This is a genomic window from Rhodococcus sp. ACPA1 (genome assembly GCF_002300195.1).
Lineage (GTDB): Bacteria > Actinomycetota > Actinomycetes > Mycobacteriales > Mycobacteriaceae > Rhodococcus_F > Rhodococcus_F opacus.
Genome location: NZ_NSDX01000001.1, coordinates 288,358 through 344,012 on the forward strand (window position 1 = coordinate 288,358; position 55,655 = coordinate 344,012).

60 protein-coding genes and 1 tRNA gene (2 of these 61 only partly in view) are annotated in these 55,655 nt (G+C 67.8%); 33 read left to right on the forward strand and 28 right to left on the reverse strand.

Going from position 1 to position 55,655, the window contains the following annotated elements; genetic code table 11:
- Positions 1-756, reverse strand: partial view of an amidohydrolase gene (locus CJ177_RS01180; protein WP_095867129.1) — the beginning only. Its footprint begins 894 nt before the window's first position; 756 of the gene's 1,650 nt are visible here — the first part of the coding sequence; it begins with the start codon at positions 754-756; the stop codon falls past the left edge of the window.
- A 17-nt stretch (positions 757-773) separates the two neighbouring features.
- Complete coding sequence (locus CJ177_RS01185) at positions 774-2,012, reverse strand: MFS transporter (protein WP_095867130.1); 1,239 nt, start codon at positions 2,010-2,012, stop codon at positions 774-776.
- 288 nt (positions 2,013-2,300) lie between these two features.
- Here CJ177_RS01185 and CJ177_RS01190 point away from each other — a divergent pair, with 288 nt between their 5' ends.
- Positions 2,301-3,827 carry a PucR family transcriptional regulator gene (locus CJ177_RS01190; protein WP_095867131.1) on the forward strand — a complete coding sequence of 509 codons (1,527 nt, stop codon included), beginning with the start codon at positions 2,301-2,303 and terminating at the stop codon, positions 3,825-3,827.
- A gap of 24 nt (positions 3,828-3,851) precedes the next feature.
- Here CJ177_RS01190 and CJ177_RS01195 read toward each other — a convergent pair whose 3' ends face one another.
- From CJ177_RS01195 to CJ177_RS01215, 5 genes are all read right to left on the reverse strand, one after another.
- Positions 3,852-5,213, reverse strand: a complete 1,362-nt coding sequence (locus tag CJ177_RS01195; RefSeq protein WP_095867132.1) for an NAD(P)/FAD-dependent oxidoreductase — start codon at positions 5,211-5,213, stop codon at positions 3,852-3,854.
- A 51-nt stretch (positions 5,214-5,264) separates the two neighbouring features.
- The gene (locus tag CJ177_RS01200) at positions 5,265-8,447 is read right to left on the reverse strand and encodes an NAD-glutamate dehydrogenase domain-containing protein (RefSeq protein WP_095867133.1); all 3,183 of its coding nucleotides are present in this window, start codon (positions 8,445-8,447) and stop codon (positions 5,265-5,267) included.
- A 150-nt stretch (positions 8,448-8,597) separates the two neighbouring features.
- Positions 8,598-9,761, reverse strand: a complete 1,164-nt coding sequence (locus CJ177_RS01205; protein WP_095867134.1) for an MFS transporter — start codon at positions 9,759-9,761, stop codon at positions 8,598-8,600.
- Between the two features lies 1 nt (position 9,762).
- Complete coding sequence (locus tag CJ177_RS01210; protein ID WP_005259920.1) at positions 9,763-10,227, reverse strand: hypothetical protein; 465 nt, start codon at positions 10,225-10,227, stop codon at positions 9,763-9,765.
- A 14-nt stretch (positions 10,228-10,241) separates the two neighbouring features.
- Positions 10,242-11,171, reverse strand: a complete 930-nt coding sequence (locus tag CJ177_RS01215) for an AEC family transporter (RefSeq protein WP_005238627.1) — start codon at positions 11,169-11,171, stop codon at positions 10,242-10,244.
- A gap of 140 nt (positions 11,172-11,311) precedes the next feature.
- Between CJ177_RS01215 and CJ177_RS01220 the strand changes: the two genes are divergently transcribed.
- The 3 genes from CJ177_RS01220 to CJ177_RS01230 all read left to right on the forward strand — a co-directional run bounded on the left by CJ177_RS01220 (position 11,312) and on the right by CJ177_RS01230 (position 13,498).
- A complete protein-coding gene (locus tag CJ177_RS01220; RefSeq protein ID WP_095867135.1) occupies positions 11,312-12,364 on the forward strand; it encodes a serine hydrolase in 1,053 nt (350 codons plus the stop codon).
- A gap of 113 nt (positions 12,365-12,477) precedes the next feature.
- Positions 12,478-12,834 carry a DUF6153 family protein gene (locus tag CJ177_RS01225; protein ID WP_257014333.1) on the forward strand — a complete coding sequence of 119 codons (357 nt, stop codon included), beginning with the start codon at positions 12,478-12,480 and terminating at the stop codon, positions 12,832-12,834.
- Between the two features lie 70 nt (positions 12,835-12,904).
- Positions 12,905-13,498, forward strand: a complete 594-nt coding sequence (locus CJ177_RS01230) for a DUF305 domain-containing protein (RefSeq protein ID WP_005238638.1) — start codon at positions 12,905-12,907, stop codon at positions 13,496-13,498.
- A gap of 61 nt (positions 13,499-13,559) precedes the next feature.
- Here the strand turns inward: CJ177_RS01230 and rpsR are convergent, their stop codons facing one another.
- The 4 genes from rpsR to rpmB are packed head-to-tail and all read right to left on the reverse strand — an operon-like array spanning position 13,560 to position 14,545.
- Positions 13,560-13,814 (reverse strand): 30S ribosomal protein S18, encoded by a 255-nt coding sequence (rpsR, locus tag CJ177_RS01235; protein ID WP_005238639.1) that lies wholly within the window; start codon positions 13,812-13,814, stop codon positions 13,560-13,562.
- A 9-nt stretch (positions 13,815-13,823) separates the two neighbouring features.
- Positions 13,824-14,129: a 30S ribosomal protein S14 gene (gene rpsN / locus CJ177_RS01240; protein ID WP_061699906.1), complete on the reverse strand. Its 306-nt coding sequence runs from the start codon at positions 14,127-14,129 to the stop codon at positions 13,824-13,826.
- 12 nt (positions 14,130-14,141) lie between these two features.
- A complete protein-coding gene (gene rpmG / locus CJ177_RS01245; protein WP_095867137.1) occupies positions 14,142-14,309 on the reverse strand; it encodes a 50S ribosomal protein L33 in 168 nt (55 codons plus the stop codon).
- The gene (gene rpmB / locus CJ177_RS01250) at positions 14,309-14,545 is read right to left on the reverse strand and encodes a 50S ribosomal protein L28 (protein ID WP_005238644.1); all 237 of its coding nucleotides are present in this window, start codon (positions 14,543-14,545) and stop codon (positions 14,309-14,311) included. The genes rpmG and rpmB overlap by 1 nt, the downstream gene beginning before the upstream one ends.
- Positions 14,546-14,641: 96 nt before the next feature.
- On the opposite strand from rpmB, the gene mrf reads away from it, so the two are divergent.
- The 12 genes from mrf to CJ177_RS01315 all read left to right on the forward strand — a co-directional run bounded on the left by mrf (position 14,642) and on the right by CJ177_RS01315 (position 25,255).
- The gene (gene mrf / locus CJ177_RS01255; protein WP_061044685.1) at positions 14,642-15,907 is read left to right on the forward strand and encodes a ribosome hibernation factor-recruiting GTPase MRF; all 1,266 of its coding nucleotides are present in this window, start codon (positions 14,642-14,644) and stop codon (positions 15,905-15,907) included.
- On the forward strand, positions 15,904-16,158 hold the full coding sequence (locus CJ177_RS01260) for a type B 50S ribosomal protein L31 (RefSeq protein WP_061044684.1): 255 nt from the start codon (positions 15,904-15,906) through the stop codon (positions 16,156-16,158). Before mrf ends, CJ177_RS01260 begins: the two co-directional genes overlap by 4 nt.
- A 64-nt stretch (positions 16,159-16,222) precedes the next feature.
- Complete coding sequence (gene rpmF / locus CJ177_RS01265) at positions 16,223-16,396, forward strand: 50S ribosomal protein L32 (protein WP_005259908.1); 174 nt, start codon at positions 16,223-16,225, stop codon at positions 16,394-16,396.
- 24 nt (positions 16,397-16,420) lie between these two features.
- Complete coding sequence (locus tag CJ177_RS01270; RefSeq protein WP_005238652.1) at positions 16,421-17,029, forward strand: trimeric intracellular cation channel family protein; 609 nt, start codon at positions 16,421-16,423, stop codon at positions 17,027-17,029.
- Positions 17,030-17,097: 68 nt separating this feature from the next.
- Positions 17,098-17,784, forward strand: a complete 687-nt coding sequence (locus CJ177_RS01275) for a response regulator transcription factor (protein WP_005238656.1) — start codon at positions 17,098-17,100, stop codon at positions 17,782-17,784.
- A complete protein-coding gene (locus tag CJ177_RS01280) occupies positions 17,784-19,262 on the forward strand; it encodes a HAMP domain-containing sensor histidine kinase (protein WP_005238658.1) in 1,479 nt (492 codons plus the stop codon). Before CJ177_RS01275 ends, CJ177_RS01280 begins: the two co-directional genes overlap by 1 nt.
- Positions 19,263-19,384: 122 nt before the next feature.
- Positions 19,385-20,869 (forward strand): S1C family serine protease, encoded by a 1,485-nt coding sequence (locus CJ177_RS01285; RefSeq protein ID WP_095867138.1) that lies wholly within the window; start codon positions 19,385-19,387, stop codon positions 20,867-20,869.
- A complete protein-coding gene (locus CJ177_RS01290; RefSeq protein ID WP_005259905.1) occupies positions 20,869-21,429 on the forward strand; it encodes a molybdenum cofactor biosynthesis protein B in 561 nt (186 codons plus the stop codon). The genes CJ177_RS01285 and CJ177_RS01290 overlap by 1 nt, the downstream gene beginning before the upstream one ends.
- Positions 21,430-22,227: 798 nt before the next feature.
- On the forward strand, positions 22,228-22,848 hold the full coding sequence (locus tag CJ177_RS01300; RefSeq protein WP_005254568.1) for an MspA family porin: 621 nt from the start codon (positions 22,228-22,230) through the stop codon (positions 22,846-22,848).
- A gap of 66 nt (positions 22,849-22,914) precedes the next feature.
- A complete protein-coding gene (locus CJ177_RS01305; RefSeq protein ID WP_095867139.1) occupies positions 22,915-23,616 on the forward strand; it encodes an MspA family porin in 702 nt (233 codons plus the stop codon).
- 250 nt (positions 23,617-23,866) lie between these two features.
- Entirely contained in the window at positions 23,867-24,487 is a 621-nt protein-coding gene (locus CJ177_RS01310) for an MspA family porin (protein ID WP_005254568.1), read from the forward strand.
- A 66-nt stretch (positions 24,488-24,553) separates the two neighbouring features.
- Positions 24,554-25,255 carry an MspA family porin gene (locus CJ177_RS01315; protein ID WP_095867140.1) on the forward strand — a complete coding sequence of 234 codons (702 nt, stop codon included), beginning with the start codon at positions 24,554-24,556 and terminating at the stop codon, positions 25,253-25,255.
- A 69-nt stretch (positions 25,256-25,324) separates the two neighbouring features.
- On the opposite strand, the gene mscL is transcribed toward CJ177_RS01315, so the two are convergent.
- The 4 genes from mscL to CJ177_RS01335 form a co-directional block, all read right to left on the reverse strand.
- Positions 25,325-25,792, reverse strand: a complete 468-nt coding sequence (mscL, locus tag CJ177_RS01320; RefSeq protein ID WP_005238673.1) for a large conductance mechanosensitive channel protein MscL — start codon at positions 25,790-25,792, stop codon at positions 25,325-25,327.
- Between the two features lie 83 nt (positions 25,793-25,875).
- A complete protein-coding gene (locus tag CJ177_RS01325) occupies positions 25,876-26,589 on the reverse strand; it encodes an SAF domain-containing protein (RefSeq protein WP_095867141.1) in 714 nt (237 codons plus the stop codon).
- Positions 26,590-26,686: 97 nt separating this feature from the next.
- On the reverse strand, positions 26,687-26,995 hold the full coding sequence (locus CJ177_RS01330) for an FmdB family zinc ribbon protein (RefSeq protein ID WP_095867142.1): 309 nt from the start codon (positions 26,993-26,995) through the stop codon (positions 26,687-26,689).
- Between the two features lie 104 nt (positions 26,996-27,099).
- Positions 27,100-27,678, reverse strand: coding sequence for a 5-formyltetrahydrofolate cyclo-ligase (locus CJ177_RS01335; protein ID WP_061698577.1), 579 nt, complete (start codon positions 27,676-27,678; stop codon positions 27,100-27,102).
- Between the two features lie 105 nt (positions 27,679-27,783).
- On the opposite strand from CJ177_RS01335, the gene CJ177_RS01340 reads away from it, so the two are divergent.
- The 8 genes from CJ177_RS01340 to CJ177_RS01380 all read left to right on the forward strand — a co-directional run bounded on the left by CJ177_RS01340 (position 27,784) and on the right by CJ177_RS01380 (position 34,808).
- On the forward strand, positions 27,784-28,704 hold the full coding sequence (locus CJ177_RS01340; protein WP_061042720.1) for a UTP--glucose-1-phosphate uridylyltransferase: 921 nt from the start codon (positions 27,784-27,786) through the stop codon (positions 28,702-28,704).
- A 21-nt stretch (positions 28,705-28,725) separates the two neighbouring features.
- A complete protein-coding gene (glp, locus tag CJ177_RS01345; protein WP_005238688.1) occupies positions 28,726-29,985 on the forward strand; it encodes a gephyrin-like molybdotransferase Glp in 1,260 nt (419 codons plus the stop codon).
- 25 nt (positions 29,986-30,010) lie between these two features.
- The gene (locus CJ177_RS01350) at positions 30,011-30,646 is read left to right on the forward strand and encodes a GNAT family N-acetyltransferase (RefSeq protein WP_005238689.1); all 636 of its coding nucleotides are present in this window, start codon (positions 30,011-30,013) and stop codon (positions 30,644-30,646) included.
- Between the two features lie 274 nt (positions 30,647-30,920).
- Positions 30,921-31,661, forward strand: a complete 741-nt coding sequence (gene glpR, locus CJ177_RS01355) for a gephyrin-like molybdotransferase receptor GlpR (RefSeq protein ID WP_005238690.1) — start codon at positions 30,921-30,923, stop codon at positions 31,659-31,661.
- 97 nt (positions 31,662-31,758) lie between these two features.
- Positions 31,759-31,834, forward strand: a tRNA-Ala gene (locus CJ177_RS01360).
- A 591-nt stretch (positions 31,835-32,425) separates the two neighbouring features.
- Entirely contained in the window at positions 32,426-33,292 is an 867-nt protein-coding gene (locus CJ177_RS01370) for a cell surface protein (protein WP_095867143.1), read from the forward strand.
- Between the two features lie 2 nt (positions 33,293-33,294).
- On the forward strand, positions 33,295-33,795 hold the full coding sequence (locus CJ177_RS01375) for an ImmA/IrrE family metallo-endopeptidase (RefSeq protein ID WP_095867144.1): 501 nt from the start codon (positions 33,295-33,297) through the stop codon (positions 33,793-33,795).
- Entirely contained in the window at positions 33,795-34,808 is a 1,014-nt protein-coding gene (locus tag CJ177_RS01380; protein WP_095867145.1) for a hypothetical protein, read from the forward strand. Before CJ177_RS01375 ends, CJ177_RS01380 begins: the two co-directional genes overlap by 1 nt.
- A gap of 14 nt (positions 34,809-34,822) precedes the next feature.
- Here CJ177_RS01380 and CJ177_RS01385 read toward each other — a convergent pair whose 3' ends face one another.
- Entirely contained in the window at positions 34,823-36,241 is a 1,419-nt protein-coding gene (locus CJ177_RS01385; protein ID WP_005238695.1) for a glucose-6-phosphate dehydrogenase (NADP(+)), read from the reverse strand.
- 132 nt (positions 36,242-36,373) lie between these two features.
- Positions 36,374-36,790 (reverse strand): helix-turn-helix domain-containing protein, encoded by a 417-nt coding sequence (locus CJ177_RS01390; protein ID WP_005238699.1) that lies wholly within the window; start codon positions 36,788-36,790, stop codon positions 36,374-36,376.
- 643 nt (positions 36,791-37,433) lie between these two features.
- On the opposite strand from CJ177_RS01390, the gene CJ177_RS47240 reads away from it, so the two are divergent.
- A complete protein-coding gene (locus CJ177_RS47240; RefSeq protein WP_005561362.1) occupies positions 37,434-37,577 on the forward strand; it encodes a hypothetical protein in 144 nt (47 codons plus the stop codon).
- Positions 37,578-37,715: 138 nt separating this feature from the next.
- A complete protein-coding gene (locus CJ177_RS01395; RefSeq protein ID WP_005238704.1) occupies positions 37,716-38,555 on the forward strand; it encodes an SDR family oxidoreductase in 840 nt (279 codons plus the stop codon).
- A gap of 3 nt (positions 38,556-38,558) precedes the next feature.
- Here the strand turns inward: CJ177_RS01395 and CJ177_RS01400 are convergent, their stop codons facing one another.
- From CJ177_RS01400 to CJ177_RS01430, 7 genes are all read right to left on the reverse strand, one after another.
- Complete coding sequence (locus CJ177_RS01400) at positions 38,559-40,604, reverse strand: ABC transporter ATP-binding protein (protein ID WP_095867146.1); 2,046 nt, start codon at positions 40,602-40,604, stop codon at positions 38,559-38,561.
- Between the two features lie 79 nt (positions 40,605-40,683).
- A complete protein-coding gene (locus tag CJ177_RS01405) occupies positions 40,684-41,310 on the reverse strand; it encodes a hypothetical protein (RefSeq protein WP_005238709.1) in 627 nt (208 codons plus the stop codon).
- Between the two features lie 76 nt (positions 41,311-41,386).
- Entirely contained in the window at positions 41,387-42,622 is a 1,236-nt protein-coding gene (locus CJ177_RS01410) for an RNA polymerase sigma factor (RefSeq protein WP_005238711.1), read from the reverse strand.
- Positions 42,619-43,023 carry a YciI family protein gene (locus tag CJ177_RS01415; RefSeq protein WP_025432109.1) on the reverse strand — a complete coding sequence of 135 codons (405 nt, stop codon included), beginning with the start codon at positions 43,021-43,023 and terminating at the stop codon, positions 42,619-42,621. The genes CJ177_RS01410 and CJ177_RS01415 overlap by 4 nt, the downstream gene beginning before the upstream one ends.
- Before the next feature lie 106 nt (positions 43,024-43,129).
- A complete protein-coding gene (locus CJ177_RS01420) occupies positions 43,130-44,569 on the reverse strand; it encodes an HAD-IB family hydrolase (RefSeq protein ID WP_005238713.1) in 1,440 nt (479 codons plus the stop codon).
- A 4-nt stretch (positions 44,570-44,573) separates the two neighbouring features.
- Positions 44,574-46,832 carry a glycerol-3-phosphate 1-O-acyltransferase gene (locus CJ177_RS01425; RefSeq protein WP_005238714.1) on the reverse strand — a complete coding sequence of 753 codons (2,259 nt, stop codon included), beginning with the start codon at positions 46,830-46,832 and terminating at the stop codon, positions 44,574-44,576.
- A 17-nt stretch (positions 46,833-46,849) separates the two neighbouring features.
- Positions 46,850-48,304 (reverse strand): wax ester/triacylglycerol synthase domain-containing protein, encoded by a 1,455-nt coding sequence (locus tag CJ177_RS01430; RefSeq protein ID WP_025432110.1) that lies wholly within the window; start codon positions 48,302-48,304, stop codon positions 46,850-46,852.
- Positions 48,305-48,428: 124 nt separating this feature from the next.
- Between CJ177_RS01430 and CJ177_RS01435 the strand changes: the two genes are divergently transcribed.
- Both CJ177_RS01435 and CJ177_RS01440 read left to right on the forward strand, forming a co-directional pair.
- Positions 48,429-48,872, forward strand: coding sequence for a GNAT family N-acetyltransferase (locus CJ177_RS01435; protein WP_095867147.1), 444 nt, complete (start codon positions 48,429-48,431; stop codon positions 48,870-48,872).
- A 50-nt stretch (positions 48,873-48,922) separates the two neighbouring features.
- Positions 48,923-49,417: a DUF2505 domain-containing protein gene (locus CJ177_RS01440; protein ID WP_095867148.1), complete on the forward strand. Its 495-nt coding sequence runs from the start codon at positions 48,923-48,925 to the stop codon at positions 49,415-49,417.
- A 3-nt stretch (positions 49,418-49,420) separates the two neighbouring features.
- Here CJ177_RS01440 and soxR read toward each other — a convergent pair whose 3' ends face one another.
- Entirely contained in the window at positions 49,421-49,900 is a 480-nt protein-coding gene (gene soxR / locus CJ177_RS01445) for a redox-sensitive transcriptional activator SoxR (protein WP_005238718.1), read from the reverse strand.
- A 42-nt stretch (positions 49,901-49,942) separates the two neighbouring features.
- Positions 49,943-50,473, reverse strand: coding sequence for an FABP family protein (locus CJ177_RS01450; protein ID WP_005238719.1), 531 nt, complete (start codon positions 50,471-50,473; stop codon positions 49,943-49,945).
- Between the two features lie 109 nt (positions 50,474-50,582).
- On the opposite strand from CJ177_RS01450, the gene CJ177_RS01455 reads away from it, so the two are divergent.
- Positions 50,583-51,800, forward strand: coding sequence for an arginine deiminase (locus CJ177_RS01455; RefSeq protein WP_005238720.1), 1,218 nt, complete (start codon positions 50,583-50,585; stop codon positions 51,798-51,800).
- A gap of 11 nt (positions 51,801-51,811) precedes the next feature.
- Here the strand turns inward: CJ177_RS01455 and arsC are convergent, their stop codons facing one another.
- Entirely contained in the window at positions 51,812-52,168 is a 357-nt protein-coding gene (gene arsC, locus CJ177_RS01460; protein ID WP_005238721.1) for an arsenate reductase (glutaredoxin), read from the reverse strand.
- An 87-nt stretch (positions 52,169-52,255) separates the two neighbouring features.
- On the opposite strand from arsC, the gene CJ177_RS01465 reads away from it, so the two are divergent.
- From CJ177_RS01465 to CJ177_RS01480, 4 genes are all read left to right on the forward strand, one after another.
- The gene (locus CJ177_RS01465; RefSeq protein WP_095867149.1) at positions 52,256-52,939 is read left to right on the forward strand and encodes an NAD(P)H-binding protein; all 684 of its coding nucleotides are present in this window, start codon (positions 52,256-52,258) and stop codon (positions 52,937-52,939) included.
- A gap of 58 nt (positions 52,940-52,997) precedes the next feature.
- Positions 52,998-53,372 (forward strand): GntR family transcriptional regulator, encoded by a 375-nt coding sequence (locus tag CJ177_RS01470; RefSeq protein WP_095867150.1) that lies wholly within the window; start codon positions 52,998-53,000, stop codon positions 53,370-53,372.
- Positions 53,373-53,422: 50 nt separating this feature from the next.
- Complete coding sequence (locus CJ177_RS01475; protein WP_061700358.1) at positions 53,423-53,854, forward strand: DoxX family protein; 432 nt, start codon at positions 53,423-53,425, stop codon at positions 53,852-53,854.
- Positions 53,855-53,944: 90 nt separating this feature from the next.
- On the forward strand, positions 53,945-55,576 hold the full coding sequence (locus CJ177_RS01480) for a BCCT family transporter (RefSeq protein ID WP_373560036.1): 1,632 nt from the start codon (positions 53,945-53,947) through the stop codon (positions 55,574-55,576).
- A 62-nt stretch (positions 55,577-55,638) separates the two neighbouring features.
- Here CJ177_RS01480 and CJ177_RS01485 read toward each other — a convergent pair whose 3' ends face one another.
- A protein-coding gene (locus CJ177_RS01485; protein ID WP_095867437.1) for a dolichyl-phosphate-mannose--protein mannosyltransferase crosses the window boundary here: on the reverse strand, positions 55,639-55,655 show its final stretch. It continues 1,492 nt past the right edge of the window; 17 of the gene's 1,509 nt are visible here — the last part of the coding sequence; its start codon lies off the right edge, out of view; it ends in the stop codon at positions 55,639-55,641.

Below are 55,655 nucleotides of genomic sequence, written 5' to 3' on the forward strand. Positions count from 1 at the left end.
CCGGAGCGGCAGCGTGTCCCCGCCGGTGGCCAGCGCGCGTTCGAGCGCCTCGAGCTCGTCCGCGCCGAGCGCCATGTCGACCGCCCCGGTGACGCCGTCCGCGAGATACTGCTCGAACGCTTCCGCGAGGGCGACGTCCCGCTCGGTGTCGCTGACCAGCTTCGCGAGGGCGGGCCACACGATCTGGGTCACCGCCGTCTCGTAGAGCATGCCGGTGGCCTCGCCGGTGACGGGATCGCGCTCGATCCGGCCGCCGATCGGGTCGGGAGTGTCCGCGTCGATGCCGAGTTCGCGGAGCGCGGGCGTGTTCACCCACGCCGAGTGCACATCGTTGGAATCGAGGTACACGGGGCGGTCGGCCTCGGCCGCGTCGATCATCTGCCGCGTCGGCGGGTGCCCGTCGAGTGCCGAATACAGCCAGCTGCGTCCCAGGAGCCGGGGTGCGTCCGGGTTCTCGGCGGCGAATCGGCGGATGCGGTCCTGGATGTCGTTCAGATCGGCGGCGCTCTGCAGGTCCACCTTCTGGAGGGCCTGACCCATCATCAGCAGGTGGGTGTGGGCGTCGATGAAGCCGGGCAGGACGAAGGCCCCGCCGAGTTCGACGACGCGGGCGCCGCCGGACAGCGTGTCGGCGGTCGCGGTGTCGCCGACGTACGTGAGGCGATCGCCCTCGACGATCATCGACTCGGCCCAGGCGGGTTCGGCGGCGGTGAAGATCCGGCCGCCGCGGTAGTGGGTCGCCGTGTCGGTGTTCATGGTGTTCTCTCTTTCCGTCAGACGACGACCGAGGTGGTGTACCGGGCAGTGGGATCCTGTCCGGGTGACGCGGAGGCGCGCTCGGTGCGCGTCGACAGGCGGGCGATCGACACGATCGGCACGAGCAGGACGAGACTGATGCCCGCCAGGACGCAGCCGAACGCGACGTAGCCGACTGCGCCGGTCACGAGGGTGCCGAAGAGCGGGGCGAATGCGGACCCCACCAGATACGTCCCGAGGAGCGGGGCGGACCAGCGGCCGGACGAGTCCAGCGCGGCCGCGATGGCCACCACGTAGATGAAGGCCGCGGCGTACACCGTGTTCCAGGCGATGATGAGCACCAGATACGTCGTCGAATCGGTGGCCAGGCAGGAGCCGAGTTTGAGGGCGGCGCCGAGCACGAGGAGGACGGCGGTGGGGACGGTGCGTCCGAGGCGTGACCCGAGCGCCGTCAGGACGAGGGCGGCGCCGATGCCGCCCGCGGTGGAGAGGCTGAGGGCCAGACCCATCTGCTGTTCCGTCAGGGCGGCGTGTTCGGCGCCCATGATGCCGGACACCGCCCACAGCGAGTCCTCGCCGATCGCCCAGATCGCGAAGAGCACGAGCAGGGTGAAGCCGGCGACAGCCAGTTTCTTCTCGGTGACGCCCTCGGGCAACGGGGTCGCCGTGTGCGCGGTGCTCGCCGAGTCGTCCTCGACGGCAGGGGCGGACGGCAACCAGATGATCGTGAACACCGTCGCCAGCGCCAGCACCGCGACGATCCCGAACGCATTGGTCATGTGCAGGCCGAGGATCGGGATCAGTGCCAGTATCCCGGTAACCGCGGTGCGGTTGACGAGCCCGTTGATCCCGGACACCCGGTTCGGATTGTTCAGCGCGGCCAGGGCCGCCCCGCCGACCGCGACCGCGCCACCGGCACCGATCCCGCCGACGATGATCGCGACGCACGCGATCGGGGCCGAGTGGACGGTGGCGGCGACGGCGAATCCCGCAGCCATCACGAGGAGGCTGACGCGGCCGAGCAGGTGGCGCGAGCGCCCCGCCGCCCACCGGGTGGTCGCGAGGCAGACGAGCGCGGTGGCCAGCAGGGAGCCGGTGAGGACGGCGCCGGCGACGGTCTGGGTGATGCCGAGATCGTCCACCATCGCGATGATCATGAGCGGGATCAGATTGGCCGTGATGTAGCCGACGACGAAGACGCTGAACGTGGCGATACCGCGGCCGAGTGTCAGTGGGACGCGGACGGCGGCGGTCACGTGGGAATCCTGGGGTGGGTCAACGACAACTCCGTGTCTCGGGTGGCGGCCCGCGTGAGACGTGGGTCACTTAGCGAATGGGATTCGTTAAGTATGCGGAGGGCGCGCCCCGTACGCAAGGGGTCAAACGAACTCAATTCGTTAATGTTGAGTTTCGGCGTCGCCCGAGGGTCGACGTCTGACACAATGGAGTAGTCGTCCGTGCTTCGCTGGCCAACTTGTCCAGCGCTATCCCGATCCCGACCGGTCAGGGTGGCACGGACCCGACCGCAATGCGCAGGAGCCGACATGACCGTTCCCGTTCGCTGGATGCTGTCCCAGCCGGACCTGGCTCTCGAGCTGAAGGGTGGCGCCGCCGGTCTCGGGAACGAGATCACGTTCGCCCACACCACCGAACTGCAAGACCCCTTCCGGTGGCTCTCCGGCGGCGAATTGCTCCTCACCACCGGCATCCGGCTTCCGCTGACCGCCGCCGACCGGGCCCGATACCTGCGCGGCCTCGGTGAAGCCGGGGTGGCGGCGGTGGGGTTCGGCACTGGTCTCTCCCATCCGGAGGTCCCCGAGGACCTCGTGGCCGTCGCCGACGAGATCGGGCTGCCACTGCTCGAGGTGCCGTTGCCGACACCCTTCGCGGCCGTGGTCAAGCGGGTCATGAACCGACTCGCGGAGCAGGAGTACGAGGCGGTGCTGCGCGCGTCCCGGGCCCAACCGCGGATGACCCGGGCCGTCATCCAGGGCGGCACCGGCGCCACCGTGCGCGAGCTGGCCGTCGCCACGTCGGCCACCGTCCTGCTCCTCGACCTGTCCGGCCGGGTGCTGGAATCCCATCCGGCGCAGCCCGCGGAGGATGTGATCGGGGAACTACGGGACGTGCTGGAAGCGGGTACCGGCGGGGCGTCGAGCAGCGTGTCGCTGGCACGGTCGGGCGCGTCGATCACCGTGCAGCAGATCAGCGTCGGCAGCACACCGCACGGACACCTCGCCGTGATCAGCCCCACCGCGCTCAGCCACGTCGACCAGATCCTGCTCGGTCACGCGAACTCGTTGCTCGCCTTGGATTTCGAGAAGCCGGTCCGACTTCGGACCGCACAGAACCGGCTCAACTCGCACGCCCTCGGCCTGCTGCTCACCGAGGACCGCGACCTCGCGCCCGCCTGGTCGCAGATCCGGCACGCCGCGGACGCGGACGGGATGGTCCGCGGACTCACGGTCGTGGCCGAGACACCGGCACTCGCGGAACGGGTGGAGTCGGCGGTCGCGGTCGCCATGAACAAGGCCGGGCGGCAGCTCTTCTCGCGCCGTCACGACACGCGGGTCACGGTTCTGCTGCGGGGAACCGACGACGTGGACTTCGCGCGGGCGATGCTGCGCGGGCTGTCCGGGCCGGCGCGGAAGGCGATCCGTGCGGGGCTGAGCGGGAAGCGGGAGGTCGCCGGTCTGGTGGCGGCCATCGAACAGTCCCACCTCGCCGCGTCGGCCGCCGAGGCGGGGGCCGAGCCGTTGGAGTTCGCGGCGCTGACCGGTAGCGCGCTGCTCGCCTTCAGCTCGACGCGGGAGGTGCTGAACTCCCTGGCGGACACGATGATCGCGCCGATCGACGATTACGACCGCACCAACGGCACGGAACTGCTGGGATCGCTGCGGGCGTTCCTCGAGGCGAACGGGCACTGGGAGTCGGCGGCCGCGGCGATGGGCGTGCACCGGCACACCCTGCGCAGCCGCATGGCGCGGATCGAGTCGTTGATCGACTGCAGGCTGGACGTGGCGCGGGTGCGCGCCGAACTGCTGCTCGCGATCATCGCCCGGCAGTCGTGACTGCCGGGCGATGATCGGACGGGATTACTTTCCGAGGCGGGCGACGATGTCCGCGGCGGTGCGCTGACCCATCCGCACGGCGCCGTCCACGTGCTGGTAGCCCTCGGCGGCGATGTCCGAGCAGGAGAAGTGGAACGGTCCGACCGGCGTCCGCGTGTCCTTGCCGTACCGGTGCAGACCGCCGAGGTCGAAGCTCGCGGCGTACGCACCCCGGGTCCATTCCTCGGAGCCCCAGTCGGACTCGTAGTAGACGACCGGCTCGGCGGCCTTCGGTCCGAGGTAGCGGGCAAGCGAACCGAGGATGGTGGCCCGACGCTCCTCTTCGCTCAATTCGAACATCGCGTCGGCCTTCTCGTCCGACACGAACGCGACGAGGGTTCCCCGGGTGTCCCCGTGGTTGGTGTTGTCGTACACCTCCTGGACGACCTCGGAGGCGCCGAATCCGGTGCCGGCGAGTCCGTCCTCACGCCAGAACGGGGTCTCGTACACGGCGTGCACCTTGATGACGAGTCCCAGCGACTGGTGCTGGTGCATCTGGTGCTGGCGCCGCGGCAGCGGCGGGTCGTAGGAGATGCGGGAGTACAGGTTCGGCGGGACGGCGAGCACGACGCGGGCCGCTTCCACGCGAATGTCCCCGTCCGCCAGCACGACTGCGCCGTCCTCGCTCCACTGGACGGTGCGCACCGGCGCGTTCAGGAAGACGTCGTCGCCGAGGGCGGCCGCCATCCGGATCGACACCTGCTGCATGCCGCCGATGACGCGCTTGTCGAGGATGAAGTCCTCGTCCACCAGGTGCGAGAACGATCCGGCGGACGCGGCCATGAGCACCGCCTGCAGTGCGGAGAACGAGTGTGCGGGCTTGGTCAGCATGCCACCTGCGATGAACAGGCCGATGTTGTCGCGGGCCTCGGCGTCGTCGGACTGCTCGATCAGCCAGTGCTTGAACGAGATCGTGTCCAGTTCGCGGGCCAGCGGGTGCGCCCAGGGCTCCTCGGCCCCGACCTGCGCGGCGAGGTCGTCGAGGATCTGGATCAGCCGGTCCATCTCCTTACGGGTCGTCTCGTCGACGGGGAAGGATTCGCCGGTGTAGCGGGTGCGTTCGCCGGCGGCGGAGATGTAGACGGACTCACCCTCGCGGTACCGGTCGAACGTCTCGAGTCCGAGTTCGTCGAGCAGGGAGATGAGCGTCGTCTGGTCGGGGGAGACCCACTGGCCGCCGATCTCCAGCATCGCGCCGTCGATGGTGTCGGTCCAGGTCCGACCTCCCACGCGGTCGCGCGCCTCCAGGACCGCGACGGACAGCCCCGCCTTGCGCAGCGCGGTGGCCGCGGCCAGGCCGGACGGGCCGGCGCCGACGATGGCGACATCACGTTGGAGAGTAGGCACTTTCGAGCTCCTTTGGTTGAAGTGCTTGAGGTGGATGAATGGTGGATCTGGTCAGTGGCGGGTGAGCGCGAGCGACAGTTCGGCGTCGATGACGCAGATGCTCGAGTTGTCCACGCGGTCGTGGCTCCGCAGCTCGCCGAGCATCTGTGCCAGGCGGTCCGCGGCGGTGGTGTGTTCGGTCAGCCAGTGAGCGACGGCGTCGGCGGCGGACGTCGCGGGCGAGGCGTCGCGCAGCACCAGTCCGATCAGGCCGTGCCAGTGCTCCTGCAGGTTGTCGACGAGAACGGCTCCCGCCATCGCCTCCCAGTAGGCGGTCCCGGTCTCGCCGACGGAGAACCGTTCCGACAGCCAGTCGAGGCCCACCACGCGGCCGAATTCGCGGTACGTCTCGGCGACCTGGGTGATCGGCAGGCCGAGCGACTGCGCCGTGGTCTCCAGCGCGAAGCCCTGCGCCAGGATTCGCAGCGTACCCAGGTCCTGGGCGGGGGCACCGGTGAGGCGGGGCAGTGCCGCGGCGAGTTCCTGGACCGGCTTGGCGAAGCGCTCGATCAGCTGCTGCGCATCCGTGCCGGCGGTGCGATGCCGCAGCAGCCACGACGTGGTGCGTTCGATCAGGTCCTGGATGCCGAAGTGCAGGTTCAGCCGGGTCCGGTGGGATGCGCCGGGCAGGGTGAGGACCTCGTTCCACAGGCGGTCGATGTCGAACACCTGCCGCACCACCGCGTACGCGACGGTGATCTCGGGGGTGCCGACGCCGAGCCGCTCCTCGAGGCGGTGGATCAGGCCGGGTCCGACACGGTCGATCATGTCGCCGGCCACGATCACGGCCACGATCTCCCTGGCGAGCCGGTGACCGCTGATCTGCTGGGGGACGCGTTCGCGGATGGAGGCCGGGAAGTAGTCGGCGAGAACACCGTCGAACACGACGTCGTCGAGCACGGGGGAGGCGAGCAGTTCGGTGACGACGAGGTTCTTCGACTGTGCGAGCAGAACCGCGATCTCCGGCCGGACCAGTCCCTGGCCCGCGCGGTGCCGCGCCGACAGTTCCGCCGCCGACGGCAGGACCTCCGCGGACCGGCTGATCCCGGCGTCCCGCTCGAGGTTCTCGATCAGCCGCTCGTGGCGTCCGAGCAGGAACGGTGCGTGGACCTCGGCGAGGCTGATGGCGAGGGTCTGGGAGGCGGCGTCGGCGAGCACCGATTCGCCGATCTCGTCCTGGACGCGGGCGAGCAGCGTGTTCCGTTCCTCGGCGGGGAGTTCGCCGGCCGCCACGGCCGCGTCCAGCGCGACCTTCAGGTTCACTTCCCGGTCCGACGTGGCGACCCCGGTGGCGTTGTCGATGAAGTCGGCATTGATCCGGCCGCCGTTCAGCGCGTACTCGATGCGGGCGCGCTGCGTGAGGCCGAGGTTGCCGCCCTCACCGATCACCGCGGCGCGCACATCGCTCGCCGCCACCCGGACGGCGTCGTTGGCCGGGTCGGCGGCGTCGGCGTGCCCCTCGGTGGAAGCCTTGACGTACGTTCCGATTCCGCCGTTCCACAGCAGATCCACGTCCGCGGTCAGCAGCGCCTTCACCACCTCGTGCGGCGGGAGTTCGGTGGCGGTGACGCCGAGGCGTTCACGCACCTGCGGCGACAGCGGGATCTTCTTCGCCGTCCGCGGCCACACGCCGCCACCCGCCGAGACGAGGCTCCGGTCGTAGTCGTCCCAACTGCTGCCGGGCACGGACGCGAGGCGCTCGCGCTCGCGGTAGGACGCCTCGGAATCCGGTTCGGGATCGAGGAAGATGTGCCGGTGGTCGAACGCGCCGACCAATCGGATGGCGCGGCTGAGCAGCATCCCGTTGCCGAACACGTCGCCGGACATGTCGCCGATGCCGACCACCGTGAACGCGTCGGTGTCGACGTTCTTGCCCATCTCGGCGAAATGCCTGCGGACGGAAACCCATCCGCCGCGCGCCGTGATGCCCATCGCCTTGTGGTCGTAGCCGGCGGAGCCGCCGGACGCGAACGCGTCGCCGAGCCAGAAGCCGCGACGCGTCGCGATGCTGTTGGCCAGGTCGGAGAATCGGGCCGTGCCCTTGTCGGCGGCCACCACCAGATACGGGTCGGCGTCGTCGTAGATCACCGTGTCGCGGGGGTGGACCACCTCGCCGTCGACGATGTCGTCGGTGACGTCGAGCAGTCCGTCGATGAAACTCGTGTACGCCGCGCGGACCGCGTCGGGCGTCGTCTCGGTGCGCACCACGAACGCGCCCTTCGCGCCCATCGGAACGATCAGCGAGTTCTTCACGTGCTGTGTCTTCATCAGACCCAGAACCTCGGTGCGGAAGTCGTCCTTGCGGTCCGACCACCGCAGGCCGCCGCGCGAGACCGGACCGCTGCGGACATGGCTGCCCTCGACGATCGGCGAGTGCACGAAGATCTCGCGGTACGGGGTCACGGCCGCGGACAGCGACAGCAGCGACGGGTCGATCTTGAACGCGGCGGGGGCGGCGCTGATCGTGCGGTCGTGCTGGAACCAGTTGGTGCGCAGCACCGCCGACGTGAACGACAGCAGGCCGCGGAGCAGACGGTCCTCGTCCAGCGTCGCGGTGCGGTCGATCGCGTCGAGCAGCACGCGCTCCGCATCCGCGACGGCGCTCTCACGGTCGGGGCCGGTGGCAGCGGGATCGAAACGGGCGGTGAACAGGTCGCGGAATCCGCGCACGAAATCGTTGTGCCGCAACAGGATCGCCACGATGTTGGGTTCCGACAGTCCCAGCCCCACCTGACTGAGGTAGCGGCATGCCGCCCGGACCAGGACGGCGTCCGTCCACGTCAGGTTCGCCGCGGCGACGAGGCGGGTGAATCCGTCGACCTCCAGATGTCCGGCGGCCGCGGCCTCGAACGCGTCGGACAGCAGGCCCGGAGTCTCGGCGTCCCAGGCGAAGTCGCCGGTGCTGAAATCGAACCGGTGGACCAGCGGGCTGCCGGGCTCGCCCGCGGGCAGCTGTTCGTGGGACGCGACCCGCAACCCGAGGTCCGCGAACAGTGCGACCAACTCGGCGAGCAACGGGGTGCCCTGCGGCCAGACCATGACGGCGGCCGGCTCGGGCAGTGCATCCGCGGTGTCGACGAATCGCAGCCGCGGAGTGGTCCCTCCGGACGCCAGGACCGCGCTCGACACGGCGGCCTCGTCCTGGCGTGGACGGGGTGTGTCGGTCGTGCTCGGAATGACACCGGTATAGCTCATCGTGTGGCTCCTGACCCCTGATCTGGCAAACGCGTGACTTGGGAACCAGTGTGTCGAGAAGAGACGCACGCCACATCCGACGAAGTGGAGCGTCGTGCGGCGACGGACGCGACGTTTCGGAGCCCGTGAGTACTTGTCAACCGCGGGCGGTTAACAAGTACTCACAGCTCGCCAGGTGGAGACCGCTGCGGTGCCGAGCAGTCCGCCGGTGATCACGAAGATCGACGACGTGCCCGCGACCCCCGCCGCGGCGCCTGCGGCCAGCGGAATCAGTACCTGCCCGAGCCGGTTTCCGGTCAGGCGCAGCGACAACGCGGCGGCCCTGTTGGCGGCGGTGACGAGCCCTGCCACCCAGGTCATCGTCAGTGGTTGACCGATGCCCCAGAAGAATCCGGCCACGACGAGGAGCAGCGCCATCCCGACCGGGTCGGGCACGAACGGCAGCAGGGCGGTGGGCAGCGCCGAGCACAGCGTGGCGGAGATCAGCAGCTTCTGCCGCGACACCCGGGTGAGCAGCCACGGCAGGAACGCGCGTGACACGATCGACGCCGCGGTCCGCGCGGTCAGCAACAACGACACCAGCAGAACGCTGAAACCGAACTCGTGCCCGAGGACGGGGAGGTACGCGACGACGACGTCGACCGACGCCAGCACGATCAGACTGCTGAACACGGCCGGCCGCATCCCCGTCGTCGAGATCATGCTGAATACGGACTGCCGGTCGCCGGGCGACGGCAGCTCCGCTGCTTGCGGGCGTTCGCGTATCGGCCAGGCGAACGGGATCGCGGCCAGCGACACCACACCCATCACCGTCAACGCCAGAGTGGTTTCGACGGCGCCGCCGTCCGAGCTTCCCGCCGCGATCAGTCCGACGAGCGGGACACCGATGGCCTGGCCGACCGAGACGCCGAGCGTCAATCCGGCGAAACCCCGATCCAGTTCACCGGGTGGGGAGAGGAGCGTGATGAATCCCTGCCCGGCGACGGTCACGAGGATCTGGCCGAACCCGAGGACGACATTGCCGAGCGCGAGGACGATCAGGTCGCCGCTCGCCGCAATCACCAGGACACCCAGTGCGGTCAGCAGCACACCGGTCCGCAGGACCGCGGCGGCGTGCCGCCGGTCCACGGCGCGTCCGATCCGGACCGCGACGAGCAGCGGTGCCAGCGAGAACAGGGCGGTGACGATGCCGATCGTGACGGCGTCGCCGCCGAGCGCGAGGACGCGGTAGGAGACGAGAACGCGGACAGCGTGATAGACGGCCTGGAGGAGAGCAGTGGCAATGCAGACGTTGCGGAACCAGTGCTTCACCAGGTCATCCGTTGATCACCCGGCGATCGCCGAGCGGCGCCTGCAACGGGACTTCGAGGGTGCCGAACACGGCGACGAGAATGCACATCTTGTCGGCGGCCTCCGGGAGGGTGCCGGTGCGCAGCGAGATGGTGACGGTGGTGTCGGTTTCGGTGACGGTCGCGTCTGCGCCGTAGCACTCCGGGGTTCCGGTGACGAAGTGGATCGCCACCTTGTTGCCGTCCGCGCGGGACCACGACTCGAACGGTGTCGGATTCGCCCGGACGATGTCAGGGCGCGACTCGAAGACGGTGCCGAATTCGTCGCCGGGCACTTCGGAGGGAATCGGCATTCCCGACGACGGATTGGTCGGGCTGGGATCCACTGCGGACGCGATCTCCGGGGGAATCGTCGGTTCGTCGGTGCTCGAACCGGACCCGCATCCGGCGAGGGCGAGGCAGGCCAGCACTGCGAGGGCGATTACGCGCATATGCCACGGTAACCTCATCCCGCGAGCAGGCCGGAGACCAGCGCAATCCCCGGAATCGCAGCCAAAGTCGTGACGAAAGCGGTGTCTCGCGCCAGCACCGTTCCCACCCCGTACCGGCTTGCGTAGACGAAGACGTTCTGTGCCGTGGGCAGCGTCGCCACCACCACGATGGCGAACAGTTCGTGGCCGTCGAGCCCGAGCAGATAACGCGCCATCAGGTAGGCCAGCACCGGTTGCACCACGATCTTGAGCACCGACGCCAGCGCGACGTCGCGTCGCGGGCTCGTCCCCTTCTCCAGCACCCGCACCCCGTACAGCGAGATGCCGAACGCGAGCAGCGCACCCGGCACCGACGCGCCACCCATGAGCCGGAACGGCTGCATCAGGGCTTCCGGGGGTGTCCAGCCGAGGAGTGCGATCAGCAGTCCCGCGGCACCCGCCACGACGATCGGGTTCTTGAACGGTGCGGTGATCGTGTCGAGCCGCGACGCGCCGCGTCGGAGCGTGGTGACATCGAGGATGGTGAGGGCGATGGGGGAGTACGCGATGATCTGGAACAGCAGCAGCGGCGCCACGAACGACGCGTCCCCCAGGACGAACACCGCGATGGGAATGCCGAGATTCGCGGAGTTCACGTACGACGCCGACAGTGCGCCGATCGTCAGTTCCGGAAGGGACCTGCGCAACCACACTCTCGCGACGACCATGTACAGTGCGCCGACCGTCAATGCCGTGACAGCCGCGACGGCGAGTGTGGGCGAGAAGATCACGGAGAGGTCGGACGATGCGAGTGAATCGAACAGCAGCGCCGGTGTGGCGACGAAGAACACCAGCCTGCCCAGGACGGTTTCGCCCTCCGCGCCCAGCGTCCCGCGACGGCCGAGCAGATAGCCGATGGCGATGATGACGAATATGACGGTGAATCCCGCAACCACTCCCGACACGCTGCGGGGCACCTCCTCGACAGGTATGCCCCTGTCGGCAAACCTTCCGAAGTCTAGTGCTCGGCGTTCGGGTGGGTGACAATAGCGTCCGGTCGGGGAGATCGTCTGTGCGCGCGTTCCGTCGCGCTCGAGGAGTCGCAATGCTGCGTCGAACGACCGTCCTCTGTGCGCTGTTCTGCGCGTGGACCCTCGCCTGGGGCGCGGCTCCCGTGGCGTCGGCGCTGGCCCCGCCGTCGAGTGGGGATCCGCAACTGATCGCGCTCGCCGGGCAGGTCCTCGGGCGCAGCTACCGCGAGAACGCGAGCGTCGCGTACATCGACGCGTCCGGCACCCGGTTCGCGAATTTCGGGGCCACCGAAGACACCGACTACGAGATCGGTTCCGTCACCAAGACGTTCACCGCGGAACTGTTCGTCGACGCCGTCGCCCGGGGGGAGGTGCGCGAGGACACGAGGGCCGGGGAGGTGCTGCCGTTGCAGGGCGCACCGGTCGGCGACGTGACACTGCTCGAGCTGGCGTCCCACACGTCCGGGCTGGCGCAGTTCCCGATGAGCACCGACACCGTGGTGGCCGTCGGGCACTGGGTGGTCGCGTCCAACCCGTTCACGTACGACCGGGACACCCTGCTGCAGCAACTGCAGTCGGCGCCCCTCACTACCCGCGGCACGTACTCGTACTCGACCGTCGGCTTCGCGCTGCTCGGCCAGGCGCTGGCCGCGGCCGCGCACACCGATTACCCGTCGCTGCTCCGCGAGCGCATGCTCGCCCCCCTCGGGCTGTCGCAGTCGTGGATGCCGCTCACCACCGCCGACCTGCCCCCGAACGTCACCCGCGGATTCGACGTCCTGCACCGGTCGCAGGACCCGTGGCCGCTGGACGCCTACGCCCCGGCAGGCGGGTTGCGGTCGACCGCGAACGACATGTCGACCTACGTCCGGGCGCTCCTCGACGGAACGGTCCCCGGGAGCGCGGCCATGGATCCGCGGTGGATCGGCGACAACTACCGCGCGCTGACGTGGTCGATCGTCCCGTTCGAAGGCCGCGACTACACGCTGCACGGCGGCGCGACCGGCGGTTTCCAGTGCACGGTCGTGCTCGACCGCGAGAACGACCGCGGGCTCGTCATCCTCACCGACACCATCGGCGGACTCGAGCAGCAGGGTCTGGAGATCCTCGCCCACACCCCCATGTGAGTGTTTTCGCGTCCCGGGGCACACATTGTCACTCACGTGCCTGGGTACCCCCGCTGGGTATGTCCGGTTACAGTGGTCGTGTGGAGACGGCAACCGGGCGGAGGCACACAGTCGTGGCGCGTGCCGCGCTGCTGATCGCCGTCGCCGCCGGGGTGCTCCTCATGCACAGCCTGATCGCGCCGACCGCGATTGCCGCGGCACACGAGCAGCCCTCGGCCACCGCGTCCCACTCCGAAGACCCCCACGGTTGCGGCGGGGACGGATGCGAGCAACCCCACCTCACCGGACATCAGTGTGCCGGCGTGATCGTGGTGATCGCCGCGCTGACGTCGGTGATGTTGCTGTGGTGGCATTCCGTGGATCCTGCCGCGCGACGGTCGCGGGTGAGCGCCGACCGTGTGCAGTCGGGGCGCGGACCGCCGCCGTGGACGGTGCTTTCTTTGGCGGAACTCTCGATTCTGCGGGTGTGACAGGGAGCCCGGGGCGTGTGCCCCGGCGGATCCGACTGTCATTTCCCGAATCGATTTCGAGGAGTTCCCCATGCGTACCACCATCACTGCCCTGATCGCCGCCGCGACAGGTGCGGCTCTCGTCCTGACCGGCTGCGGCACCGACTCGGCAGGCACCTCGTCGACGTCCGGTGCGTCGACCTCAGCCGTCGAATCGCAGACGCAATTCAACGACGCCGACGTCGCGTTCCTGGAAGGGATGTACCCGCATCACGCGCAGGCGGTGGAGATGTCCGACATGGTCGCCGGTCACACCGACAACGCCGAGGTGGTCGCTCTCGCCGCCGCGATCAAGGCGGCGCAGCAACCCGAGATGGACCGGATGACCACCTGGCTCCAGCAGTGGGGACAACCGGTTCCGACGCCCGACATGTCCGGCATGCACGACATGAACCATGGCGCCGGAATGATGTCGGCCGATCAGATGGACGCCCTGACGGCATTGTCGGGCACGGAGTTCGACCGGCAATGGCTGACCATGATGATCGCGCACCACGAGGGCGCGATCGATATGGCGAACACCGAACTGGCCGACGGTGAGAACCCGGAGGCCAGGCAGATGGCCACGGACATCGTGACCGCTCAGCAGAAGGAGATCACCGACATGCAGGCCGCGCTCGGCTGACCGGAATGACGAAAGGCCGCGTAATCCGAGGATTACGCGGCCTTTTCGGTGCTTACGTGAGTTACCGGCTCGTGAAGGGCAGCAGAGCCATCTCGCGAGCGTTCTTGACGGCGACGGCAACCTGGCGCTGCTGCTGCGGGGTCAGGCCCGTGACGCGGCGGCTACGGATCTTGCCGCGGTCCGAGATGAACGTGCGGAGGAGGTTGATGTCCTTGTAATCGACGTACTCGATCTTGGCCGCGAACAACGGGTTCTTCTTGGGCTTGCGGCCCTCGACGGGACGCGGCTTCTTCGACGGTGCTCTCTTGACTGCCATCTGCTTCCTTTACCAGCTCGACTTGTGGACGCCTGGCAGCTCCCCGCGGTGCGCCATCTCGCGAACACGCACGCGAGAGAGCCCGAACTTCCTCAGGTGGCCGCGCGGACGTCCATCCGCAGCGTCTCGATTGCGTAATCGTACCGGACTCGCGTCGCGGGGCAGACGCTGCAGTGCCGCCCGGGCCTGCGCGCGCTCGTCTGCGCTGCTCGATGGACGGCGGATGGTCTCCTTCAGCTCCGCGCGGCGCTCGGCCCAGCGTGCCACGACGATCTTGCGTTGCTCGTTCTTCGCGATCTTCGACTTCTTGGCCATGTGCGGTGTCTTCTACTTCTCTTCTCGGAAATCGACGTGCTTCCGCACGACCGGGTCGTACTTCTTCATCACCAGACGGTCGGGGTCGTTGCGGCGGTTCTTGCGGGTCACGTACGTGTATCCGGTGTCTGCCGTCGACTTCAGTTTCACGATCGGGCGGATCTCGTTGCGGGCGGCCATCAGATCTTGTCCCCGCGGGCGCGGATCCGGGCGACGACGGCCTCGATGCCGTCCCGGTCGATGGTTTTGATGCCCTTGGCGGAGAGCGTGAGGGTGACCCGTCTGCCCTCGCTGGGCAGGAGGTACGTCTTCTTCTGGATGTTCGGATCCCAGCGCCGGTTGGTGCGCTTGTGGGAGTGCGACACCGACTTGCCGAATCCTGGCTGGCGTCCGGTCACCTGGCAGTGCGCCGACATGGGCGTTCCTCTCTGTCCCCTCGCGGAACCGCCGCAAGGGTTATGACAATCATTTTCGACAATGGCGAGATTCCAATGTAGCGTTCCGTCCACGTAATGACAATCGTTATCGAAAGGGTGCTCGTGAGTGAGATACTCGACGGCCGGACGCCGCTGATCCTGGTTTCCGGTTGGAACGGCCCCGCCGAGGACGCGGCGCGGTCGCTGCTCCGCGAAGGCACCGTCGTCGTGCATCACGACCTCGACCTCGTGCACGAAGGCGTCGTGCGCCGCACCGTCACGACGCTGGAGTCGGGGGCGCCGCGCGAGCGCCTCGGCATCCTCGAACTGGCGCACGGTTGCATCTCCTGCACGCTGCGCGAGGACCTACTCCCGCTGCTCCGCCGCCTGCACACCCGCAGTTCGGTGCAGCGCATCGTGCTGCACCTCGACCGCCGGCTCGAACCCGAGGCGGTGTGCTGGGCGGTCGAGCACGTGGCGGTGTCCGGTGTGGTGGGGCAGATCGACGGTCCGGCATCGCGGGACGTGCGCGTCGACGGCGTCGTCACCTGCGTCGACGCGGCATCGTGGCTGGCCGACGCCACCGGCGACGAAGCACTGGACGACGACCGCACCGTCGCGCAGGTCGCGGTCGGGCAGGTGGACTTCGCCGACGCCCTGGTGGTGTCGGGCAGTGCCGGCGACGGCTGGCAGCAGGCCAGGCTCCACGCCGTCCTGGCCCGGTTGGCACCAGGCGCGCCGATCATCTGGAACGGGGAGGCGCCCGACGTCGAGCGCCTGCTCCGCGACATCCCGGCCGGCGCGCGGCGCGGTGAGCCGTCCCACGCCCACTCGCCGCTGCTGCGCGGACAGCCGCCGCTGTCCCACGACTGCGGCGTCATGCTCGTCGAGTTCACCGCCACCCGGCCGTTCCATCCGGAGCGACTGCACGAGGCCGTCGACGTGCTCCTCGACGGGGTCGTCACGTCTCGCGGCCGCGTGTGGGTCGCGACGCAGCCGGACGAGGCTCTGTGGCTCGAGTCGGCCGGTGGGGGACTGCGGGTGGCCAGTGCCGACCGCTGGCTGGCCGCGATGACCGCGGAGGAACAGGAACAGGTCGGGGTCGCGCGCCGCGCGATGGCCGCGCTGTGCTGGGACGAGCGCTTCGGCGACCGGCACACGTCGATGGTGGTGCTGGTGCATGCGGCCGACCCCACCGAGATCGACCGCACGCTGCAGTGGGCGCTCGTCACCGACGACGAACTCGCGGACGAGGCGGCCTGGCAGTCGTGGCCCGACCCGTTCGGGCAGTTCCACGAAGACCCCTGCGAGAGCAGCGAATCACCCTACGCAGAACCCGAATCGAGAGAGGGACACGAATGAAGCCCCACATCCACCCCGACTACCACCCCGTGGTGTTCCAGGACGCGAGCACCGGAACCACGTTTCTCACGCGGTCGACGGTGACCAGCGACCGCACCGCCCTGTGGGCGGACGGCAACACCTATCCGCTGGTGGTCGCGGACGTGACCAGCGAGTCGCACCCGTTCTGGACCGGCGCGCAGCGAGTGATGGACACCGCGGGCCGCGTCGAGAAGTTCGAACGCCGCTACGGAGTGCGCAAGCGCCCGTGAGTGCTTGTCAACCGCCCGCGGTTAACAAGTACTCACGGGTCGACGACGAAGGAGGAGACACACCATGGCAGTACCGAAACGCAGAATGTCGCGGTCCAATACGCGCAGCCGGAGATCGCAGTGGAAGGCCCAGGCACCCGACCTCGTCGAGGTGACGGTGGGCGGCGCGACGCATCGCGTGCCGCGCCGGCTGGTGAAGGCCGTGAAGCTGGGATTGGTGGACCCGGCCGGGAAGTGACGCTCCCCGTGCGAACCTTGGCGGGTGCTGCTGTACATCCTGGAACTGGTGGGCATCGCGGTGTTCGCGGCCTCGGGCGCCCTGGTGGGGGTGACGAAGCGCCTCGACATCTTCGGTGTGTGCGTGGTCGGTGTCTTCACCGCTCTCGGTGGCGGCATCGTCCGCGACGTCCTGCTGGGCATCCATCCGCCGACGTCGCTGGGTAGCTGGCCGAACCTCGGCACGTCGTTCGGCATGTCGTTGCTGGTGTTCTTCCTGCATTCGACTGTCGGGCGACTCCGCCGGGAGATCCTGGTCCTCGACGCTCTGGGCATGGGCCTGTTCGCGAGCACGGGCGCGGTGATCGCGCTCGACCACGGGGCGAGCCCGCTCGCGTCGTGTCTCATCGGCGGGACGGCGGCGATCGGCGGCGGGATCCTGCGCGACGTGCTGGTGAACGAGGTCCCGTTGCTGCTGCAGCGGGACTTCTACGCGGTGCCGGCGCTGCTCGGTTCGGCGTTGGTGGTCGTGGTGAGCGAGTGGGGTTCGGGCACCGACGTGGCGCTGGTGGTGGGCACCGTGTTCGCGTCGGCGCTGCGGGTGCTGGCGCTGTGGCGGAACTGGGGTCTGCCGGGTCCGCGGGTCCTCGAGTGACCGCCGCCAGGGCACTTCGATGATCCCTTCTCAGACATATCTCAGTTGATCGGGCCAAACTGTCGGGTATGCGCATTTTGGTGGTCGACGACGATCGCGCCGTGAGGGAGTCCTTACGGCGGTCCCTCAGCTTCAACGGGTACTCGGTGGAACTGGCCGTCGACGGTATCGATGCTCTCGAGAAGGTGGCGAACGCGCGCCCCGACGCGCTCGTACTCGATGTGATGATGCCGCGCCTGGACGGTCTCGAGGTGTGCCGACGGCTGCGGAGTACCGGCGACGACCTGCCGATTCTCGTCCTCACGGCGCGCGACTCCGTGTCGGAGCGGGTGTCGGGCCTGGACGCCGGAGCCGACGACTACCTGCCGAAACCCTTCGCCCTGGAGGAGTTACTGGCCCGGCTGCGCGCACTGCTGCGCCGCGCCGCGCCGGAGCCGGGCATCGACTCGGAGAAGATGACGTTCGAGGACCTCACGCTCGACCCGGTCACCCGCGAGGTGACGCGTGGCGAGCGGTCCATCAGCCTCACCCGCACCGAGTTCTCGCTCCTCGAGATGCTGATGGCCAACCCGCGCCGGGTACTCACCCGCGGTCGCATCCTCGAGGAGGTGTGGGGTTACGACTTCCCGACGTCCGGCAACGCGCTGGAGGTCTACGTCGGGTATCTGCGCCGCAAGACGGAGGCGGACGGCGAGACCCGCCTGTTGCACACCGTCCGCGGAGTCGGCTACGTGCTGCGGGAGACTCCTCCGTGATGGCAGTTCCGTTCCACAAGACCGCCGACAAGTCGGGGTCGGCGAAGCACGACTCGCACCACATTTCCCGGCACCCCACAGGCCCGATCCCGTTACCGCCCGAGATGCGACCTCCGATGCCGTTGACGCGGTCGGTGTCGTTGCGGTGGCGGGTGACGCTGCTCGCCGCGTCCGTGGTGGCCATCGCGGTGGCAGTCATGGCGATCGCGGCGTACGCCGTGGTGTCGCGGGCTCTGTACGCGGATGTCGACAACCAGTTGCGCACCCGCGCGTCGGCGCTCATCGACAGCAATCTCGTGACGTTCGATCCGCGCTACATCGCGGGCGCGACGCTGTACACGACGGACATCAGTGTGGCGCTGATCTTCCCGGACCTCGACACGTACACGCCGCCGGGGTCGAGTGTCCCCATCGGTGAACCCGAACTGTCCGTGGCCCGCGGCGAGCGCGACACGTCGTTGCGTACGGCGGACAATCAGCGGGTGCTGGCCGAGCGCACCCAGGACGGCAGCACCCTGGTGATCGCGCAGCGCCTGGCGCCGACGGGCGCCGTGCTCGACCGGCTCGCCTGGGTGCTGTTCATCGTCGGCGGGTGCGGAGTGGTCCTCGCGGCCGCCGCCGGAACGACGGTGGGGCGCACCGGTCTGCGTCCGATCGCCCGGCTCACCGCCGCCACGGAACGGGTGGCCCGGACCGACGACCTGACGCCCATGCCGGTGACGGGCAACGACGAACTCGCCCGGCTCACCGAGAGTTTCAACACGATGCTGAGGGCGCTCGCGGAATCGCGGGAGCGGCAGAGCAGGCTCGTCGCCGACGCCGGACACGAACTGCGGACGCCGCTCACGTCGTTGCGTACCAACATGGAGTTGCTGATCGCGTCGAGTCGTCCTGGCGCACCGCATATTCCGGACGAGGACATGGCCGAATTGCGCACCGATGTGGTGGCGCAGATCGAGGAGCTCTCGCAGCTGGTGGGCGACCTCGTGGATCTCGCCCGCGAGGACGCACCGGAAACCGTCTTCGAGAGAGTCGATCTCAGTGAAGTGGTGGATCGGAGTCTCGAGCGGGCACGCCGCCGGCGCAACGAGATCGACTTCACCGCCGTCACCGTTCCCTGGTTCGTCTACGGCGACCATGCGGGACTGTCGCGGGCGGTGCTCAACGTGCTCGACAACGCGGCAAAGTGGAGTCCCACCGGTGAGCAGGTGCGCGTGGCGATGAAGCCGGCAGGCGACGGACTTCTCGAGCTGACGGTCGACGACGCGGGCCCGGGCATTCCGGAGGAGGATCGGGAGCTGGTGTTCGACCGCTTCTACCGATCGACGGCGTCGCGCTCGATGCCCGGCTCCGGGCTGGGACTGGCGATCGTCAGGCAGGTGGTGGTCAAGCACGGCGGCACGATCGCCGTCGACGTCTCGGAACGGGGCGGTGCGCTCATCCGGATCGTCCTTCCGGGTGAACCCGGAGCGGAATAGTCTCAGGGTCACGGCTAACTCAAAGGCCGGTCTCAGGACCTTCTCAGTCCCACCGGGCACTCTCGTACACAGAGACGGTGCGACTGCCCCTGCGGGCGGTCGCGGGAGATGGAAGTGATGCGATGACCGAAGATCGAAACAGTCACGACGGCAACAGCCGCGACAATGCGGGTGGCGACCAGGGCGCGCGCCCCGATCAGCCTGCCCACCCGCAGGCGGCGCCGGGTCACCACCCGACCGAACAGTTTCCGGCCACTCCGCAGAACCCCGCGGGCGGTCCGATGGGTCAGCAGGCCTACGGCGCCGGGTACCCCCAGAGCAATCCGTACGGTGTGCCGCACCAGCCCACACAGCAGTTCGGGCAGCCTCAGCACGGCGCTCCGGGACATCCGGGTGCCCAGCACGCTGCCGGGCAGCACGGGGCGCCTCAGGGCCCGTTCCCGGGCCTTCAGGGCCCCGGACAGGCCGCGGAGGGATCGACGGCGACCGCGACCAAGCGTCCCGCCCGCACCGCCATCGTGGTGGGCGCTGTGGCGCTCGCTCTCGTGAGCGGCGGCATCGGTGGCGTCGTAGGCTCCCTGGCAACCGAACGGAACGGCAGCGGCGCCGCGGTGACCAATTCCCTCGACGCCCCCAAGAACAACACCGCGACCCCGGCCGCGAACGCACCGGCAGGTTCGGTGCAGGCGGTCGCGAACAAGGTGGTCCCGAGCGTCGTCCAGATCGAGGTGGCGACGGCCGGCGGTTCCGGTGGAGAAGGATCCGGCATCGTCATTTCGTCCGACGGCATGATCCTCACCAACAATCACGTGGCAGGCGCGGCCGCCAAGGGCGGCAAGCTGACCGTCGCCTTCTCGGACGGCAGCACGGCGGACGCCAAACTGGTCGGCGCCGACCCGGTGTCCGATCTCGCGGTCATCAAGGTGGACGGCAAGACCGACCTCACTCCGATCGAGCTGGGAACGTCCGGCAACGTCCAGGTCGGGCAGCAGGTCGTCGCGATCGGGTCGCCCCTCGGCCTGGCCGGGACCGTCACCGAGGGCATCATCTCGGCGCTCGATCGCCCGGTGTCCACCAGCGGTGAGTCCGGCAACCAGAACACTGTCATCGACGCCCTCCAGACGGACGCGGCGATCAACCCGGGCAACTCGGGCGGCGCCCTCGTCAACATGGACGGCCAGCTGATCGGCATCAACACCGCCATCGCGAGCATCGGCGGCTCCGGTGCGGGCGAGCAGAGCGGCTCCATCGGACTCGGCTTCGCGATCCCGGTCGACCAGGCCCGGCGGATCGCGGACGAGCTGGTCAAGACAGGCAAGGCCACCCAGGCCGTCATCGGGATCCAGGTCCCGTCGCAGGACGCCGCCAACGGTGCCACCGTCGTCGAGGTCACGTCGGGCAGCCCGGCGGAGAAGGCGGGAATTCCGAAGGGGTCGGTGATCACCAAGGTCGACGACCGCGTCATCACCAGTGGCGACGCGCTCATCGCCGCCATCCGCTCACACGCACCGGGAGACAATGTGTCCATCACCTACACCGACGGGAACGGATCCAATTCCAAGACCGTCGACGTCACGCTCGGAACCGCCGAACAGGGTGGCCGCTGATGAACGCGGGGATTCTCGGGCAGGTCGAGTCCGTTCTGAACGGGGCCACTACGGTAGGGACCATGGACATCGAAGCCTCGCTGGCCGGCCGCGCGCTGGTGGTAATCGTCGACGACCGCACCGCTCACGGTGACGGCAAGGACTCCATCGGGCCTCTGGTGACAGAACTGCTGAACGAGGCCGGCTTCATCGTCGACGCCATCGTGGCGGTGGCGGCCGACGAGGTGGAGATCCGCAACGCGCTCAACACCGCCGTCATCGGCGGCGTCGACCTCGTCGTCTCCGTCGGCGGCACCGGCGTGTCGCCCCGCGACGTCGCCCCTGACGTCACGGCCGAGGTCCTCGACCGCGAGATTCCGGGAATCTCCGAGGCCCTCCGGTCTTCGGGTCTCGCCGCCGGTTCGCTGGATGCGGGCCTCTCCCGCGGGCTCGCCGGAGTGTCCGGCAGCACACTCGTGGTAAACCTCGCCTCCTCCCGCGCCGCGGTCCGGGACGGCATGGCTACCCTGACGCCGCTCGCGGCGCACGTGATTTCCGAATTGTCCGGTCTGGAAGGCTGAGACGATTTCTCGTTCCGACGAGCCGGACTCGCCAAGCGAGACCGACGAGCAGGCAGTTCCGAGCCGGGCCCCGATCGACAGGGCCCGGCTCGAACGCATCTTCGGGGACGTCTTCCCCGACACCACCGCGGACGAACGCGAACCCGGGGAAGGGCCCACCGCCGCTGCCGGCGACGAATGGCTGCGCCGTCAGCGCCCCCCACATCACGGGTAGTTACCTTCGAAAGCCTCACCTTAAGCGAATCGTGATCTGCGGTCCCGCTCTGCGATCACCGTGAGTATTTGTGCTTCCGCCCGGGCGGAATTTCCCCGGCGCGGGGCCGCCTTCAGCGTTCTTTCAGGCATCACATTTCGGTCAGAACAGACATCCTTCGAGCTTGTGAACCGAATGTAAACGTTACCGAACTTAACGTGAACAGCCAGTGAACCTGCTGGTCAGGAGGGTGGCGAGTGGTCGGAATTTTCGCGCAAATCCCACACATTGGACACGTTTTCGGGTGTGGCATACATCACGATTCTGTTTCCGATGGAATTAATTGCTTAGGCAACCACCTGCCGGTTACTGTCCTCGGCGAGTCAGTACTGGAGATGGAGGGCAGGGTCGATGTGCCGTTGCCCAGTCGGAACTCTGACGATTCGTCAGTGATTTCGTCTTCAGCGCGGTTATCGAGCTGTGATCATCCGTAGTTCACTCTGCGGACATCACAGCTCTGGATACTGCGCTGGGCCCGACATGGACCACTCCTCAGTCTCGAAGGTCGTGACTGGGAACCAGCAGAATCCTGATGAGGGGAACGAATGAGCGAGAACCGAAAGACCGGCCTGCGCCGTGGAGCCCGCATTGCCGGCCTTGGTGCCGCTGCGGCTGTAGTCCTCGGCCTGATGTCCACGGGTGCGGCCAATGCCGACACCTTCGTGCCGCTGCCGGGTGGCGAAAAGGTCGTCAACGCGGGAAGCGTCACGGCCAAGATCGCCCGCAACGCGGAGAGCGCTCTGGTTTCGCCGTCGCTGGCCGCCAATGGTGCGGGCCGCACGGCTTGGGTGTCGGGTGACGTGTTCGCCGAGCTCGGTGGTGAGATCCCGGAGGAAGGCGCGACGCTGACCACCGGCTACATCGTGGGTTGCCAGATCGACATCACCGGTCTCGAGGGCAAGCTCAGTGCCGACCTCGGTTTCGATGCGCTGGGGATGGGTGGCTCGCTGTCGGTGCCGATCGAGGCCGGTGAGGTCAAGTTCGCGAAGATCAAGACCAAGGAAGACCTGAAGCCGGGTGTGTCGGCGATTCAGTACCGCGATCAGCAGATCGAGGTCCAGGGTTGCGGTGGGTACGCGCAGGCTCGGGCATACACCGTGGTGGAGGTTCCGGGGAACCACTACGTGAAGGCCACCCTCTACGGGCAGCCTTTCAGCATCGGCTGATTGCCGCTCCCAATCGATTCCATCCACGACTCTCGCGTAAGCGATCAGTAACCCTAGAGGGGAACCATGAACAGCAAGACCCTGCGCCACGGCGCCAAGGCTGCCGGCGTGGTCGCCGCGGCCACCGTCGCGATCGGCCTCTTCTCCACCGGTGCGGCCAACGCCGACACCTTCGTTCCGTTGCAGGACGGTGAGATCACTCAGACGCTGCTCGACGGCACTGTGGTGACCGTGCGTCAGACCGGTAACACGGCGAACATCAGCCCGTCGATGGGTTCGACCCCGCTGCACCGCAATGTGTGGACGTCGGGCTCGATCGATGTGTCGATCAATGGTGGCACCGCCAAGGGCGGCACCATCGATGCCGGGTACATCGTGGCGTGCCAGCTGAACTTCGGCGGCTCCGTCAACGGCGAGGCCGGTGCCAGCCTGACGCCGTCCGAGGTCGTCGGTGCGGCTACCGGTGGCGATCCCGCCAGCATCCCGGTCGAGGGTGGTGCCGGTAGCGGCGTCTCGATCGGACCCGGTAAGGCCACCAACGTGCCGATCCTCGACATCGAGTACGCAGATGATTACGACGAGGAAGCGCACAAGAGCAGCTTCAAGTTCACCGGCAAGAGCGGTGGCTTCACGTACTCGGACGAGACGTTCGGTGTCTCCGGTTGCGCCGGCTACGCGCAGGCCCGCTCCTACGCCAAGGTCACCGTCTCGACCGACTCGGTCGATGGCACCGTCACCCTGTGGGGACAGCCCTTCAGCCTCGGCTGACGCGTGACGCCGAAAAAAAATTGAACTATGTAATACCTCGAAGTTGGGGGCGTACGGCACTTCCGTACGCCCCTAACCTCGCTCTATGCGCTGTTACGCATGTCACAGTTCGGACACGGAGACTGGGGCGGAGGCAGATTCGGACACGTAGCTATAACATTTGGACGTTGTTTCAGCTAACTTTATCCCGTCAAGAGGTAAAGACTGCCTAACCGACAGCCGGGTAGGTGGTACCTGATGAGGGGAAAGAATGAGCGAGAACCGAAAGACCGGCCTGCGCCGTGGAGCCCGCATTGCCGGCCTTGGTGCCGCTGCGGCTGTAGTCCTCGGCCTGATGTCCACGGGTGCGGCCAATGCCGACACCTTCGTGCCGCTGCCGGGTGGCGAAAAGGTCGTCAACGCGGGAAGCGTCACGGCCAAGATCGCCCGCAACGCGGAGAGCGCTCTGGTTTCGCCGTCGCTGGCCGCCAATGGTGCGGGCCGCACGGCTTGGGTGTCGGGTGACGTGTTCGCCGAGCTCGGTGGTGAGATCCCGGAGGAAGGCGCGACGCTGACCACCGGCTACATCGTGGGTTGCCAGATCGACATCACCGGTCTCGAGGGCAAGCTCAGTGCCGACCTCGGTTTCGATGCGCTGGGGATGGGTGGCTCGCTGTCGGTGCCGATCGAGGCCGGTGAGGTCAAGTTCGCGAAGATCAAGACCAAGGAAGACCTGAAGCCGGGTGTGTCGGCGATTCAGTACCGCGATCAGCAGATCGAGGTCCAGGGTTGCGGTGGGTACGCGCAGGCTCGGGCATACACCGTGGTGGAGGTTCCGGGGAACCACTACGTGAAGGCCACCCTCTACGGGCAGCCTTTCAGCATCGGCTGATTGCCGCTCCCAATCGATTCCATCCACGACTCTCGCGTAAGCGATCAGTAACCCTAGAGGGGAACCATGAACAGCAAGACCCTGCGCCACGGCGCCAAGGCTGCCGGCGTGGTCGCCGCGGCCACCGTCGCGATCGGCCTCTTCTCCACCGGTGCGGCCAACGCCGACACCTTCGTTCCGTTGCAGGACGGTGAGATCACTCAGACGCTGCTCGACGGCACTGTGGTGACCGTGCGTCAGACCGGTAACACGGCGAACATCAGCCCGTCGATGGGTTCGACCCCGCTGCACCGCAATGTGTGGACGTCGGGCTCGATCGATGTGTCGATCAATGGTGGCACCGCCAAGGGCGGCACCATCGATGCCGGGTACATCGTGGCGTGCCAGCTGAACTTCGGCGGCTCCGTCAACGGCGAGGCCGGTGCCAGCCTGACGCCGTCCGAGGTCGTCGGTGCGGCTACCGGTGGCGATCCCGCCAGCATCCCGGTCGAGGGTGGTGCCGGTAGCGGCGTCTCGATCGGACCCGGTAAGGCCACCAACGTGCCGATCCTCGACATCGAGTACGCAGATGATTACGACGAGGAAGCGCACAAGAGCAGCTTCAAGTTCACCGGCAAGAGCGGTGGCTTCACGTACTCGGACGAGACGTTCGGTGTCTCCGGTTGCGCCGGCTACGCGCAGGCTCGCTCCTACGCCAAGGTCTCGGTCTCGACCGACTCGGTCGATGGCACCGTCACCCTGTGGGGACAGCCCTTCAGCCTCGGCTGATAATTCGTTCCACCCATGACTCCGGGCCCGTGCACGCAGCTGCTGCACGGGCCCGGAGTCGTCTGAGGGCTATTCGCGGGTCTGCTCGAGGTTGGCCGCCTTGTCGGAGGTCATCGCGTGTGCTCCGTCGGAACTCGCTGTCGCTCCGTCGGGTTGGAGGCTCACTTCGAGGATGTCGCGGATCTGGATCAGCAGGTCGGCCTCACTGGCCTTCTTGTCTGCGGGCTCGGTGATGAACCGCTTCTTCGCGGCGTTGGCCGGGACGATGAGAATGAAATACACGACCGCGGCGATGATCACGAAGTTGATCACGGCCGTGATGACGGCGCCGATGTTGATGAAGGTGGCCGGGTTGTCGGAGAGAATCTGGTAACCCCAGCCGAGATCGTTGGCACCGCCCGCAACGGCGATCAACGGATTGATCACGTTGTTGGTGAACGCTGTGACGATGGCGGTGAACGCGGCTCCGACTACGACCGCGACGGCGAGGTCGAGGACGTTCCCCCGGAGCAGGAAGTCCTTGAATCCCTTGAGCATGTCGACGTCTCCTCGAGTGGGTGGCAAGTCATCCAGCACTATGTCGGAGAAAAGCCTAGATCAGCGAGGCACCGCGTGACGGGTCACTGAAAGGTCACGGTGATCGCGCTCGTGAGGGATGCCGCGGCCACCGTCACGGCCTCGGATGCCGGAAGAGCGAGCATCACCACGCGTTCGCGCTGGTCGCGCCCGTTCTCGGACGGTGTCACCAACACCACGACCGCGCGGGACGCCAGCACGGTGGCGCCGGACCGCCGGTCCGGATCGGCTGGTGTGCCGGGATCGACCGTGAGCACGTCGACGCGATCGCCCTCACGCAGAAGTTCCGCGACAGCGGGGTCGGCGAGCCGGACAGGGACGATCCGGGCGTCGTCCATGCCCGCTGCGGCCGCGGCCAGACGGGGTCCCAATACCCGGACGTCGGTGAGGGCTTCTCCGGCGCGGGTCGGTCCGGCGAGGGTGCGCCCAGCGACGTCCGCCAGCGCGGTGACGGCCCCGTCGGGCAGGGTCCCCGCCTCGACCCTCACCAGTTCCACGTCGGCGTCCGTGAGAACGACGCCCGGTTGGAGATCCCGGGCGGCCACCACGACTGCGGAGCGGGCGGAGTCGGGGTCTCCACGGGCGAGGAGGGCCAGTGCGAGGCAGACCAGCGCGGCTGCCAGGACGCGTCTGGCGACGAGGGTGCGGGCCCAACCGGGATGGGCGAGATCCGACAGCCGGTCGGCCCACGACGGGCTCAGGCTTCGGTGTGCTCGGTTCGACCGGCGGCGACCGGCCTGGACAGGGTCGAACGACATGGTTCGACGCTAGGAGACCTGCGGGCCCGTGGGTACGCCGAGAGGGCCCGCCTGTGGATGGACGAGAAGTTGTGGATAACTCGCGGAGCCGCGAGAACTAGCTGGCAGCAGCCTTGGCCGGTGAGGCGGTCGCGGTGCTCGACGAGCTGGACGAGGCCGTCGACGAACTTTCCGACTTCGCGGCGGGAGCAGAATCGGTCTTGGCCGGCTCGCTTGCTGCGCCGGACGTGCCGCGGCTGTCGGTGCGGTAGAAACCACTGCCCTTGAAGACGATGCCGACGGAGTTGAACAGTTTGCGAAGCTTGCCCGAGCACGCGGGGCAGACGGTCAGGGAGTCATCACTGAACGACTGGACGATGTCGAAACGGTTGTCGCATGCCGTACACGCATATGAATAAGTGGGCACCGGGGTTCCTCCGCACTGTGTAGTCAAACCGCAGGTTTTAGCACTCTACAGTCGACAGTGCCAACAACGCTAATCAGAGAACTATTCCGGGGTGGGAAACGTCCTCAGCGGTCGCCGAGCGGGACGAGGCCCGAGCCGGGGGTGAGCGCCCATCCCATACGTACGTCATGGGGATCCTCGGGCAGCTCGGACACCAGTTCCTCGTCGCGGACCACCGTGATCAGCCGCGCGTCGGAGGCGGCAAGGCCGAGAGTCCGGTCGTAGAAGCCCGCACCGCGGCCGAGTCGCACGCCCCGCCGGTCGACGGCCAGGGCGGGAACGAAAATGGTCCCGGCCGAACGGATCTCGTCGGGTTCCCACACCGGCCCGGTCGGCTCGCGGAGGCCGTAACTCGCGTCGGCGAGATCGTCCGCACCCGTGAACTCGGACCAGTGGAGCGGGCCCGGATCGCGGGTGACAGGCACGAGGACGCGTCCGGCGACCCGTCGGAGGGCGTCGAGAAAGTCCAGCGATCCGGGCTCGAGCGCAGTCGGAACGTAGGCGCACACGGTCGATCCACCGGCGATTCCCTGCGTGACGAGCGCGACAAGCGCCCGGTCCTCCGCGGTACGGAGTTCGGGGGTCAGGGCGCGTCGCCCGGAGAGCACCAGTTGCCGCCACTCGTCCTTCGTTCGTGCGTGCATGCCCCAACCTTAGAGCCGGCCGGCCAGCGTTCCTGACGGGTTCCGGGAGGTTACTGACAGGATCTTGGTGACTGCCGAGTAGGTCCGCACAGTTATGGTGTGGGCATGACAGACGCCGCACCGCACACCGCCAGCGCCTTTCGCACGGCTGTAGTGCCCGCAGCGGGAATGGGTACGCGATTCCTCCCCGCGACCAAGACCGTGCCGAAAGAGCTGCTCCCGGTCGTGGATACCCCGGGTATCGAACTCGTGGCCGGCGAGGCCGCGGATTCGGGTGCCGGCCGGCTCGTGATCGTGACATCGCCGGGTAAGGACGGAGTGGTCGCCCACTTCGTCGAGGATCTCGTGCTCGAGAGCAAGCTCGAGGCCAGCGGCAAGTATCACCTGCTCGAGAAGGTGCGCAAGGCTCCCGGCCTGCTCGAGGTGGAATCCGTCGTCCAGGACGAGCCTCTCGGCCTGGGCCACGCGGTCGGCTGCGCGGAGTCGGTCCTCGACGACGACGAGGACGCCATCGCCGTGCTCCTCCCGGACGACCTGGTGCTGCCGCGCGGCGTGCTCGAGACGATGTCGCGGGTCCGCCGCAAGCGTGGCGGCACCGTCCTCTGCGCCATCGACGTCCCCAAGGACCAGGTGAGCGCGTACGGCGTCTTCGAGGTCGAGACGGTTCCCGACGCCACCAACCCGGACGTCCTCAAGGTCATCGGCATGGTCGAGAAACCGGCCATCGAGGATGCACCGTCCACGTTCGCCGCCGCAGGTCGCTACCTCCTCGACCGCGCGATCTTCGACGCGCTGCGGCGAATCGAACCCGGCGCCGGCGGCGAGCTCCAGCTCACCGACGCCATCGCCCTCCTCATCAAGGAAGGCCATCCCGTTCACGTCGTCGTGCACCGAGGCACGAGACACGATCTCGGAAATCCCGGCGGCTACCTCCGTGCTGCGGTTGACTTTGCGTTGGACATGGACGAGTACGGCCCATCGTTGCGCGAATGGCTGATCGACCGATTGAAGCGGACGGATTCCTAGAGAAGCTCGGGAGGCAAGAACTTGCGGTCGGTCGAGGAGCAACAGACGATCGTGACCGCGGCCGCGGTGGCGCCGCGGCCGGTCCGTGTGGCGATCTCCGAAGCCCAGGGGCTGCTGTGCGCCGAAGAGGTGGTCACCGAGCGTCCGCTTCCCGGTTTCGATCAGGCCGCGATCGACGGCTATGCCGTCCGTAGCGTCGACGTCCAGGCCGCTGGAACCGACATCCGGGACGACGACGGTGCGCCCGTCGAACTGTCGCTTCCCGTGGTCGGTGAGGTCACGGCCGGTTCGCGACAGCCGATCCGGCTGCAACCGCGTCAGGCCGTCAAGGTCGACACGGGTGCTCCTCTCCCGACGCTCGCCGACGCCGTCCTTCCGCTCGACCGCACGGATGGCGGCCGGGCCCGCGTCAAGATCTACAAACCCGTTCGCTCCGGCGACTACGTGCGCCGGGCCGGCGACGACGTGCAGCCCGGAGACGTCGCGGTCCGGGCAGGCACCATCATCGGAGCCGCACAGGTCGGGTTGCTGGCGGCGGTGGGCCGAGACAAGGTGCTCGTGCATCCCCGGCCCCGGCTGTCCGTCATCTCGGTCGGTGGCGAACTCGTCGACGTCGACCGGACTCCCGGTCCCGGCCAGGTCTACGACGTCAACTCCTACGCGCTGGCCGCCGCCGCCCGCGACGCCGGCGCCGACGTCAACCGGGTCGGTATCGCGAACGCCGATGCCCGTCGCCTGCGCGAGGTGGTGGAAGGGCAGCTGATCCGGTCCGAGATCGTCGTCATCGCCGGTGCGGTCGGCGGCGGCGCCTCCGAGGACGTGCGGGACGCACTCGCCGATCTCGGCAACCTCGAGGTCGACCGCGTCGCAATGCATCCGGGATCGGTCCAGGGTTTCGGCCAGCTGGGCCGGGACGAGGTCCCGACATTCCTGCTCCCCTCCAATCCGGTGAGCGCCCTCGTGGTGTTCGAGGTGATGGTGCGCCCGCTGATCCGCATCGCGCTGGGGCGCAGGCAGCCGATGCGCCGCGTCGTCACCGCCCGCACCGTCGCACCCATCACGTCGATCGAGCACCGCAAGGGTTTTCTCCGCGGCCAGCTCATGCGCGACGAGGCGACGGGGGAGTACCTCGTCCAAGCTCTCGGCGGCGCGCCGGGCGCGTCCTCACACCTGCTCGCCACGCTGGCCGAGGCCAATTGCCTCGTCCTCATCGACCCCGAGATCACCGAGGTCCGGACCGGTGACCAGGTGGACGTGGCTTTTCTGGCGCAGCGGGGCTGATGACTCCGCGACAGTGTGAGACGGGATGACACAGCATCCGGGTTGGCCGCCGCATCTCGGGCCCCTGCGGGTGAAGGGTGGCGTCGTCACCGTGCGCGCCATCAGGTTGCGTGACGCGTCGGCGTGGAGCCGTCTGCGCACCCGCGACCGCGCGCACCTCGAACCGTGGGAGCCGACCGGGGAGGCACCCTGGGAAGCGCGCCACCATATTTCGGGATGGCCCGGACTGTGCAGCAGCTTGCGTTCGGAGGCCCGGAAGGGTCGCATGCTGCCGATGGCCATCGAACTCGACGGCAATTTCTGCGGCCAGATCACGATCGGCAACGTCGTGCGGGGTGCACTGCGCTCCGCCTGGATCGGTTACTGGGTGGCCAGCGACGTCAACGGGCTCGGGGTGGCCACGGGCGCACTCGCGCTGGGGCTCGATCATGCCTTCGGACCCGTGGGGTTGCACCGGGTGGAGGCCACCGTGCGTCCGGAGAACCTGGCGAGCCAGGCGGTGCTCCGCAACGTCGGTTTCCGCGAGGAGGGTCTCCTCAAGCGCTACCTGGACGTCGACGGGCAGTGGCGCGACCACATTCTGGTCGGCATGACCGTCGAGGACGTGCCCGGCACGGTGGCGGATTCGCTCGTGCGGAGTGGCAAAGCCACCTGGGCGTGACCGCCGTAGCGGACATGGACAAATGTCCAGCTACGCGGCAGTTATCTCACGGTATCAAAGCTTCCTGACCGGGGCTCCGCTTTCGGCGAGTCTTTGCCGGATCGTTCCCTCTGCCGTCTCGGGGCATGTCGAGCACCACATTTTCGCGTTACGCATGTGACACCTGAGTATGGTGAGATCGGCGCGTCTGCGAAGATGTGCGTGTTCATGCGGTTAGCCTGGGTGGGTCAACAGCGGTATCCATGCTGGTAGACGATTGGGAGGAGGTCGCCGTATGCCGAACTCGTTTCTCTGGATCGGGCTCGTCGTCGTGTGGCTCTTCGTCCTGGTCCCGATGCTGGTGAACAACCGCCCCCGGATTCGGCAAACCAGTGACGCAGCACTCGCGACGCGTGTGCTGCACCGCGGTGACGAACGTCCCGTGCAGCGTGGACCCGCGGCTGGACACCGCAGCGACCCGTACTGGCAACCGGAACCGGACCACTACGGCTACGACGCGGAGGACCTTGTGGACACTCACGCAGAGGAAGACGAGTTCGACGGTGAGCGGGCACCGGTCGGTGAGTACGTACCGGCGCGCCGCGGGCGTGGCGGCTTCGATCCCGAGGCCGACGCGATCGCGCGGGAGGCCCGGTACGCGTTCCGGCAGCGGTCGGTTCTCGGGCTGGTTTTCGCGACGATCATGTCGGCGGCGCTGGGGCTGATCATCTCGCCGCTGATGTGGTGGGCATTCGCGGCCGGTGTGGTCGGCCTCTTCGGCTACTTGGCGTATCTGCGCCGGCAGGTCCAGATCGAGCAGGAGATCCGTCGTCGGCGGACCGCGCGTCTCAACCGTTCGCGGTTGGGTGTCGAGTCCCGCAGCGACGAGGAACTCCGCCTCATCCCGGCCCGGTTGCGGCGTCCGGGTGCCGTCGTCCTCGAAGTGGACGACGAGGACCCCGAATTCGATCATCTCGAACACTTCGACGACGCCCCTGTGCAGCAGGCCACGATGCGCCGAGCTGCCGGTGAGTAAGCGGGCGAATCGGGCCGAAAGCCACGTCGGTGTAGGCGATTCGCTCCCGCCGCGGGTGGCCTGCTAGAGTTTGCCGAGCGGATCGCAGGATCTGCGCGGGGCTGTGGCGCAGTTGGTAGCGCGCTTCGTTCGCATCGAAGAGGTCAGGGGTTCGATTCCCCTCAGCTCCACCACAGAAGAGGCACTCACTCCATCCGGAGGGAGTGCCTCTTCTGCATTCCGGCGCCTTTTCTGCATTCCGGCCCAGGTGAGCGCCATCGTCGGGGTGCGCGAGCGAGGCCGCTGCGCGAATGCCCGACTCTCCGATTTGCCAAAAGGTAACTGGATGCTGTGTACTGTCCGTAGGTCATCAAGGGGTCGATCGCACGGGGTGGAAATACATGCAGGCAATGGACAAGATCTCGAAGTTCTTGGAGCCGGCGACGGTGGTCGCGACCATCACCGCGACGATGTTGCTGGTGAACGTCCTGTGAACTCCGGCCGACCAACCGAAGTCGCGAGGGCCGCGTCGGAAATGCCGACCTTCCGCTGACCGATCAGCACCTCCAGGCGACACCGCCGAACCCGCAGGGGTTCTCGGAAGCTGCTCGAGTCCCACCTGGCTCGGGCACCGCTGGTGGTGCCGGTTCCCCGACACCGGCACCACCAGCACCTCCACTCGGTTCGCTCGTTACCATGACAGCGGCGACGTCGCCGTAGACGTGGTGTCGTGAATACGAGGGGGGTGCACAGTGAGCGCGCGTCGTGTTGTTCGAAGGCTGACCATGGTCGGACTGGCGCTGGCCTTCTTGTCCGGGCTCGGCTGGGTCACCGTCTCGGTGTTCCCGTCCGACGCCTCCGCCGACCCCCAGTACCACGACTGTGCCAGTAGTCGATGCGACGACGGTTCCTCGGAGTCGTCTGGCGGCGGCAAGCCCCGGCATCCTCATCCGCCGTGCGAGAGTCGCCGCGGCTGCGGTGGCGGCGGAGAGCCCAGCGAGACACGGGAACCCAGCGAGACCGCGAAGCCCAGCGAGACCGAGAAGCCCAGTGAGACGGCCGAGCCGTCCGAGACCACGGAACCGTCCGCGACCGCCGAACCCACGGAGACGTCGAATCCTTCGACGTCACGGGTCGTGGTCGCTCCGCCCCGTCCGATCAAGTTGCCGCCCGTGGCCGAACCGGACATCGCGCGCCCGGACACGTCCGGTGACGGTTCCGGAAACGACTCGGGTGACGATGCTGCCGCCCCGGGCTCCGAGGATCCTGCCGCACCTCCGGCGTCCGGGGGAGCGGCGGCCGGAGGTTCCGGGTCCGGTTCCGGAGCCGCCGCGGCAGCCCCGGGGGCGGGCGGTCCGGCGGATTCCGCACCCCAGGATCGCCCTGCCGGCGGGACCCCGAGCAGCGACGGAGGGTCGCCCGCTGCGGGGGCACCGGCCCAGAACGATCCGGCCGCCGCGCCGCCGGGAATGGTTCCTGTGGTCCACAGTGAGCCGTTGCCTGCGATCACCGTTCTCGGTGGGGTCGGCGTGCTGCTGTGCTGCGCCGGCGGGGCGGGTGCGCTGACCTTCAAGGGTGCTCGCGCACAACAGGCGCGCATCGCGGCCGCGCGGGCGGAGTTCTTCCCGTCCGCTTCGAGTGGAGGGATGTAGTCGTGGGGGCGAACAGATCTCATCGTCGGGTCGCGGCAGCCGTGGACGCGGTGTGTGACGCGGCGGCCCGGGCCGAAGCGGTATCACTCCGGCACGTGGTGGACGCGGTGGCCCGCGTACGGCAGCGTCCCATCGAACTCGATTTCACGAAGCCGATGGCGCCCGGTGTGTGCGGCCAGAGACGCGCGTACCCGGACCGGGACGTGATCGTGCTGGCGCCGGGCCTGCCGGACCTCGACCGCACGCTTGCGCATGAGCTGGGTCACATCGTGTTTCGACACGAAGGAGCCGAGATCGTCGCCGCGACGCTCGAAGCCGGTGACGATCTGATCGCCTACATGCTCAGCCAGCGGTCGCGACGGCGGGAAGACGAGCAGCCGTCCGACGTGGTGGCGGAGTGGGAGGCCGAGACGTTCGCGTCGATGCTGCTCATCCGATTGAACACGATGCGGGGGCGCGGAACTCCCGTGTCCGTGCTCCGCTACGACGAGGCGATCGGCTGATGGGCTGGCTGGTTGCGCTCATGGTGTGGACTGCCGCGGGTGCCCGGATCGGCCGGGTCGCCGCGCGTCAGCCGACGCCGCTTCGCGTGGCGATGGTGGTGGCGGTGTCCAGCGCGGCCCTCGGGTCCACGTTGGCCGTTCCGGACGTCGCCGGACGCCTCGACACCGTGGCCCCGGGGGTCGGACTGTCGGAGATCATCCTCGAACTGGCGTGGACTCTGTTCGCCGCAGCGAGCGCGGTCGGCGCGATCTCGGTGTGGCCGATACTCCCGCGTCCTGCGCTGCGTGCCGTCGCCGTGGTCGTCTACACCGTGGCCCTAGTGCTCGGAATCGGGCTTGCCGGTGGGTATCCCGTTCCGGCGCTGGTGTTCATCGTGATCGCGCTGACCGCGGTGGTCGTAACCGGGGTTCGGCACGTCGCGTGGACGCCGCTCGGCCGCGGAATCTCACTGATCGTCGTCGGATCGGTAATCGTCCTGGCGGCGGCTGTCGTCGGACTGGTGCGTGAGGTGTCGGGCGAGACGTGGGCCGTCGGTTCCTCGTCGGCGTACACCGTCTCGGCCGTGGTCGTGTCGGTCGGCACCGTCTGGGTGCTCGTCGAAACCTGGCTGCGCGCACGGCAGGATCTGCGCCGCATGAACACTCTGCATTCGGTGCTCGTCGCACGGTTCCCCGAAGTGGTCGAGGGCGACGGCAAGGGGAGCACGACCGTTCTCCGTGCCTCCGACGCCGTCGCGCATGTCATGGATGCGCTGTACCTGCAGGCGGGCGCGGGCATGCTCGACACGGACGAACAGGACCTTCCGGAATCGACCGCCGAACGTGCCCGGATTCTCGCCCGCTGGATCGACGACCCGGTCGCGTCCGACGTCCTCGACACCGAGTGGATCGCGCCGCCCCAGGGCACGTCGCCGCGCCGATGGGTGCTCGATCTCGCGGATGCGTACGCCGACTTCCGGAAGTCGGCCCCGGTTCTTGCGAAGGCGGACACCGTCGAATCGGCGGCGGAATAGCCTTCAGCCGCCGGTCAGTCCGATGAACCGGTGACGAGCCACCCGCAGGGCTGGGCGAGATCTTCGGCCTCCGGCGGTCCCATGGATCCCGCGGGGTACGGCTTGGCCGGGGGAGGGTCACGCAGCAGCGCGTCGGCGACGGTCCAGACGTGCGCCAAGCCGTCGGGGCGCGTGAACAGCGACCTGTCGCCGTGCAGGACGTCGAGGATGAGCCGCGAATACGGTGCGAGGGCGTGGGCGAGCGGCACCGTGTCGAGCGGCAGGCCAAGGTGGCCCACCGACAGCGTGTCGTCGGGTCCGGGTTCCTTGACGACCATGGAGATGTCGATCTCGCCGTCCCCGGACAGATCGAACGTCAGGACGGCGCCGTCCGGCGGAATGTCCGTGAGCGGTCCTCGAGGACTGCGGAAGACCAGGCTGACCCGTTGCCGGCTGACGCCCAGCATCTTTCCGGTCCGGAGGAGGAACGGCACCCCACGCCAGCGGTCCGTGTCGACCCACAACCGTGCGGCGACGAACGTCTCCGTCGTCGAATCGTCCGCGACACCGTCGACGTCGCGGTACCCCTCGTACTGGCCGAGCACCACGTCGGCCGTGTCGAGCGGACGGAACGCCCCGATCACGGATTCCCGGGCGGATTGGAGATCGTCGGCGCCCAACGTCTCCGGCGGCTCCATCGCGATCTCGGCGGCGACCTGGAACAGGTGTGTCACCAGCATGTCCAGGACGGCGCCGGTGGCGTCGTAGAACCGGGCGCGGTCGTCGATGTCGAGTGTCTCGGGCACGTCGATCTGGACCTGCTCGACGTGTTCCCGATTCCAGACGCCCTCGATCAGCCCGTTGGCGAAGCGCAGGATGTGCAGATTCTGGGTGCTCTCCTTGCCGAGAAAATGATCGATTCGATAGATCTGCTTCTCGTCGAGGACATGGTGCACGGCGTCGTCGAGTTCGGTGAACGCCTCCTGGGACGTCCCGAACGGCTTCTCGTACACGACGCGTGCGCCACGGGCCAGGTCGTGAGCGCCGAGCGCGCGAGTGGTCACGGCGAACGTGCTGGGCGGCAGGGCCAGGTAGTGCACCAACTGCGCGTCTGCCGCGCCGAGGTCTTCCCGCGCCTGCCGAACGGCCGCGGGGAGCGTTCCCGGGTTGTCCGGGGTGAAACCGCCGCCGGCGAATCTCAACCGCCGGGCGAACGTCTCCCAGTCGGTGTCGTCGTGCGGCACTCCGAACTGGTTCACGACGTCGCGCACGTGGTCGCGGAACTGATCGTCGGAGACGTTGCCCCGGCCGGTGCCGATCAGCATCCACTCGGAGTTCAGGAGCCCTGATAGAGCGAGCTGGAAGAACGCGGGGAGGACCATGCGTTTGGACAGGTCCCCGGTGGCACCGAAGAGGACGAAGATCGTGGGACCGAGCTGCGGTCTGTCAACCATTGCTCCATCATGCGCCACGTGGGCACACCGGGCAGGGCATTCCGGCGGTGTCGTCGGGTGCGCCCGGTGACTTCTCCCCGGACGTCGGGTGCGATCTGCGGCGAACTCGTTGCTGCCCAACGACTCCGGTGATCAGCGGGACGCGTCCGGTGGGACCTCCGGCAACCCCTCGCTGGCGCGGAGTTTCTCGGCCATCGTGGTGAGCAGATTCTGCGACTCTTCGGAGAGATCGAACGCGCGGCTGGAGAGCTTGCGAAGTCCGTATCCCTGGAGTTGAGAGAGAAGCTCGAGATCGTGGTCGATCTTCGCGGCGTAGATGTCGTTGAAGAAGTAGTCGGGCTTCACCTTGAAGAAGCGGGCGAACGCCGCGACCGTCTCGTCGGAGGGGTTGGTGCGTTGTCCCGACCGGAGCTGGGAGATGTAGGGCTTCGAGATCTGGTGTCCGTCTGCGATGAGTGCCGCCGCGACCTCGGCGTTGGTATGCGGTTTACGTCCCGGAGGGTGGACCGTGTCGAAGAGCTTGTTCAACCGCGCAGCAAAATCTGCCATTGTGAGCCGCCGGGTCCTCTCTCGTGCGGGCGTCAGTCGTGTGAACGACACCGTACCACGATGATAACCGATTGATAACTCACGGACATAGAGGCAAAACGTCGTCCGCCGGCTCCGTGCCTATCTCATATATGTTTCAACGATCGCGCGTTCCCCGCTCGCGGATCGCCGACATTTCGGGCGCCCTCCGCGCTCGTCACGCGCGTTCTACCGTTGAAAGTTCAAGAGAGGCGCGGGGGTGGGGTGAGCGGAGCCCGCCGTGCCGGTTGTGGTCGCCGACCCGATTGCGTGGTTGCTCTTTCAATCACTGAGAGTTAGCTGGCAACATTGCAGGGGTGCGTTCCGTGAGGCTGCCCGGCAAATACCCGCAGTTCAGGGCCACTGTGTTGCGTTGCGCATCGCAACGTGGAGAGGTCGCTCGCGGCCCGCGGGGCCTCGTGAACAGTACTGTGAAGTAGGGGCATCCGCACGGGCACCGGGCCGCGCGCCGCCGATCCTCCCTTCGTCTGTCGCATGATCTTCGCGGGTTCGCTCCGCCCAGTTGGACGATGGTCCAGGTCAGGCGGGGTTCCGCCGCTCCGGCACGCTCCCGAGTCTGGCCAAATCTGAAGCCGTCGGGGATGATTGTGATATGGAACACAGAATGAGTGACGCCGAGCTTCGGAAGGCGATTCGAGTTCTGCGCGAGCGCGCCGACGACGCCCGGCATCGAGGAAACGACGACGACGCCAACGGGATCGAGAGGACGATTCGTACCTATCAGGAAGAAATGACCCAGCGGTTGTGAACCGTCACGAACCGGCCCGGAGAGGGTCGGTTCGCGTTTTCCTCGGGAAAGGCGCCCTGCAGTTGCGTGCGCGCAATCAGATTGCGTGCGTAGACTTCCAGCCGACACGGATCGGTGACGACGGGGGCGCGCACGGCTATGGCGATCAAGACGCTGGACGGCAAGAAGTGCCTGATCACGGGTGCAGGTAGCGGGATCGGGCAGGCGACCGCCCTGGCGGCTGCGGCGGAGGGCGCCGAACTCTTCCTCACCGACATCAACGAGGTCGGCCTGGCGCAGACGGTCGAACAAGTAGGCAGCCGCGGGGGCACCGTCAGTTTCTCGCGTGCACTCGACGTGTCCGACTACGACGCTGTCTCCGCATTCGCCGCCGATGTCCACGATCAGTTCGGCAGCCTCGACGTCGTCATGAACGTCGCCGGTATCTCCGCGTGGGGGACTGTCGAGAATCTCGAACACCGCCACTGGAAGTCCATGGTGGACGTCAACCTGATGGGTCCGATCCACATCATCGAGAGTTTTCTGCCCTCGATGGTGCGGGCGGGGCGCGGCGGTCACCTGGTCAACGTCTCTTCGGCCGCCGGTTTGCTGGCACTCCCGTGGCATGCGGCTTACAGCGCAAGCAAATTCGGGCTCCGCGGAGTGTCCGAGGTTCTGCGGTTCGATCTCAAACGGCACGGCATCGGCGTGAGCCTCGTGGTTCCCGGCGCGGTCAAGACGCCGCTGGTGGGCACGGTCGAGATCGCCGGGGTCGATCGCGACGACCCGCGCATCCAGAAGGCGGTCCACCGCTTCGAGAAGCGGGCCGTCACGCCCGAGAAGGTCGCGTCCTGCATCATCGCCGGCATCAAGAAGGACCGGTACCTGGTGTACACGTCGCCGGACATCCGGTTCGGCTACTGGTGGGCGCGCAAGTTCTCGCCGCCGTACGACTTCGTGATGCAGCGGGCCAACGACCAGTTCAGCAAGTTCCTGTAGGAGCTAGAACTCTCCGCCTGGGGTGGGGGCGCTCGGGGCCAGTACCGTCCCGTCGGTGAATCGGACGCCGTCGGTGCACCGGCACTCGACCTGCCCGCCGCCGAACTGCTCCGCGTGCAGTCGCGCGTACAACCCTTGTCGTGCAAGGAGTTCGGTGTGCGTGCCGCGCTCGATCAGTGTTCCCTCGTCGATCACGAAGATCACGTCCGCATGCTGAATGGTCGACAGCCGGTGGGCGATCGCGAGGGTGGTGCGTCCGCGCATCACCTCACCGAGAGCTCGCTGGACGAGTCGCTCGGAGACCGTGTCGAGCGCGGACGTCGCCTCGTCGAGGATCAGTACGCGGGGGTTCTTCAGCAGCACCCGCGCGATGGCCAATCGCTGCTTCTCGCCACCGGACAGGCGAAATCCTCTTTCGCCCACCAGGGTGTCGTATCCGTCGTCGAATCCGAGGATGCGGTCGTGAATGTTGGCGGCCGCGGCGGCCGTCTGCAGTTCGGCATCGGTCGCGTCCGGTTTGGCATATCGAAGGTTGTCGGCGATCGAGGCGTGGAACAGATACGGGTCCTGGGTGACCATTCCGACCGCCTCGGCGAGCGAGCCCATGGTCAGGTCGCGCACGTCGTAGCCGTCGACCCGGACTGCGCCACTGTCGACCTCGTACAGGCGCGGCACGAGGTAGCAGAGCGTGGTCTTGCCTGCGCCGGACGGACCGACGAAGGCGGCGAGCTGACCCGGCTCGATCTCCAGGGACGTGCCCGCGACCGCCCAGCGCCGGCTGCGACGTTCCGCCGGTTCGGTTTCGGGCGCCGCCGCGGCCGGGAAGCGCGGCGCGACGGTCGCGACCCCGCGCATGCCGCCTCCGCCGCCGCGACCCAGACTGCGCAGCGCCACCGGGTCGGGATCTGCGGTGGCCAGCCGGACGGGCGCGGGATACGCGAAGTACACGTCGTCCAACTCCACCCGGCCGGGGGAGTCCGTAGGCAACTCGACGGCGTCCGGGCGGTTCACGATCGCGGGCTGCAGGTCGAGGTACTCGAAGATGCGGCGGAACAACGCCATCGACGTCTGGACGTCGAGGGTCACCCGCATCAGCGAGACCAACGGTTGCAGCAACCTGGCCTGCAGGGTCGAGAACGCGACGAGTGTGCCCGCCGAGAGTGCCGCGGAACCGCCGCTGACGAGATACCCCGCCAGCAGGTAGACGAGAGCGGGCGTGATCGCCATGAACGAGCTGACGACGGCGAAGAAGCCCTGGCCCGTCATGGCTTGCCGCACCTGAAGCTCGGTCTGCCGCGCGTTCTCGGTCCGATAGCGGTCGAGTTCGGTGTCGGCCTGGTTGAACACCTTCGTCAAAAGCACACCCGAGACGCTCAGCGCTTCCTCGGTGATTGCGGTCATGTCCGACAACGACTCCTGCGTTTTGCGCGCCAGAACGCGTCGCCGGGCGCCGACCCGCCGCTGCAGGTAGACGAAGCCGGGAAGCAGTGCGACGGCGAGAAGCGTCAGCTGCCACGACAGCAGCAGCATCGCGATGAGGGACGCGGTGACGGTGACGACGTTCGACAGGATGCTCGACGCCGTGGAGGTGAGAACCGACCGCACCCCACCGACGTCGTTGGCCAGCCGTGATTGGATCGAGCCCGTTTTGGTGGACGTGAAGAACGCCAGTTCCATCTTCTCGAGGTGGGCGAAGAGGCGCTCCCGGAGATCCGCCATCGACAGGTTGCCGACCTTGGTGGTGAGGTAGCTCTGGCCGACGCCGATCAACGACCCCGTGAGCGTCACCGCGATCATGGCCACGACCAGCCACAGCAGCAGTGTCAGATGAACACCGCTGCCGTCGGTGGGGAACAGTGCGCGGTCGAACACCGCCTTCGTGAGGAAGGGATTCACGATGCCGAGCAGTGAGGACACGACGATGGCGGCCGCGACGAGCACCAGCCGCCCGCGGTAGGGACGCAGGAGCGCCCAGATGCGGGGGAGCAGCGAAGGCTCGGCGGGTGCCTCCGAAGCCTGCTGTGTGGATGTGGGACCGGTCGCGGGCATCTCCCCATCGTGCCCATCCCCCGCGGTCCTGGCGAACCGATTCGATGCGGCCCGTCCTGCTGCTCCGGTCGGGTGGTTACTATAGGTCCCCCTGCTCGGGGATATCGAGTTCGTCTCGCACCGCGGAGAGGAAGTCGTCCTGGGCGCTCATCCCGGCCTGGAAGTGGTCGGCGAACTGTTGTTGGCGGGTGGACAGGGTGTCCGCCGACACGGCGTCATCCGTCGCGAAGTCGGTGCTCAGCCAGCCGATCGTCTCGGATCCAGCCAGATACTCGACCACCATTCGCCGTGCCGATTCCACGACCGGTTCGGATCCGATCAACTCCACCGCCGTGAACTTCGAGACGAGGACGATGTTCTGTTGCGGTAGCGGGCGGAGGACGTCGGCGATCATGGTCAGGAGATCGGTTCCGTCGAAATGGTCGAAGCCCACCGAGACGGCACCCGAGGTGACACGCACCTCGTTGGCTGCGGTCAGGAGTTCCGAGTAGATCTGCTGCCGCTGCGTTCGCAGGAACTCGTTCGAGGATTGGTTCACCGTCGCCTCCACCTGATTCGACGTGTTCAGCAAGGTGAACACCCCTCCACACACGGAACCGATCAGGGTGCCGACGACGGCGATCGAGGCGACGAGCATGCTGAGCCGGAACTCGTGGCGCCGCCCGTCCGTTCGATCGACAGTTGTGACGCCGTCACGCTCGTTCATCGTCCTGCTCCCTTCGGCCCACCACCGGTTTCCTCCGACGTTCCCGCACGGCCGGCGTCTCGTCGCGCGTAGTCGACTACTCGGGTTGTGACACCCCGTCGAGAGCGCTGAGCCGGGCCACCTGCGCCGCGAGGTACTGCTGCTCCGGGACGCTGGTGGTGCGGTTGGCCGCCGAGCGGTAGTGCGTGAGGGCCGATTCCGTGTCGCCGGCCATGTCGAACAGGTGAGCGCGCACGGCGTCGAGGCGATAGTGCCCGGCCAGGGTGGCGTCGAGGGAGTCGAGCATCGTCAGCCCCGTGGCCGGACCGTGCACCATCGCGGCGGCCACCGCGCGGTTCAGCGTCACCATCGGATTGTCCGACATGCGCTCGAGCAGGCCGTACAGCGTGAGGATCTGCGCCCAGTCGGTGTCCTCGACCCGGTCCGCGTCGTCGTGGACCGCCGCGATTCCGGCCTGCAGTTGGTAGGCCCCGACCGAACCGTGGGCGACGGCGTCCAGCACCACCCGCTGACCCTCGACGATCAACTGCCGGTTCCACAGCGTGCGATCCTGCTCGGCCAGCGGGATCAGCTCCCCGTGCGGGCCGGTGCGGGCGGGGCGGCGGGCGTCGGTCAACAGCATCAACGCCAGCAGCCCCCCGACTTCACCGTCGTCGGGCAGCATCGCGTGCACGGCCCGGGTGAGCCGGATCGCCTCGGCGGACAGTTCGGTGCGGTGCAGGTGATCGCCGATGCTGCTGGCGTAGCCCTCGTTGAAGATCAGGTACAGCACGTGCAGGACGGACCGCAGGCGTTCCGTCCACTCGTCACCCGTCGGCCGCCGGAACGGTATCCCCGACGCCGTGATTCGCTGCTTTCCGCGGCTGATCCGTTGAGCCATGGTCGATTCCGGGACCAGGAACGCATTGGCGATCTCCGCGGTGGTGAGCCCCCCGACCGCGCGCAGTGTCAACGCGATGGCCGAGGCCGGTGTGAGAGCAGGATGGCAGCACAGGAACAGCAGGAGCAGGGTGTCGTCGCTGTCCGGCACGTCCGTCGACGGCGGCTCCTGCCGGGCAGCCACCTCCTCCCGCCTGCGGCGTGCGATCTCACTGCGGATCCGATCGGTCATCTTGCGGGTGGCGGTCTGGATCAACCAGCCCCGCGGATTGTCCGGCAACCCCTCCCGCGGCCAGTGCCCGGCCGCCGCGAGCAGCGCCTCCTGCACCGCGTCCTCGGACCCCTCGAAATCACCGGTCCTCCGCACGAGTGCACCGAGGACCTGCGGCGCGAGTTCGCGCAGCAGGACCTCGATTTCGGCGTCGGTTCTCACAGATCGGTATCGGGCGCGCCCATAACCTGCCGGACCTCGATCGGATGCTGGATCGGCACCCCGTCCGGACCCGGTGCCGCCGACGTCTGCGCGGCGATCTCCAGCGCCCGCTCCTCGGATTCGACGTCGACCAAGCGGTACCCGGCGAGCAGTTCCTTCGATTCGGGGAACGGTCCGTCGGTCACCACCGGAGCACCCTTGCCGTCGAACGTGACACGTTTCGCGACGTCCGGTCCGGCGAGCCCCTGAGCGTCGACGAGTTCACCCTTGGCGATCAGCTCCGCGTTGAGATCCTGCTGGAACCGGATGTGCGCCTGCACGTCCTCCGGCGTCCACTCGGTCATCGGCACGTCGCACCCCGCGCCGCCCTCGTAGTGCTGCAGCAACATGAACTTCGGCATCTCTGTCTCCTCACCCGGTGTGGCGCCCATTCTGGCGCTTTCGGGAACAGGACGGAGCACATCCGAGGTTCTCGACATACTTCGGGAACTTTTCGAAGAAATCTTTTCAGCGGTGCCCGGCGTGCAGACAGTCCTCGAACAAAGTGCGCACCTCGTCGACGTGCCGGTCGAGATCCGCGAGGTCCCAGCCGACGGTCGGCACGGGTGCGAGGACGTCGACATCGACCGTGCCGGGGTGCGCGACCAGCGAGTTCCGCCACATCCGTTCGCCCGCGTTGTGGATGACGATCGGCACGATCGGCACGCCCGCCTGCATCGCCAGGTGGAATCCGCCCTTCTTGAACCGGCCGAGGCGCGGAGTCGGCGAGCGGGTGCCCTCGGGCGCGATCGCGATGGAGATGCCGGACTGCAGTTTCTCCACGGCCGGGCGGAGGGCCGCCCTCGCCTTCGTGCTGTCCGCCCTGTCGATGTACGCGACGTCGAGCAGAGCCCCCACGGGAATGAACCGGGGATCGCGCGCAGCCTCCTTCTTCGCGACGCCGGTGACATCGCGCCGGATGACGCTGCCGATCACCAGCATGTCGAGCGAACTCTGGTGATTGAACATGAAGACCGCGGGCCTGGCCGCCCACGCGTTCTCCTTGCCTTTGATGCGCACGTTGATCCCGCAGATCGCGAGCGCGAGATCCGGGCCGAAGCTGCCGACCAGGTTGGCGCCCGTCTGCCGATTCTGGGTGAGCAGGCCGGCGGAGACACCGAACGCGGCCGCCCCCATCAGGGCGCCGATCGCGGTGGTGGTACGGGCGATGGACATCGGGTCGGCGCCGCTCTCCGGAGGTCGCAGATTCACCGACGGCCAACCGTTCTGCCGCGCGGTCGCCGCCAGCTTGCGGTCGGGGTTCAGGGCCACGGGATGTCCCACCGACTTCAGCATCGGAACATCTTCAGCGCCGTTGGAGTACGCGAAGCTGTCACCCAGATCCGCTCCGTGCTTCTCGGCGTACTCGCGCAGTGCCTCGGCCTTGGCCGGACCCCACAGCGGCGGCGATTCGAGTTTCCCGGTGAGCATCCCGTCCAGAACCGCGGGCCGGGTGCACAGCACGTCCTCGGCGTCGATGTCGAGGTCCGCGGCCACCGACAGTGCCTGATAGGGGGTGGCGGAGGTGGCCATCACCACCCTGTGACCGGCGTGCCGGTGCGCGGCGAGCAGTCCGCGGACCTCCGAAAAGATCATCCTCGCGATCTCCTGGCGGAACAGCCGCTGCCCCCACTCCTGCATCTCGTCCTCCATGCGCCCGGCCAGGCTCTGCACTCCGATGCGCATCAGGTTGCCGACATCGGCACCCCGGAAGCGGGTCTCCACCGCGGCGCCCGTGGTGCGCAGAAGCTCGGCCACGCTGATGTCGAAGCGACGCAGGCGGTCCCGGTAGACGACGCTCGCGGAGTACCCGCTGATCAAGGTGCCGTCCAGATCGAACGCGGCGAGGGTGCCCGGGCCGGGAACGGCGGCCGCGATGTCGTCGTGGAGACTGCGGAGATCGCTCATCTACTCACCTACCACCCATCTGGTCGAGATTCTCGTGCGCGATCGCTCGGATGCGCAGCACCTGATCGATCAGGGTCTGGAGTTCGGCGTCGAACTCGACCCGCCGGGCCGCCATGTTCTCGGCATTCGGTTCGACCAGGCCCCGGTTTCGCGCCAGCTTGAGCGCGGTCGTGAAGAGCTCCGCCGAAATCGACTCGCTGCTCCCGATCTGCTGCCGGAGACGCCGCTGCTCGGCGAGCGCGAGGCACGACGTCATGAAGGCCTTCTCGTCGAACTTCCGGTCCACCGGAGTCCGGAGCAACTGAGCGGCCACCACGGCGTACGCCTCCAGGAACGGTTGCAGAACCCGGTGCGCCAGATGAATCCGCATCCCGGACAACAGGTTCGCCGCATGCTGCGGATCACCCAGGTTCGACTCCCACGCCGGGTCGATCAGATCCAGTTCGGAACGCAGTTCCTTCCGGAAGCTGTCCTTCTCACTGAAGAAGAACTCGAACTTGAGGAGATCGCGCATGCGCAGCGCCAGATCCCATCCGTCGTTCAGCGGATCGGTGAACTTCTGGTCGACCGCCGCCCGCAGCACCATCTCCGCGATCGCCCGCATCACCAGGAAATGAATGGTGTTGTTGCGGTAGAACGCTGCGACGAGGTGCTGATCCCGGCCGAGGTAGAACACCCGCTCGCTGCCCTGATCGAAACTGCGCAGCACACCGGAATCGAGGTGCGTGCGCACCGCCTTGCGGATCACCTGCGGGTCGGTCAGGTCGACGTCGCCCGCGGTCGGCAGCGAGCGCGCGGTGATGTAGTCCACGAGCGGCCCGAGGATCGCGCCGACCTCGGCGACGGTGAGCGCCCGGTCCTCGATTCCGAGAAACGCGAGCATCACGAGAGAGGACGCGGTGACAGGCGTGACCTCGTTGATGCGGTGACACACCTCGAACGCCGTCTTCTGCACCGCCAGCCGCAGGTCGTCCTCCTGGCCGAGGTAGTCCGCCAGCGACATCGGCCTGCCGACGTTGACGTGCGCGACGCCGTGCCGTTGCCCCTGCGCCCGAACGTATCCGAAGAGCCAGCGCAGACTCTCCTTGCTCTTCGCCTGGCCGTGCGCCTCCGCCGCCATCGCCCCGACCTCGTAGAGCTGGTCGTAGGTCAGCGACACCGGCACCAGGTACACGTCGGACATGCCACTGTCCTGGAAGGCCTTCGCGAGGTAGTTGAGCAGACCGAACCGCGGCGGCCGCAACTTCCCGGTACGGCTGCGCCCGCCCTCGATGTACCACTCGAGGTTGAACCGTTTCGTGAGGAGATAGCGCATGTACTCGCGGAGCGTCCACTTGTAGATCTCGTCGCCCTCGATCTTCCGGCGGATGAACACGGTGCCGCTGCGCTTGCCGATCGGTCCGATCGGCCAGAAGTTGATGTTCAGACCGCCCATCACGTGATTGAGCGGAAGGTCGTTCGCCAGCAGCGCCGGCCGCAGCACCAGCGGGTCGAGGTACGAGCGGTGGCTCGGCAGGAACACCAGGGAATGCTCCTTGTTCAACTCGCGCAGTTCGTCGAGCCGGGTGGTGTCGACGTCGAGACGGTAGGCGCGGGAGAAGTAGCGGCCCAACTGGTCCCACAGCGCGATGGCGCGCCTGCTCTGGGCGGCTACCATCTCGTCCAGCGCGCCGCGGGCGCGGCGATCCACCTCGGCGACGGGCAGATTCAACTTGCCCGACAGTGCGTGGGTGCCGTCGTGATACCGGCTGGCGTCGGTGATCTCGTCGACGACGAACCTCGACACCTTGTACTGCGTGCCCAGCAGGGTGCGCTCGGCCCGCTCGAGGGTCAGCGCGGCCTGGCGGCGAATGAAGTCCGGAAGCGACCCGCCGCCGTTCTCCGCGAGCCGCCGCTCGAGGTCGCTGAGCGGGGCCGGGTCGCCTTCCAGGACCTGGCACCGGGCCGGGTCGTCGCGCATCACCCGACGCTGCATGTTCTGGCCGGGGTGCAACGGGTCGCGCAGCGACAGCGTCTCCCGGAATCGTTGCGCGCCGTCCGGGTGGGTCTCCTTCGGCAGCCACACCACCCGGAGCGGGGTGAGCAGCGGATCGTCCTTCCGGCGCACGAGATCGGCGAGGGCCTGGTCGGTGACGCGGACCGTCGGAGGCGGCTGACCGGAGTCGTTCGCCTGCCGCTCCAGCCACGTGCGGAGAACGTCGTCCTCCATGTCGCTCATCGTCTCGATGAGATAGACCCGTGGCCGTGTCGTCTGCTCGTCCATCGCGCCAGCCTTTCCTTTCACCCGCGGCCCAGTTCGACGATCTCGTCGAGACTCTCCTGCAGGCACGACATGAACCGCGCCGGCTCGGTGACGGCGGCGGTGTCGAGATTGACGCCGATGCAGCACGTGCCGACGTGGGAGACGAGGGTGGCCATGACCGCGCAGCCGGGGGCCGGGCCGAACGGGAACATCCGCTCGATCCGGGCGCCCGCCAGGTACACGGGCACGGGGACACCGGCGACGTTGCTGGCCTGTAGATCGAGACCCGTCGACTGCGAGAGGTACCAGTTCGCCAGCACCACTGTCGGAAGCCGGACCAGGAGCGGGGCGGCTGAATCCAGCAGTCCGAGTGCGGGTTCCTGGCGCAGCCCCAGGATGATCGCGCGCACCTTCTCGATCCGCGCGACGGGGTCGCGCTCACCGACCGGTCCGGCGAATCGGGCCGCGGCGAACCGGTTGCCGCCCGTGGGATCCGACGCCGAACGCATGCTCACCGGCATGCCCACCGGAATCGTGTCGAGGTCGTGGCCGAACGATTCGTGATAGCGGCGGAAACCGCCCAGCAGGGCGGCCACATACGCGTCGTTCAACGACCCGCCGGCGACGTGAGCGGCGGAACGCAGCTCGTCGACACTCACCTCGAGCACCCCGAACCAGCGTCCCAGTCCGCGGTCGCGGAGCAGGTCCGAACCCGTGGTCGAGGGAGGGGTCACCACCCTGCGGATGGAGTTCGCGTAACCGGCGACCTCCGTGACACTGCCCACCGGGTCGCCGACGACGGTCATCGCCGTCCGCACCGCGCCCCGGATCAGGCCGCCGAGACGACCGGGGGCGCTGCGCACGTTGTCGAGTGCCTGCTCGAACAGGGCGCCGCCGCCCGACATCTGCTCCGGTAACGGTGCAGGCCGATCCGGTTTGTCCGGCGACGGTTCGGGGCGCCTGCTGTGCAGCAGCGTCATCAACTGGATGCCACCGAGACCGTCCGTGATGCTGTGGTGCGTCTTCACCACGTAGACGGCGCGGCCGTCGTCGAGTCCCTCGATGAGCATCGCGCTCCACGGCGGCCGGGCGCGGTCGAACGGCTCGGTCGCCATGTGCCTGCACATCCGCAGCGCGTGGTCGAACGTCGCCGGCTCCGGCAGGCGCACCCGCGACAGGTGATAGTCGAGATCGAACTCGGGGTCGACGGACCACATCGGGTTGCCCAGCCGCAACGTCGGCTCCACCACCCGCATCCGGATGCGCGGCACCATGTGCGACGCCCATTCGTGGGCGCGCACCAGCCGGTCCCAGTCCGGCGGTTTGTCGAGCACGTCGACCGCGACGATCGGTGAGCGCAGCTTCGGCTGCACCTCCTCCATCCGCCACATCCCGGTCTCGAAGTCGGACATCGTGCGGTCCGCTCCCCAGGCGACGTCGGAGAAATCCACGTCGACGGCACTCGGCGGTATCAGAGGTTCGCCGTCGGCCATGCCCACCCTCATTCGGTTACTCGAGTTGCCCTCAGCTGCTGCTTTTCCAGTGTGGACCCGCCCCGCAGATCGCGTCCCTGGTTCCGGCGGATTGCGCACCGGACTTTCTGTCTAAGGTGAGGACGTGCCGACTCTCCACCACGCGACGCTCGACAGGATCGACCCGGCCACGCTCTACCGGATCATGGTGCTGCGGACCGACGTGTTCGTCTTCGAACAGGGCATCGTGTCGGAACCCGAACTCGACGGACGCGACCTCGAACCGACCACCACCCAGTTCTGGGCGGAGGAGGACGGCGAGGTTCTCGCGACACTGCGGGTGCTGGCCGACGAACCGACACTGCACCTCGGACGCGTCGCCACCGCCGCCCCCGCCCGGGGGCGGGGACTCGCGGGACAGCTGCTCGAAGCCGTGTTCGAGGCGTTCCCGGGACCCATCGAGATCTCCGCCCAGGCCTACCTCGAAAACTGGCACGGCCGCTACGGGTTTCGCAGAACCGGCGAGAACTACCGCGAGGCCGGTATCGACCACCTGCCGATGAGGCGCTCCGCGCCCGTGCGTGGTTGACGAGTCCGTGGACTCCTTCACCACGCACGGAGTTGTCGTAGGCTGCCGTCATGGCGAAAAGCTTCGACTACTCCGAAGAGATCGCGTACCCACTCGACCGGGTGCACGCGACGGTGACGGATCCGGCGTTCTGGCAGCACCGGTTCGAAGAGGCGCCGGAGAAACTCACCCTCGACGACAGCCGTGGCCCCGGCACGCTGACCGCGACGATGCGCGACACCATCGGCGCGTCCTCCCTCCCCGGGCTGGTCCGCAAGGTCGTGTCGGGTGAGCTGAAGGTCGAGCGCGCCGACGAGTGGGGTGCCCTCGACGGCGACCACGCCGACGGCCGGGTCAGTGGCAGTTCCACCGGCATCCCGGTGAAGATCGAGAGCACGGCGGTGCTCCGCGCATCCGGCGACGTCACCGTCCTGCGCCTCGCCGGATCGGTGCAGGTCAAGATTCCGCTGGTCGGCGGGCAGATCGAATCCCTGGTCAGGAAGCTCGTCGGCGACATGGTCGGGCAGGACCGCGACGCGATCGAGAAGTGGCTCGGCGACCACTGACGCTCACACTCCGGACGCCGGGCGGTCGAGTTCGACGTCCAGCGTGCGGGCACCCGGCCCCGCCGTGCCCAGCCGGTCGTGGGAGTTGACGATCGCGCAACTCCCCAGCGACAGACACCCGCAGCCGATGCAGCCGGTCAGGTTGTCGCGGAGCCGGATCAACTGCTCGATCCGCTGATCGAGATCCGCATGCCACCGCGTCGAGAGCTTCTCCCAGTCCTTGCGGTTCGGCGTGCGGCCCTCCGGCAGGGTCGCGAGGGCCTCCCGGATCTCGGCGAGCGGAATCCCGACCCGCTGGGCGATGCGGATGAACGCCACCCGCCGTAGCGTGTCCCTGCGATAGCGACGCTGATTGCCGGACGTCCGCCTGCTGGTGATCAGCCCCTCGCGCTCGTAGAAGTGCAACGCCGACACCGCCACGCCACTGCGCTCCGACAGCTGTCCCGGCGTCAGTTCCTTGGCTCTCCACTCGGGCATCTCCACGACAGGCAACCTTTCACGCGGTTACCTGAACAATACTCGAGGTCAGTCGCGGCGGAGATGTCCGTGCAGGTGGTGTGTGAGCGGAGTCAGGTCGTGCGCCATCCACAGGTCGTACGTGAGGTCGCCGCCGCGCACCGACAACTGTCGCCGGATGCTGTGCACCGGTTTCGCGTCCGGCGACGCGCTCAGCGCCACCATCGACAACTCGATGGTCCCCTCCCGGATCTGACCACGGTGGATCTCGGTGAATCCGGTCGGCTGGGCCACGAGCAGTTCCGCCTCGTCCTCGGCGACGAGCCGCAGGAACCCGGACTCCGAGTGCAACGGCCGACCGCTGCCCGCCTCCCGTGTCCGAGACCGGTACGCCAGGAACGGTTTACCGGTGGGGGCGAATTCGATCTCCTCGGTGTACGCGAAGTTGTCGATCGTCGGGTACGCGCCCTCGCCCTCGCCGCGCCAGAGACCGGAGAACGGCGCCAGGGCGGAGGGAACAGACGGAAGTGGGGGCGTGTTCGCAGACGAACTCGCCGCCGCATCCGAGTGCGCCGGCGAGAGAGTCGAGTTCTCGTCCATGAGAGATACCTCCGCCGTTTCACGGTACTCGCCTGCGGCGCCGAGGGACACGGTCGGCCGCGAAGCGTTTGAGCGTGCCTGCCGCGCCCTCCGGCATTACCGTCTAGACATGAACGCGTCCGGTTCTGCACCGCTGGGGGCCAACTCCGAAGTCGGGCAGCTGCGTGCCGTCCTCCTGCACCGGCCCGGGGACGAACTGAAGCGGCTCACGCCCCGCAACAACGACCAACTGCTCTTCGACGGACTGCCCTGGGTCGACCGCGCGCAGGAAGAGCACGACGCGTTCGCGGACCTCCTGAGCAGCCGCGGCGTCGAGGTCCTGCTGCTGTCCGACCTGCTCACCGAGACACTCGGCACCAGCGGCGCCGCGCGCATACAGGGCATCGGCGCGGCCGTCGACCCCCGCAAACTCGGGCACACCCTGGCGCAGGAACTGGCCGCGCACCTCCGCGGTGTCCCGGCCCCCGAACTCTCCACCATCCTCACCGCGGGGATGACCTTCGACGAACTTCCCGTCGCGGCCAACACGGCGTCGCTGGTCCGGCGCATGCACCACGGCGGCGACTTCGTCATCGACCCGCTGCCCAACCTGCTGTTCACACGGGACTCGTCGTTCTGGATCGGACCCCGCGTCGCGATCACGTCCCTCGCCCTGCCCGCCCGCGTCCGCGAGACGTCCCTCACCGACATCATCTACGCCCATCACCCGCGTTTCCGTGGCGCCCGGCGCGCCTACGAATCCCACACGGCCCCCGTCGAAGGCGGCGACGTCCTGCTCCTCGCACCGGGAGTCGTCGCCGTCGGAGTGGGGGAGCGCACCACACCGGCCGGCGCCGAGGCGTTGGCGCGCAGCGTCTTCGAGGACGAACTGGCACACACCGTGCTGGTGGTGCCCATCGCGCAGGCCAGGGCGTCGATGCACCTCGACACCGTCTGCACGATGGTCGACCACGACGCCGTCGTGATGTACCCGATCATTCAGGACACGCTGTCGGCGTTCACCATTCACCGCGAGGACAAGGGCGTGTCGATCCGCGGAGCCGATCCGTTCCTGACCGCCGCGGCCGAGGCCATGGGCATCGGCAAACTGCGCGTCATCGACACCGGACTCGACAACGTCACCGCCGAACGCGAGCAATGGGACGACGGAAACAACACGCTCGCACTCGCACCCGGCGTCGTCGTCGCGTACGAACGGAACGTCGAGACCAACGCCCGGCTCGAGGCGTCGGGCATCGAGGTACTGCGGATCGCCGGTTCCGAACTCGGCTCGGGTCGCGGTGGACCCCGCTGCATGTCCTGTCCGGTGGCCCGCGACCCGCTGTAGGCGCGAAGCGCCTAGAGGACCTCGCGGACCTTCTCGGCCGGGCGGGCGAGGACGGTGCCCTTGTCCGTCACGACGATCGGTCGCTCGATGAGGATGGGGTTGTCCACCATCGCCTCCAGCAGTTCGTCCTCGGACGCCTCGGCGAGCGCGAGCTCCTTGAAGACGGCCTCCTTCTTACGGATCGCCTCGCTCGGCTTCAGCCCGGCGTCGTCGAGAAGTTTGCGCAACCCGTCCCGCGAGGGCGGGGTCTCGAGGTACTTCACGACGGTCGGCTCGATGCCCGCGTCCCGGATCAGACCGAGGACGGTGCGGGACGTGTTGCATCGCTGGTTGTGGTAGATGGTCGCGGTGTTCGCCATACCCGACATTCTGCACCGGGGAACAAACGCGCCCGCAGGGAGCGCTGAACCTGGGGTAGTAACTCGTGAATAGTCGACGAAAGAGGGAGATCGATCATGGCCGAGCACAGGGACGCGACTCCGCGGCGAATCGTCATTGCCGGTGGACACGGGAAGATCGCCCGTCACCTCATCAAGATTCTCACCGCGCGCGGTGACCGTGCGGTCGCGCTGATCCGCAACCCCGATCACGAGCACGAGGTGGCGGCGCTCGGCGCCGAACCGGTGGTGATCGATCTGGAGACGGCGAGCGCGGACGACGTGGCGAAGACGCTCGTCGGTGCGGACGCCGCGGTGTTCGCCGCGGGCGCAGGCCCGGGCAGCGGTATCGCCCGCAAGGACACCGTCGATCGCGGGGCCGCGGTTCTCCTCGCGGACGCCGCCGAGAAGGCGGGAACGCGGCGATTCGTCCAGATCAGTTCGTTCGGGGCGGGGGAGCCGATCCCCGAGGGCACGGACGACGTGTTCGCCGCCTACCTCGTCGCGAAGACGGCCGCCGAGGAAGACCTGCGCGCCCGCACCCACCTCGATTGGACGATTCTCCGCCCGGGCGGTCTGCTCGACGACGACCCGACGGGTCACGTCACGCTCACCGCGCCGCCACTCGAGCGCGGCACCGTCACGCGCGCCGACGTCGCCGCAGTGGTCGCGGCGCTTCTGGACCACCCGGAGACTGCGAAGAAGACGCTCATGCTGACGTCCGGTCCGACAAGGATCGCGGAGGCCGTCGCCGCGGTGTAAGCATTGCGGCGCCGCAACCGCGCAACTACGGTCTGATACAACGCGTGGAACAACGGAGGTGGCGCCGGCCGTGGACATCGACATCGATCCGGATTCGTCGACCGCCCCGTTCGACCAGTTGCGATTACAGATCATCGAGCAGGTGCGCAGTGGGCAGCTGATCGCGGGAACGAAGATCCCCACAGTCCGCGCGCTCGCCGTCCAGGTGGGTCTCGCACCGAACACGGTCGCCAAGGCGTACCGGGAACTCGGCGAGCAGGGTGTCATCGAAACCCGGGGCAAGCAGGGCACGTTCATCGCGAGCGGCGGTGACCCCATTCGCGCCGGGGCCGAGAAGGCCGCAACAGGGTATGTGCAGGAACTGCGGAAGCTGGGAGTGTCCGACGAGGAGATCCTCGGCTTCGTGCAGTCCGCTCTCCGCGGCGCCGAATGAGGTCGGCGCCGTCTCCAGAAGGTGTGACCCCAGAAAGGTAGACGCTCGGTATGGCTTCCGCACTCTTCCGCGACCTCGCACTACTGATTGCCCGGATCGGACTCGGCGTCGTCTTCGTCGCGCACGGCTGGCAGAAGTTCTTCGACTACGGAGTGAAGGCCACACAGGCGTCGTTCGCCGACATGGGCGTCCCACTGCCCGACATTTCGGCTGTTGCGGCCGCCACTATCGAACTCGCGGGTGGATTTGCTCTCATCGTGGGAGTGGCCACACCGATCGCCGGAATCCTGCTGTTTCTCGACATGCTCGGAGCGCTGATTCTGGTGCACGCGGACAAGGGTGTCTTCATCGCGAACGGAGGGTACGAACTCGTCGTCGCACTCGGCGTCGGGTCGCTGCTTCTCGCCGTGATCGGTGCCGGACGCCTCAGCATCGACGGGCTTCTCGGAAGAGGCTCGGGATGGGGAAAAACCGCAGCGTAACGATACTGTCGACTGGGTCTCGATTCGGTGTGAAGCGGTGGGCTAGCTTGCTTTTACCATCGAAAATGACCAACGTAGTTGTTCATGGCAATGAATACTGATCTGCCTGATCAAGGTTCCGAGACCGCTGACGCGAGCGTCGGCGGAGGGCTCAAACGGGTCGGTGTTCGCACCGACCGCGTCGTGTTCTCCGCCGCTGCCGCCGCGGTCTCGGCAATCGTCGTCTGGGGGCTCGTGGCCCCCGACAATCTCGACTCCACGACAGGTAAGGCACTCGACTGGCTGGTCACCGACATGGGCTGGTTGTTCGTCCTGTCGGCGTCCGGGTTCGTCCTCTTCTCACTGTGGCTCGCGTTCAGCAAGTTCGGTCAGATTCCGCTCGGCAAGGACGGCGAGCAGCCCGAGTTCCGGACGGTCAGCTGGATCGCGATGATGTTCAGCGCCGGCATGGGCATCGGACTGATGTTCTTCGGTGTCGCCGAACCGCTCGCGCACTACGTGACACCCCCTCCGGGTTCGAACGGTGGCATCGGAACTGCGATGGCCACCACCATGTTCCACTGGAGCCTGCACCCCTGGGCGATGTACGCGGTTGTCGGACTGTCGATCGCGTACGGCTCGTACCGGAAGGGTCGCAAGCAGCTGTTCAGCTCCGCATTCATCCCGCTGCTCGGCCGCCGCGCGGAGGGGCCGATCGGTAAGTTCATCGACGTCCTCGCCATCTTCGCGACGCTGTTCGGCACCGCCGCTTCGCTGGGCCTCGGCGCACTGCAGATCGGTTCCGGCTTCCAGGTCGTCGGGTGGATGTCGCAGGTCAGCACGTTCCTGCTGGTCGCCATTGTCGCCCTGCTGACCCTCGCATTCGTGGCGTCCGCCGTGTCGGGTGTCGCCAAAGGAATCCAGTGGCTCTCCAACACCAACATGGTGCTCGCCGTCATCCTGGCCCTGTTCGTGTTCGTCGTGGGACCGACGGTCCTGATCCTCAACCTGCTGCCCACGACGATCGGCGCTTACGCCGCGCAGCTCGCGCAGATGTCGGCCCGCACCGGAGCGTCGTCCGATCCGGCGACCGGCGAATGGTTGTCCTCGTGGACCATCTTCTACTGGGCGTGGTGGATCTCCTGGACCCCGTTCGTCGGCATGTTCCTGGCACGCATCAGCCGCGGCCGCACCATCCGCCAGTTCGTGGTCGGCGTGATCGTGGTGCCGAGCGCCGTGAGCCTCGTGTGGTTCGCGATCTTCGGCGGCGCCGGAATCAGCGAGCAGCGTGACGGAATCGACCTCGCCGGGCAGGACACCCAGGAGGGGCAGCTGTTCGGCATGCTCAATCACCTGCCGCTCACCGGCATCACCACCGTCCTGGTGATGATCCTCGTGGGGATCTTCTTCGTCTCCGGCGCCGACGCCGCGTCGATGGTGATGGGCACCCTGTCGCAGCGCGGTTCGCTGGAACCGCAGCGCTGGGTGGTCGTGTTCTGGGGTGTGCTCACCGGAGGCGTGGCCGCGCTCATCCTGTGGACCGGCGGCGACACCGCGCTCGACGGCCTGCAGACGATGACGATCATCGCCGCGGCGCCGTTCGTCATCGTGATGATCGGGTTGTGCTTCTCGCTCTACAAGGATCTGTCCCGCGACCAGATGATCGTCGACGGCCGGGAGATGCGGAGAGAGATGCGGAGGGTGGCGGCGAAACGTCGTCGCGACCGGATCTCGTCCCGCTAGAGAAACAGTCTGCGAGCCGCTCGGTGTCCCACGGGACCCGGGCGGCTCGACTCATTCCGGGGTCAGCGCCAGCTGGGAA

Bases quoted from the DNA above. Each gene is read 5' to 3' on its own strand.
- CJ177_RS01190 (WP_095867131.1), top strand. From the start codon at position 2,301: ATGACCGTTCCCGTTCGCTGGATGCTGTCCCAGCCGGACCTGGCTCTC.
- CJ177_RS01200 (WP_095867133.1), bottom strand. From the start codon at position 8,447: ATGAGCTATACCGGTGTCATTCCGAGCACGACCGACACACCCCGTCCA.
- CJ177_RS01210 (WP_005259920.1), bottom strand. From the start codon at position 10,227: ATGCGCGTAATCGCCCTCGCAGTGCTGGCCTGCCTCGCCCTCGCCGGA.
- CJ177_RS01220 (WP_095867135.1), top strand. From the start codon at position 11,312: ATGCTGCGTCGAACGACCGTCCTCTGTGCGCTGTTCTGCGCGTGGACC.
- CJ177_RS01230 (WP_005238638.1), top strand. From the start codon at position 12,905: ATGCGTACCACCATCACTGCCCTGATCGCCGCCGCGACAGGTGCGGCT.
- rpsR (WP_005238639.1), bottom strand. From the start codon at position 13,814: ATGGCAGTCAAGAGAGCACCGTCGAAGAAGCCGCGTCCCGTCGAGGGC.
- rpsN (WP_061699906.1), bottom strand. From the start codon at position 14,129: ATGGCCAAGAAGTCGAAGATCGCGAAGAACGAGCAACGCAAGATCGTC.
- rpmG (WP_095867137.1), bottom strand. From the start codon at position 14,309: ATGGCCGCCCGCAACGAGATCCGCCCGATCGTGAAACTGAAGTCGACG.
- rpmB (WP_005238644.1), bottom strand. From the start codon at position 14,545: ATGTCGGCGCACTGCCAGGTGACCGGACGCCAGCCAGGATTCGGCAAG.
- mrf (WP_061044685.1), top strand. From the start codon at position 14,642: ATGACAATCGTTATCGAAAGGGTGCTCGTGAGTGAGATACTCGACGGC.
- CJ177_RS01260 (WP_061044684.1), top strand. From the start codon at position 15,904: ATGAAGCCCCACATCCACCCCGACTACCACCCCGTGGTGTTCCAGGAC.
- rpmF (WP_005259908.1), top strand. From the start codon at position 16,223: ATGGCAGTACCGAAACGCAGAATGTCGCGGTCCAATACGCGCAGCCGG.
- CJ177_RS01275 (WP_005238656.1), top strand. From the start codon at position 17,098: ATGCGCATTTTGGTGGTCGACGACGATCGCGCCGTGAGGGAGTCCTTA.
- CJ177_RS01280 (WP_005238658.1), top strand. From the start codon at position 17,784: ATGGCAGTTCCGTTCCACAAGACCGCCGACAAGTCGGGGTCGGCGAAG.
- CJ177_RS01285 (WP_095867138.1), top strand. From the start codon at position 19,385: ATGACCGAAGATCGAAACAGTCACGACGGCAACAGCCGCGACAATGCG.
- CJ177_RS01290 (WP_005259905.1), top strand. From the start codon at position 20,869: ATGAACGCGGGGATTCTCGGGCAGGTCGAGTCCGTTCTGAACGGGGCC.
- CJ177_RS01300 (WP_005254568.1), top strand. From the start codon at position 22,228: ATGAGCGAGAACCGAAAGACCGGCCTGCGCCGTGGAGCCCGCATTGCC.
- CJ177_RS01305 (WP_095867139.1), top strand. From the start codon at position 22,915: ATGAACAGCAAGACCCTGCGCCACGGCGCCAAGGCTGCCGGCGTGGTC.
- CJ177_RS01310 (WP_005254568.1), top strand. From the start codon at position 23,867: ATGAGCGAGAACCGAAAGACCGGCCTGCGCCGTGGAGCCCGCATTGCC.
- CJ177_RS01315 (WP_095867140.1), top strand. From the start codon at position 24,554: ATGAACAGCAAGACCCTGCGCCACGGCGCCAAGGCTGCCGGCGTGGTC.
- mscL (WP_005238673.1), bottom strand. From the start codon at position 25,792: ATGCTCAAGGGATTCAAGGACTTCCTGCTCCGGGGGAACGTCCTCGAC.
- CJ177_RS01325 (WP_095867141.1), bottom strand. From the start codon at position 26,589: ATGTCGTTCGACCCTGTCCAGGCCGGTCGCCGCCGGTCGAACCGAGCA.
- CJ177_RS01335 (WP_061698577.1), bottom strand. From the start codon at position 27,678: ATGCACGCACGAACGAAGGACGAGTGGCGGCAACTGGTGCTCTCCGGG.
- CJ177_RS01340 (WP_061042720.1), top strand. From the start codon at position 27,784: ATGACAGACGCCGCACCGCACACCGCCAGCGCCTTTCGCACGGCTGTA.
- CJ177_RS01350 (WP_005238689.1), top strand. From the start codon at position 30,011: ATGACACAGCATCCGGGTTGGCCGCCGCATCTCGGGCCCCTGCGGGTG.
- glpR (WP_005238690.1), top strand. From the start codon at position 30,921: ATGCCGAACTCGTTTCTCTGGATCGGGCTCGTCGTCGTGTGGCTCTTC.
- CJ177_RS01370 (WP_095867143.1), top strand. From the start codon at position 32,426: ATGGTCGGACTGGCGCTGGCCTTCTTGTCCGGGCTCGGCTGGGTCACC.
- CJ177_RS01380 (WP_095867145.1), top strand. From the start codon at position 33,795: ATGGGCTGGCTGGTTGCGCTCATGGTGTGGACTGCCGCGGGTGCCCGG.
- CJ177_RS01385 (WP_005238695.1), bottom strand. From the start codon at position 36,241: ATGGTTGACAGACCGCAGCTCGGTCCCACGATCTTCGTCCTCTTCGGT.
- CJ177_RS01390 (WP_005238699.1), bottom strand. From the start codon at position 36,790: ATGGCAGATTTTGCTGCGCGGTTGAACAAGCTCTTCGACACGGTCCAC.
- CJ177_RS47240 (WP_005561362.1), top strand. From the start codon at position 37,434: ATGAGTGACGCCGAGCTTCGGAAGGCGATTCGAGTTCTGCGCGAGCGC.
- CJ177_RS01395 (WP_005238704.1), top strand. From the start codon at position 37,716: ATGGCGATCAAGACGCTGGACGGCAAGAAGTGCCTGATCACGGGTGCA.
- CJ177_RS01400 (WP_095867146.1), bottom strand. From the start codon at position 40,604: ATGCCCGCGACCGGTCCCACATCCACACAGCAGGCTTCGGAGGCACCC.
- CJ177_RS01405 (WP_005238709.1), bottom strand. From the start codon at position 41,310: ATGAACGAGCGTGACGGCGTCACAACTGTCGATCGAACGGACGGGCGG.
- CJ177_RS01415 (WP_025432109.1), bottom strand. From the start codon at position 43,023: ATGCCGAAGTTCATGTTGCTGCAGCACTACGAGGGCGGCGCGGGGTGC.
- CJ177_RS01420 (WP_005238713.1), bottom strand. From the start codon at position 44,569: ATGAGCGATCTCCGCAGTCTCCACGACGACATCGCGGCCGCCGTTCCC.
- CJ177_RS01425 (WP_005238714.1), bottom strand. From the start codon at position 46,832: ATGGACGAGCAGACGACACGGCCACGGGTCTATCTCATCGAGACGATG.
- CJ177_RS01430 (WP_025432110.1), bottom strand. From the start codon at position 48,304: ATGGCCGACGGCGAACCTCTGATACCGCCGAGTGCCGTCGACGTGGAT.
- CJ177_RS01440 (WP_095867148.1), top strand. From the start codon at position 48,923: ATGGCGAAAAGCTTCGACTACTCCGAAGAGATCGCGTACCCACTCGAC.
- CJ177_RS01450 (WP_005238719.1), bottom strand. From the start codon at position 50,473: ATGGACGAGAACTCGACTCTCTCGCCGGCGCACTCGGATGCGGCGGCG.
- CJ177_RS01455 (WP_005238720.1), top strand. From the start codon at position 50,583: ATGAACGCGTCCGGTTCTGCACCGCTGGGGGCCAACTCCGAAGTCGGG.
- arsC (WP_005238721.1), bottom strand. From the start codon at position 52,168: ATGTCGGGTATGGCGAACACCGCGACCATCTACCACAACCAGCGATGC.
- CJ177_RS01465 (WP_095867149.1), top strand. From the start codon at position 52,256: ATGGCCGAGCACAGGGACGCGACTCCGCGGCGAATCGTCATTGCCGGT.
- CJ177_RS01475 (WP_061700358.1), top strand. From the start codon at position 53,423: ATGGCTTCCGCACTCTTCCGCGACCTCGCACTACTGATTGCCCGGATC.
- CJ177_RS01480 (WP_373560036.1), top strand. From the start codon at position 53,945: ATGAATACTGATCTGCCTGATCAAGGTTCCGAGACCGCTGACGCGAGC.